General features: G+C 63.1%; 52 protein-coding genes and 2 pseudogenes. 35 read left to right on the top strand and 19 right to left on the bottom strand.

Annotated elements, in window-relative coordinates:
* Positions 1-98 precede the first annotated feature (98 nt).
* The 4 genes from ACIQLI_RS15795 to ACIQLI_RS15780 all read left to right on the top strand — a co-directional run bounded on the left by ACIQLI_RS15795 (position 99) and on the right by ACIQLI_RS15780 (position 4,537).
* Positions 99-644 carry a DUF1349 domain-containing protein gene (locus ACIQLI_RS15795; RefSeq protein WP_400390149.1) on the top strand — a complete coding sequence of 182 codons (546 nt, stop codon included), beginning with the start codon at positions 99-101 and terminating at the stop codon, positions 642-644.
* Positions 645-717: 73 nt separating this feature from the next.
* Complete coding sequence (locus ACIQLI_RS15790) at positions 718-2,952, top strand: McrB family protein (RefSeq protein WP_400390147.1); 2,235 nt, start codon at positions 718-720, stop codon at positions 2,950-2,952.
* A gap of 91 nt (positions 2,953-3,043) precedes the next feature.
* Complete coding sequence (locus ACIQLI_RS15785) at positions 3,044-4,252, top strand: restriction endonuclease (protein ID WP_400390349.1); 1,209 nt, start codon at positions 3,044-3,046, stop codon at positions 4,250-4,252.
* 45 nt (positions 4,253-4,297) lie between these two features.
* Positions 4,298-4,537, top strand: coding sequence for a PLDc N-terminal domain-containing protein (locus ACIQLI_RS15780; protein WP_354230884.1), 240 nt, complete (start codon positions 4,298-4,300; stop codon positions 4,535-4,537).
* A gap of 6 nt (positions 4,538-4,543) precedes the next feature.
* Here ACIQLI_RS15780 and ACIQLI_RS15775 read toward each other — a convergent pair whose 3' ends face one another.
* A complete protein-coding gene (locus tag ACIQLI_RS15775; RefSeq protein WP_400390145.1) occupies positions 4,544-6,214 on the bottom strand; it encodes a sensor histidine kinase in 1,671 nt (556 codons plus the stop codon).
* Positions 6,215-6,313: 99 nt separating this feature from the next.
* On the opposite strand from ACIQLI_RS15775, the gene ACIQLI_RS15770 reads away from it, so the two are divergent.
* On the top strand, positions 6,314-7,054 hold the full coding sequence (locus tag ACIQLI_RS15770) for a response regulator transcription factor (protein ID WP_354230880.1): 741 nt from the start codon (positions 6,314-6,316) through the stop codon (positions 7,052-7,054).
* Positions 7,055-7,133: 79 nt separating this feature from the next.
* Here the strand turns inward: ACIQLI_RS15770 and ACIQLI_RS15765 are convergent, their stop codons facing one another.
* Positions 7,134-7,514, bottom strand: coding sequence for an Hpt domain-containing protein (locus ACIQLI_RS15765; RefSeq protein ID WP_354230878.1), 381 nt, complete (start codon positions 7,512-7,514; stop codon positions 7,134-7,136).
* A gap of 203 nt (positions 7,515-7,717) precedes the next feature.
* Here ACIQLI_RS15765 and ACIQLI_RS15760 point away from each other — a divergent pair, with 203 nt between their 5' ends.
* Entirely contained in the window at positions 7,718-7,891 is a 174-nt protein-coding gene (locus tag ACIQLI_RS15760; RefSeq protein ID WP_400390142.1) for a hypothetical protein, read from the top strand.
* Here the strand turns inward: ACIQLI_RS15760 and ACIQLI_RS15755 are convergent.
* Positions 7,857-8,339: a very short patch repair endonuclease gene (locus tag ACIQLI_RS15755; protein ID WP_400390140.1), complete on the bottom strand. Its 483-nt coding sequence runs from the start codon at positions 8,337-8,339 to the stop codon at positions 7,857-7,859. The two genes, ACIQLI_RS15760 and ACIQLI_RS15755, sit on opposite strands and share 35 nt — an antisense overlap.
* A gap of 236 nt (positions 8,340-8,575) precedes the next feature.
* On the bottom strand, positions 8,576-9,610 hold the full coding sequence (bioB, locus tag ACIQLI_RS15750) for a biotin synthase BioB (protein ID WP_400390138.1): 1,035 nt from the start codon (positions 9,608-9,610) through the stop codon (positions 8,576-8,578).
* A 194-nt stretch (positions 9,611-9,804) separates the two neighbouring features.
* Here bioB and ACIQLI_RS15745 point away from each other — a divergent pair, with 194 nt between their 5' ends.
* On the top strand, positions 9,805-11,553 hold the full coding sequence (locus ACIQLI_RS15745) for a purine-cytosine permease family protein (protein ID WP_400390136.1): 1,749 nt from the start codon (positions 9,805-9,807) through the stop codon (positions 11,551-11,553).
* Between the two features lie 155 nt (positions 11,554-11,708).
* Here the strand turns inward: ACIQLI_RS15745 and ACIQLI_RS15740 are convergent, their stop codons facing one another.
* Complete coding sequence (locus ACIQLI_RS15740; protein WP_026005342.1) at positions 11,709-11,894, bottom strand: CsbD family protein; 186 nt, start codon at positions 11,892-11,894, stop codon at positions 11,709-11,711.
* A 107-nt stretch (positions 11,895-12,001) separates the two neighbouring features.
* On the opposite strand from ACIQLI_RS15740, the gene ACIQLI_RS15735 reads away from it, so the two are divergent.
* Positions 12,002-12,988, top strand: coding sequence for an SDR family oxidoreductase (locus ACIQLI_RS15735; RefSeq protein ID WP_400390134.1), 987 nt, complete (start codon positions 12,002-12,004; stop codon positions 12,986-12,988).
* 19 nt (positions 12,989-13,007) lie between these two features.
* Here ACIQLI_RS15735 and ACIQLI_RS15730 read toward each other — a convergent pair whose 3' ends face one another.
* The gene (locus ACIQLI_RS15730) at positions 13,008-14,183 is read right to left on the bottom strand and encodes a zinc-dependent alcohol dehydrogenase (protein WP_354230864.1); all 1,176 of its coding nucleotides are present in this window, start codon (positions 14,181-14,183) and stop codon (positions 13,008-13,010) included.
* A gap of 129 nt (positions 14,184-14,312) precedes the next feature.
* Here ACIQLI_RS15730 and ACIQLI_RS15725 point away from each other — a divergent pair, with 129 nt between their 5' ends.
* From ACIQLI_RS15725 to ACIQLI_RS15665, 13 genes are all read left to right on the top strand, one after another.
* Positions 14,313-14,516 carry a hypothetical protein gene (locus ACIQLI_RS15725; RefSeq protein WP_354230862.1) on the top strand — a complete coding sequence of 68 codons (204 nt, stop codon included), beginning with the start codon at positions 14,313-14,315 and terminating at the stop codon, positions 14,514-14,516.
* A 91-nt stretch (positions 14,517-14,607) separates the two neighbouring features.
* Positions 14,608-15,030, top strand: a complete 423-nt coding sequence (locus ACIQLI_RS15720; RefSeq protein WP_354231167.1) for a hypothetical protein — start codon at positions 14,608-14,610, stop codon at positions 15,028-15,030.
* A gap of 110 nt (positions 15,031-15,140) precedes the next feature.
* Positions 15,141-15,650 carry a hypothetical protein gene (locus ACIQLI_RS15715; protein ID WP_354230860.1) on the top strand — a complete coding sequence of 170 codons (510 nt, stop codon included), beginning with the start codon at positions 15,141-15,143 and terminating at the stop codon, positions 15,648-15,650.
* Positions 15,651-15,710: 60 nt separating this feature from the next.
* On the top strand, positions 15,711-16,301 hold the full coding sequence (locus tag ACIQLI_RS15710; RefSeq protein ID WP_400390131.1) for an SIS domain-containing protein: 591 nt from the start codon (positions 15,711-15,713) through the stop codon (positions 16,299-16,301).
* A gap of 101 nt (positions 16,302-16,402) precedes the next feature.
* Positions 16,403-17,473: an alkene reductase gene (locus tag ACIQLI_RS15705; RefSeq protein ID WP_400390130.1), complete on the top strand. Its 1,071-nt coding sequence runs from the start codon at positions 16,403-16,405 to the stop codon at positions 17,471-17,473.
* Positions 17,474-17,615: 142 nt separating this feature from the next.
* Positions 17,616-18,314, top strand: coding sequence for a GntR family transcriptional regulator (locus ACIQLI_RS15700; protein ID WP_400390129.1), 699 nt, complete (start codon positions 17,616-17,618; stop codon positions 18,312-18,314).
* Between the two features lie 497 nt (positions 18,315-18,811).
* Positions 18,812-19,813: a sugar phosphate isomerase/epimerase family protein gene (locus ACIQLI_RS15695; RefSeq protein WP_400390127.1), complete on the top strand. Its 1,002-nt coding sequence runs from the start codon at positions 18,812-18,814 to the stop codon at positions 19,811-19,813.
* Positions 19,814-19,817: 4 nt separating this feature from the next.
* On the top strand, positions 19,818-21,578 hold the full coding sequence (gene dhaL, locus ACIQLI_RS15690) for a dihydroxyacetone kinase subunit DhaL (protein ID WP_400390125.1): 1,761 nt from the start codon (positions 19,818-19,820) through the stop codon (positions 21,576-21,578).
* Entirely contained in the window at positions 21,575-22,057 is a 483-nt protein-coding gene (locus ACIQLI_RS15685; protein WP_354230848.1) for a ribose-5-phosphate isomerase, read from the top strand. The genes dhaL and ACIQLI_RS15685 overlap by 4 nt, the downstream gene beginning before the upstream one ends.
* A gap of 2 nt (positions 22,058-22,059) precedes the next feature.
* Complete coding sequence (locus ACIQLI_RS15680; RefSeq protein ID WP_400390123.1) at positions 22,060-23,049, top strand: 3-hydroxyacyl-CoA dehydrogenase family protein; 990 nt, start codon at positions 22,060-22,062, stop codon at positions 23,047-23,049.
* Positions 23,050-23,070: 21 nt separating this feature from the next.
* On the top strand, positions 23,071-23,835 hold the full coding sequence (locus ACIQLI_RS15675) for an SDR family NAD(P)-dependent oxidoreductase (RefSeq protein WP_400390121.1): 765 nt from the start codon (positions 23,071-23,073) through the stop codon (positions 23,833-23,835).
* 146 nt (positions 23,836-23,981) lie between these two features.
* Complete coding sequence (locus tag ACIQLI_RS15670; RefSeq protein WP_400390119.1) at positions 23,982-25,331, top strand: MFS transporter; 1,350 nt, start codon at positions 23,982-23,984, stop codon at positions 25,329-25,331.
* Between the two features lie 3 nt (positions 25,332-25,334).
* Positions 25,335-26,171, top strand: a complete 837-nt coding sequence (locus tag ACIQLI_RS15665) for a triose-phosphate isomerase family protein (protein WP_400390117.1) — start codon at positions 25,335-25,337, stop codon at positions 26,169-26,171.
* On the opposite strand, the gene ACIQLI_RS15660 is transcribed toward ACIQLI_RS15665, so the two are convergent.
* On the bottom strand, positions 26,158-29,733 hold the full coding sequence (locus ACIQLI_RS15660) for a TM0106 family RecB-like putative nuclease (protein WP_400390115.1): 3,576 nt from the start codon (positions 29,731-29,733) through the stop codon (positions 26,158-26,160). The two genes, ACIQLI_RS15665 and ACIQLI_RS15660, sit on opposite strands and share 14 nt — an antisense overlap.
* 110 nt (positions 29,734-29,843) lie before the next feature.
* Between ACIQLI_RS15660 and ACIQLI_RS15655 the strand changes: the two genes are divergently transcribed.
* Complete coding sequence (locus ACIQLI_RS15655; protein ID WP_354230838.1) at positions 29,844-30,296, top strand: nucleoside deaminase; 453 nt, start codon at positions 29,844-29,846, stop codon at positions 30,294-30,296.
* Between the two features lie 32 nt (positions 30,297-30,328).
* On the opposite strand, the gene ACIQLI_RS15650 is transcribed toward ACIQLI_RS15655, so the two are convergent.
* The gene (locus ACIQLI_RS15650) at positions 30,329-32,518 is read right to left on the bottom strand and encodes a hypothetical protein (RefSeq protein ID WP_400390113.1); all 2,190 of its coding nucleotides are present in this window, start codon (positions 32,516-32,518) and stop codon (positions 30,329-30,331) included.
* Positions 32,519-32,871: 353 nt separating this feature from the next.
* On the opposite strand from ACIQLI_RS15650, the gene ACIQLI_RS15645 reads away from it, so the two are divergent.
* Entirely contained in the window at positions 32,872-33,306 is a 435-nt protein-coding gene (locus tag ACIQLI_RS15645; RefSeq protein WP_400390111.1) for a CBS domain-containing protein, read from the top strand.
* A 67-nt stretch (positions 33,307-33,373) separates the two neighbouring features.
* On the opposite strand, the gene ACIQLI_RS15640 is transcribed toward ACIQLI_RS15645, so the two are convergent.
* On the bottom strand, positions 33,374-33,670 hold the full coding sequence (locus ACIQLI_RS15640) for a hypothetical protein (protein ID WP_089594002.1): 297 nt from the start codon (positions 33,668-33,670) through the stop codon (positions 33,374-33,376).
* Positions 33,671-33,758: 88 nt separating this feature from the next.
* Between ACIQLI_RS15640 and ACIQLI_RS15635 the strand changes: the two genes are divergently transcribed.
* Positions 33,759-36,206 (top strand): Tex family protein, encoded by a 2,448-nt coding sequence (locus ACIQLI_RS15635; protein WP_400390109.1) that lies wholly within the window; start codon positions 33,759-33,761, stop codon positions 36,204-36,206.
* 118 nt (positions 36,207-36,324) lie between these two features.
* Here ACIQLI_RS15635 and ACIQLI_RS15630 read toward each other — a convergent pair whose 3' ends face one another.
* The 3 genes from ACIQLI_RS15630 to ACIQLI_RS15620 form a co-directional block, all read right to left on the bottom strand.
* Positions 36,325-37,380, bottom strand: a complete 1,056-nt coding sequence (locus ACIQLI_RS15630; RefSeq protein ID WP_400390107.1) for an alpha/beta hydrolase — start codon at positions 37,378-37,380, stop codon at positions 36,325-36,327.
* A complete protein-coding gene (locus ACIQLI_RS15625) occupies positions 37,377-37,769 on the bottom strand; it encodes a DUF1622 domain-containing protein (RefSeq protein WP_354230828.1) in 393 nt (130 codons plus the stop codon). Before ACIQLI_RS15625 ends, ACIQLI_RS15630 begins: the two co-directional genes overlap by 4 nt.
* Before the next feature lie 118 nt (positions 37,770-37,887).
* The gene (locus ACIQLI_RS15620; protein WP_400390105.1) at positions 37,888-38,802 is read right to left on the bottom strand and encodes an MSMEG_6728 family protein; all 915 of its coding nucleotides are present in this window, start codon (positions 38,800-38,802) and stop codon (positions 37,888-37,890) included.
* 83 nt (positions 38,803-38,885) lie between these two features.
* Here ACIQLI_RS15620 and ACIQLI_RS15615 point away from each other — a divergent pair, with 83 nt between their 5' ends.
* From ACIQLI_RS15615 to ACIQLI_RS15605, 3 genes are all read left to right on the top strand, one after another.
* Entirely contained in the window at positions 38,886-39,917 is a 1,032-nt protein-coding gene (locus ACIQLI_RS15615; RefSeq protein WP_400390103.1) for an adenosine deaminase, read from the top strand.
* Between the two features lie 156 nt (positions 39,918-40,073).
* Positions 40,074-40,985, top strand: a complete 912-nt coding sequence (locus ACIQLI_RS15610) for a glycosidase (protein ID WP_354230822.1) — start codon at positions 40,074-40,076, stop codon at positions 40,983-40,985.
* Between the two features lie 95 nt (positions 40,986-41,080).
* Positions 41,081-41,365 (top strand): acylphosphatase, encoded by a 285-nt coding sequence (locus ACIQLI_RS15605; protein WP_400390101.1) that lies wholly within the window; start codon positions 41,081-41,083, stop codon positions 41,363-41,365.
* Between the two features lie 14 nt (positions 41,366-41,379).
* Here ACIQLI_RS15605 and ACIQLI_RS15600 read toward each other — a convergent pair whose 3' ends face one another.
* The 4 genes and pseudogenes from ACIQLI_RS15600 to ACIQLI_RS15585 all read right to left on the bottom strand — a co-directional run bounded on the left by ACIQLI_RS15600 (position 41,380) and on the right by ACIQLI_RS15585 (position 43,786).
* Complete coding sequence (locus ACIQLI_RS15600) at positions 41,380-41,772, bottom strand: type II toxin-antitoxin system VapC family toxin (protein ID WP_400390099.1); 393 nt, start codon at positions 41,770-41,772, stop codon at positions 41,380-41,382.
* On the bottom strand, positions 41,723-42,034 hold the full coding sequence (locus ACIQLI_RS15595) for a type II toxin-antitoxin system Phd/YefM family antitoxin (protein ID WP_400390097.1): 312 nt from the start codon (positions 42,032-42,034) through the stop codon (positions 41,723-41,725). Before ACIQLI_RS15595 ends, ACIQLI_RS15600 begins: the two co-directional genes overlap by 50 nt.
* 48 nt (positions 42,035-42,082) lie before the next feature.
* A pseudogene (locus tag ACIQLI_RS15590) lies at positions 42,083-42,966 on the bottom strand (ribokinase).
* Positions 42,967-43,012: 46 nt separating this feature from the next.
* A complete protein-coding gene (locus ACIQLI_RS15585) occupies positions 43,013-43,786 on the bottom strand; it encodes a GntR family transcriptional regulator (protein ID WP_354230814.1) in 774 nt (257 codons plus the stop codon).
* Between the two features lie 135 nt (positions 43,787-43,921).
* Between ACIQLI_RS15585 and ACIQLI_RS15580 the strand changes: the two genes are divergently transcribed.
* Positions 43,922-45,391: an MFS transporter gene (locus ACIQLI_RS15580; protein ID WP_400390095.1), complete on the top strand. Its 1,470-nt coding sequence runs from the start codon at positions 43,922-43,924 to the stop codon at positions 45,389-45,391.
* Between the two features lie 104 nt (positions 45,392-45,495).
* A complete protein-coding gene (locus ACIQLI_RS15575) occupies positions 45,496-46,488 on the top strand; it encodes a nucleoside hydrolase (protein ID WP_400390093.1) in 993 nt (330 codons plus the stop codon).
* A gap of 100 nt (positions 46,489-46,588) precedes the next feature.
* On the opposite strand, the gene ACIQLI_RS15570 is transcribed toward ACIQLI_RS15575, so the two are convergent.
* A complete protein-coding gene (locus tag ACIQLI_RS15570) occupies positions 46,589-47,341 on the bottom strand; it encodes a metalloregulator ArsR/SmtB family transcription factor (RefSeq protein WP_354230810.1) in 753 nt (250 codons plus the stop codon).
* A gap of 451 nt (positions 47,342-47,792) precedes the next feature.
* On the opposite strand from ACIQLI_RS15570, the gene ACIQLI_RS15565 reads away from it, so the two are divergent.
* The 5 genes from ACIQLI_RS15565 to ACIQLI_RS15545 are packed head-to-tail and all read left to right on the top strand — an operon-like array spanning position 47,793 to position 54,160.
* The gene (locus tag ACIQLI_RS15565) at positions 47,793-49,868 is read left to right on the top strand and encodes a beta-galactosidase (protein WP_400390091.1); all 2,076 of its coding nucleotides are present in this window, start codon (positions 47,793-47,795) and stop codon (positions 49,866-49,868) included.
* Positions 49,868-50,848, top strand: a complete 981-nt coding sequence (locus ACIQLI_RS15560) for an ABC transporter permease (protein ID WP_400390090.1) — start codon at positions 49,868-49,870, stop codon at positions 50,846-50,848. The genes ACIQLI_RS15565 and ACIQLI_RS15560 overlap by 1 nt, the downstream gene beginning before the upstream one ends.
* A 56-nt stretch (positions 50,849-50,904) precedes the next feature.
* Positions 50,905-51,774, top strand: a complete 870-nt coding sequence (locus ACIQLI_RS15555; protein ID WP_400390347.1) for a carbohydrate ABC transporter permease — start codon at positions 50,905-50,907, stop codon at positions 51,772-51,774.
* Between the two features lie 5 nt (positions 51,775-51,779).
* On the top strand, positions 51,780-53,429 hold the full coding sequence (locus ACIQLI_RS15550) for an extracellular solute-binding protein (protein WP_400390088.1): 1,650 nt from the start codon (positions 51,780-51,782) through the stop codon (positions 53,427-53,429).
* Positions 53,430-53,437: 8 nt separating this feature from the next.
* Complete coding sequence (locus ACIQLI_RS15545; protein WP_400390086.1) at positions 53,438-54,160, top strand: DUF624 domain-containing protein; 723 nt, start codon at positions 53,438-53,440, stop codon at positions 54,158-54,160.
* Here the strand turns inward: ACIQLI_RS15545 and ACIQLI_RS15540 are convergent.
* Positions 54,157-55,494: an amidohydrolase family protein gene (locus ACIQLI_RS15540; RefSeq protein ID WP_400390084.1), complete on the bottom strand. Its 1,338-nt coding sequence runs from the start codon at positions 55,492-55,494 to the stop codon at positions 54,157-54,159. The two genes, ACIQLI_RS15545 and ACIQLI_RS15540, sit on opposite strands and share 4 nt — an antisense overlap.
* A gap of 197 nt (positions 55,495-55,691) precedes the next feature.
* Here ACIQLI_RS15540 and ACIQLI_RS15535 point away from each other — a divergent pair, with 197 nt between their 5' ends.
* A complete protein-coding gene (locus ACIQLI_RS15535; RefSeq protein ID WP_354230799.1) occupies positions 55,692-55,841 on the top strand; it encodes a hypothetical protein in 150 nt (49 codons plus the stop codon).
* Between the two features lie 469 nt (positions 55,842-56,310).
* On the opposite strand, the pseudogene ACIQLI_RS15530 reads toward ACIQLI_RS15535, so the two are convergent.
* A pseudogene (locus ACIQLI_RS15530) lies at positions 56,311-56,548 on the bottom strand (HNH endonuclease); the annotation flags it as partial.

Genomic DNA, 56,548 nt, shown 5'->3' with positions numbered 1-56,548 from the left:
GCGTGTTCTGGACGAATCAGCGACGACGAACGGAGCACGGATTGATCCCCGAAATACCAGGACTGCCGCCGATGGAGTGGACCTCTTCACCTGGACACGTGAGCTACGACGAGGCAGAGGGGGCACTGTCGCTCACGGCAGCTCCCGGCGTCGATTGGACCAACGATTCCCTGGGCGGGGAGCCGCAGCACGGCTCCACAGCGCTGGGCTTCAGGGCGCCGGCGGCCTTCTCGCTCTCGGCCCGGGTTCTGGTGGCTTCGCCCAGGACAACGTTCGACGCCGGAGTGTTGACGTTGTGGGCGGACAGCGACCACTGGGCCAAGCTCTGCTTCGAGTACTCTCCGCAAGGGGAGGCCATGGTGGTCAGCGTGGTCACCAACGGGTATTCCGACGATTCGAACGGCCCCGTCGTCACGGCGCCATGGGTCTATTTGCGGGTCAGCAGGGTCGGTCCGGCGTGGGCGTTCCACTCATCAGCGGACGGCCGGGAGTGGTCCTTTGTCCGCCTGTTCAGGTTGGATTCGGAGAAACCCGTGCACGTCGGTTTCATGTCCCAGGCGCCCATGGGAGAGAGCTCCGAGGCGCGTTTTGACGCCATCGAATTGACGGAAGAACCTCCCGCAGACTTGCGCGACGGAAGTTAGCGCCGGTCAAACGGGTAAGGCGGCTGCCTGTGGATATCCAGATGCTTAGGTAAGCCAAACAAGGTAAGTTGGCATGGTGATTTCCTCCGTAAAACCTGCCATTGACCGCGCCCCCGGAGTCTCCAAGGAGATCGAGGACGCGGCCTGGTATGTGCTCGGTCCGGCGCTGCAAGGGAGACCTTCGGCGCTGGACGGACGGACACTGACATGGACCGCGGATGCCGCCGGTGAGCTGTTGGAACGGCTTGAACGCGGGGTGGAAGATTCCAAAGCTCCCATGATGACCAACCTTCGGCAGAACCTGGAAGGCGCGTCGCGTGAGGCCAAGTTGCTGGCCGTGGAGTTGCTGTTCCTGCAGTCGCTTCCGCTCGCGCACGAGGTCAAGTCCCTCAGGGTGAAGCGTGCCCGGGTTGCCGAGGCCGCGTCCTGGGTTGAGCCGCCCATCGAGCTGCCGGAAGAACTCTACGAGGGCATGACGGACCATGGAGTGATCCGTGACCGTACGGCCGAGTTCAACTGGACCATCTGGGACCACCTGAAGTGGTTGTGCCGTTTCGCAGCGCACGTGGACAGCCAAAGCACGGCCACCATCAAACAGGCCCTTGAGGACCCGCTGAAGTTCCACGAACTCGCGGTCGCTACCCCCGAGGACCAACCTGCCCTGCGCCGCAGCATCGAGTACCTGGTGTGGCCCAGCTATTTTGAGCCAGTGGTGGCGGATGTGGAGCGTCAGGAGATCCGGGACGCTTTTGCTTCGCTCGTGGGTGGCGCCAAGGGTGATTCGGACGAGGACATCACGGCAGACATCCACCGCATCCGCCTGCACCTGGACGAGCAAGCCGGGCAGCGCATCGACTGGTACGCCCGCCAACTGGTGAGCCAATGGCGCAAGGTGGGAGATCCAGGTCGTCGCTCCTGGCTTTTGCGCACCCATCACGACAATGCGGACCTCCTGGCTGCCTGGGTAGCCGAAGAGAAAGCTACCTTGGACGTGGAACATCTGCGTTCCCTGACCGCTGGTGTTACTGCGGGCGTGGTCCAGCATGCCGTGGACGAGGACTACAAACACCTTGGCTATGTGGAACGCGAGGATACCAAGACCGCCGTCTTCGCCTTCCTGACGGTGATGAAGCCGGGCGATCTCACGCTCTACCAGCACGCGGGCCGGGTCCGTGTTGGTGTTGTCCTGGGCGAGCCCGAACACCATGAGGACAACCGCCGCATCCGCCGCAAGGTCCGCTGGTTCGATGACAGTTATGCCATCCCCGAACTTCCCCGGCATGCCCAGCGCCAGTTGTCTACCCCTGGGATCCTGGTGGACGTCACCAGGGTCATTCAGGCACTGCAGGAACTGCTCCCGGTAGAAGCCGAAACCGACGGCGAGGACGAAGCCCCGCCCACCGCCGTCGTCGAGGTTGTCCAGCAAGGCTTCCGGCCCCTGACCGAAGAGTTCGCAGCGTCCCTGCATATGGACCTCGAACCTCTCGAAGAGATCGCGGAGCTGCTCGAAGAGAACCGGCAACTGGTTCTCTATGGTCCTCCGGGAACCGGGAAGACGTACCTCGCCAAACACCTCGCCGCCGAGCTCGCAGGCGATCACACCGATGAACGGGTGAAGCTGGTCCAGTTCCACCCGTCGTACGCCTACGAGGATTTCTTTGAGGGCTACCGCCCGGACAAGACCGACGACGGCCAGGTTTCGTTCAAGCTCGTAGCGGGACCCCTGCGCCGGCTCGCGGAGGAAGCCGCCAAGCCGGAAAATGCGCACAAACCGTACTTCCTCATCATCGATGAAATGAACCGTGCCAATCTGGCCAAGGTCTTCGGTGAGCTGTACTTCCTGCTGGAGTACCGGGACGACCGCATCTACCTGCAATACAGCCCCAACGAGCCGTTCAGCTTGCCTGACAACCTCTACATCATCGGCACCATGAACACGGCTGACCGTTCCATCGCCATGATGGACGCGGCCATTCGGCGCCGTTTTGCGTTCATCGAGCTCCACCCCAAGGAGGAACCGATCCGCGGCACGTTGCGCCGGTTCCTTGCAGCGCGGGGGCTGGACACGCTCAACGCGGACCTGCTGGATGCGCTCAACGACGCGATTGACGATTGGGACCGGGACCTGATGATCGGGCCGTCGTACTTCATGAAGAACGCTGCCCAGAATCCCACGGGCTTGCGCCGGATCTGGAAGTACGAGCTCATGCCCCTGTTGGAAGAGCACTACCACGGGCAACTGAACCGGGCACAGCTGGAGGAGCGCTTCGGCCTGGACCAGCTGCTGGGGCGTCTTGCAGCCCGCTAAGGCCATCCCGCCGCGGCCGGGCCGGGCACCTGCCAGTGCGGGCCGGGCACCTGCCAGCGCCAGCCGGGTCACGGGCCCCCGGCACATCGTCATGGACGAGCTCTCCGGCGGCGTGGTGGACAAGCTCGACCCCCAGTCCGCAGCGTTCATCAATACCAGCGGCCTGGCGAAGGCCTCGCCGATGGGCCTGGGCCTGTACCGGATTGAGCCGGTGGGCAAGGTGGGCTCGGTCCGCACTGCCGCGGTGCAGTTGGAAGTACGGCCCAAGGATCGCCTTGGCCTGAGCCGGTTGCTGTTCCTGCTCAGCTACGCCGGCGAACAGGGCTTCCGGGACCATTCAGTGGAGGCTGTGGAGCACCCGGATTTGTGGAGTGCCCTGGCGGAGTCCCTGGCGCAGTTGGCGGACAGGGCCCTCAGCCGCGGCGTCCTGCAGGGCTACCTGACAGTGGAGGAATCGCTGCGGACCGTGAAAGGCCGGATCCGGATCTCTGACCAGATCTCCCGCCGGCCCGGAATGATGGTGCCGCTGGAAGTCTCCTACGACGAATTTACCGAGGACATCGCTGAGAACCGCATCCTCAGGGCCGCTTTGGAACGGATGGGCAAGGTCCCCGGTGTCCGGCCTGACGTCCTGAGCCGCTTGCGGCAGCTCAAGGGAAAGCTCGACGCCGTGACGCGGCTTCAGTCCGGGGCGCCGCTGCCGCTGTGGCGGGCCAGCCGGATGAATCTCCGGTACCACCCGGTGCTCAGACTCTCGGAAGTGATCCTGCGCAATGCCTCCGCTGAAGCCGGCGAGGGCAAACAGCACACAGCGTCTTTCGTGGTGGACATGGCACAGGTGTTCGAGGAATTCGTGGGAACCGCCCTGCGTGGGGCCATGAGTGCCCATCCGGGGGAGATGCGTCTGCACTACGGAGCCCTCTTGAACGAGGCCGTATATGACTCGGACCGCCTCACCGTGCGCCCGGATGCTGTCCATTTCCTGGGCGGCCGCCCCGTGGTGGTCTATGACTCCAAGTACAAAGCAGCGTCCGACGCCGGGGCCTCGCTCAGTGCCGACCATTACCAGTTGCTGGCGTACTGCACGGCGCTCCGGGTTCCTACCGCGTGGTTGGTTTATGCCGGCCGCGGGGACGTGAAACTGCGGCGCATCCTGAACACCGACATCGACATAGTGGAGTATCCGCTGGACTTGTCGCTGCCGCCGTCCGAAATTCTGGCAGCGGTGGCCGACCTCGCTGAACAGTCCTGGGGCGAAGTAGTACGCCAGGCTGTGGCGGGCCGATCGGCGTCGGACTAGCCTGAGAGGTAACCCGTACGCAAAGAACGGCGATAAGGAGGCATCATGGCCGGCAAGAAATCCTGGCGTGACATGAGCAAGGGCCAACGCATCTCGGTTCTGGCAAGCGGAGCCCTGAATCTGGCTTTGCTGGTGGCCGCGCAGCGCAGCATCGCCAAGACCCCGGATTCGGATATCAGAGGCAAGAAGGGCGTCTGGCGCGCGGTGTCGTTCATCAACTTCTTCGGCCCGGTCAGCTACTTCCTGTTCGGCCGTCGCCGTGATGCAGCGGGGTTGAAGAAATAAAAAGGCTCAGGCGGGCACTTTCACCGTAAACGTGGTGCCGCGGCCTGGTTCGCTCTCCAGCGTGATGGTGCCCCCGTGGGCTTCGACGATTGCCTTGCTGATGGGCAGCCCCAGCCCGACACCCGGTATGGCGCTCTTGCGAACCCCTCCGGCCCGGAAGAACTTGGTGAAGGCTTCCGCCTGCTCCTCTTCGTTCATGCCCATGCCCGTGTCAGTGACGCGGCAGAACACAAAGTCATTGTCCTCCCACGCGGCCACTTCCACGTCGCCGCCGTCGGGTGAGTACTTGATCGCATTGGAAACAAGGTTGTCCAATACCTGCGCAATGCGTGAGGAATCGACGTGGGCTTCCAACGCCTCGGGAAGGTCCACCGAGAGGCGGATGCCTGCTTTGGCTGCCCGGGGCTCCGCGGAACTCACGCTGCCCCGGACCAGTTCCGCCACGTCAACGGCGTGTGGCTGGATGACGATCTGGCCTGAGCGTACGGCCAGGAGGTCGGAAACCAGGGTGAGGAGTCGCTCGGCGTTGCGCCTGACGATGTCGAGTTGTTTGCGGGACCGCGCGTCGAGGGCGTCAGGATCGTCCAGGATCAACTCAACGTAGCCCAGGATGGACGTCAACGGGGTCCTGAACTCGTGGGAGACGTTGGAAACAAAGTCGTCCTTGGCCGCCAAGGCGTTCACCAGGTCCGTGACGTCGCTGAAAACCACCACCGATCCCGTGAACTTACCAGCGTCGTCCACCATAGGCCGGGCACTGGCGGTGAAGGCACGTTGACCCTCTCCGGCGCCGAGCCACACCAACTGGTCGGTGAACCGTTCGCCCAGGACGGCGCGTCGCACGGGTCGGCGGTCCGCGTCCAGCGGCGTGGTCCTGTCGACGTCGAAGATCAGCAACTGGGACTCGTTGGGATCGTCGATATCGGGAGGAGTGGCCAGCACGTGGGTTTGGCGTTGGCGTCGGTTCATGAGGATGTCATGCCCCTCGCCGTCTACCGCTACTACCCCCAGCGGCAGTGCTTCCATCACGGTGTTCAGGAGCCGTTCCTGCTTGGTGCTGACCTCCAGGGCTTCTTTGAGGGCCTCGTCCTTTTCCTCCATGGCACGCTGCTGGCGCACCATGCTCAAGGTCAGGACGCTGACGGACACACCAATTCCAAGGATCAGGATGGGGAAGAGCAACGGCTTGGTGAGGGCCTGTTCAGTTAAGTCACCCCTGACGAACAAGGGAACCCACACGATGGCCAAGGGCCCGAGGAATGACAGGACTATGGCCAGTTTTGGGTAGAGGCCCGATGCGCAGAGCCAAATGACGGGCAGCACCACCAGAACGCTGAGGCCAGTGAGTGCTTCTTGTCCACCTTCCCGTCCGAAAGCGATGGAGACCATGTCCAGGACAGGGATGACAAGGAAGCTGGGGAAGGGCAACCGGTGCCACGGCACAATAACGCATACGGCAAGGAGGAATGCCTGGCTCAGCAGGAATATCAGGAAGTATGGATTTTCCAGCGTTGCCGGGAAAAACAGCCAGACCAGAATGGCCGAAAGACAAACACATACTGACAACGGCAGTTGGCTGAGGACAACCCGCATCCGCAGGGTATGTTCGTGGAACGAGCGCTGAAAAACCAAGAGTTTCTTCTTTTCACCGATATCCCACGTCGAAGGGTGGGTCATGGCACATCCACCACGGATGCAGAAGAAAGTCGGTTCATAAGATCAGCCTAACCATAATGGATATACTTCTGAGGTTATCGAAGGGGCTGAGGGGCAGCGATGAGTGAAGTACGTGTGGGGCTGGTCATTGAAGATGACCAGGATATTCGCGAGCTGGTAAGGGTAGTCCTATCCCAGGCGGGGTTCGATGTTCACACTGCATCCACCGGTTCCGCGGGTGTGACGTCGGCGCGTGAACTGAATCCGGACGTCATTACGTTGGATCTCGGCCTTCCGGATATCGACGGCTTTGAGGTTGCCCGCCAGATCCGCAAATCCTCCGATGCCTACATCATCATGCTGACCGCCCGCGCCGAGGAACTCGATACCCTCATGGGCCTGGAGGCCGGTGGCGACGATTACCTCACCAAGCCGTTCCGTCCCCGCGAACTGCGCGCCCGTGTTGAGGCCATGATGCGAAGGCCCCGCGCGTCGTCGGACTCCAAGAACGTTGCTGAAGAAGTGGACCCCGAGATGAGCCACAACGGACTGGCCGTCTCTGCAGGTTCCCGCACCGCCGTCCTGAACGGTACGGAGCTGAAGCTCACCCGCACCGAATTCGACCTCCTGCTCGCGCTGCTGGAGACCGGACGGATCGTCCGGACCAAGGCAGACCTGGCGCGTCGCCTCCGTAACGAACCCTACGACGTCGGAAGTTACGTCAGCGACGCCGACGAACGGGCCGTTGAGGTACATATGGGCAACCTGCGCAAGAAACTCGGCGACAGCATCCAGGCGCCCCGCTGGCTCGAAACGGTCCGCGGCGTCGGTTACCGCCTCGCGCCTGCGTCAAGCAACTAGGGTGACACTCACCAGCTGAACCACGAGCCGCGGCCCGGCCGCGATCACCGGGTGGTCGCGGGTGGGTCCTCGAACGTGGTCACAGGAGTGGTGTTTCCAGCTCGCTGATGGTCCCGCCCACAAAGCGGTCGATTTCGCTGACCTGCGCAGAAAGCTCGTCCAGATGGTCCGCATTGGGCAGCAGCCTGATGCTGATTTCCAGCTCGGTGGCCAAGCGGTTCATGCAGATGGCACCCACCATGTGGCTGGAAGTCTTCAGGCTGAGGACCGCATCCATGGCATCTTCCATGTCCAGGTGTTCCAACGCCCTATGGAGCCGCGAAACCCGCCAAGGGAGCAAGGCAACATAGTTGCGGACGAAGGCGCTGATGATGGCGTGGTCTCCGCCAAGTTCCGCCTGGAGCTCGGTGAGGACGGTCCGGTCCACCAGGGAGTCAGTGCACTCGTCGTACTCGGACACCAGACTCCTCCCGCCTCCAAACAATAGATTCACGATTCAACAGTAGGACCCGTGGAACGGTGGAAGCGCCGGAAAACGAAAGCTTGATCCAATCTTGAGCGGACTCAGAGGGAGTCTTGATAGCCGGCCCCCAGAGTAGGACAGCAGAGGCAAGATCGCGGATCTGGGGGATTCCAGGCTTGAATCAAAGAACGGGAAAAAGCATGAACAGCAGTGCTCGTCCATCACCTGGCTTGATGGTCATCATCGTCCTGTGCATGACCGTCCTTCTGGGCATCGGCGGGACCGCAGCCTACGCATTGTGGGAACAAGGCACCCGCACCACTGCCACCGACCAGACCGTCAGCTCTGCCCCGTCCGTCTCTTCCGCCCCGTAGCTGGAGGCGCGTACAGACCGCCCTCCAGAAACTGTGTGAGCCTGTCTTCGAGAACTGACTGGTCCTTTAGTTCGCACTCCCACACCGTCAACACGTCCCAGCCGCCGGCGGCCAGTTGCTCCCGTTGCCGGGCGTCGCGCTCGCGGGTCCGGGTCCGCTTGGTCTCCCAGAACTCCGCGTTGGCCGCAGGCGCATGCTGCCCCACTCGGCACGTATGGAAATGCCAGAAACAGCCGTTGACGAAGATGACTTTGCGCCGGCCCGCGAACACCAGGTCTGGTCGGCCAGGCAGCTTTGCCGTTCCGGCCTGTCCGTGCAGCCGGTACCGATAGCCTTTCGCATACAGCAATTTGCGGACCAGCAGCTCAGGCTTGGTGTTCTTGCCGCGGATTTTGGACATGTTGCGGCTGCGCTGCTCCGGCGTCAGAAGGTCCCGGCTCTCGCCCATGTCCCCAGCCTACCCAGGAACCCATGACGCCAGCCTTCCGTGCCTGGAACACTCTGCAGTCCACCCCAACGGGGTCACCTGGACCTTCATGCGTCGGCGGCATTGCGGACAAAAGCGCGGTGGCTCCATCACCAGGCGCTGTTGGCAGTCATGGTGGGCGGCCGACGTCGGGCTGTCACCGGTACCGTCGCCGGCACCGCCGCAGTGACCGCAGTACTGCTGGCTGAATGCGGCGGTCACAGCGACTTCTGGAATTCCTTGATGGGCATGTTGAGCTCTACCAACAGGTTCAGGTCGGCGTTGGCGGGGCGGCCCAGGGTGGTCAGGTAGTTGCCCACGATGACCGCGTTGATTCCGCCGAGCAGGCCTTCGCGGGTGCCGAGGTCGCCGAGGGTCAGTTCGCGGCCGCCTGCATAACGGAGCACGGTGCGGGGCATGGCCAGCCGGAACGCTGCGATGGCGCGGAGGGCGTCCTTGCCGTCCATGATGCATTGGTTTTCCAGGGGCGTTCCCGGGCGTGGGTTCAGGAAGTTGAGCGGGACCTCATGCGGTTCAAGAGCGGCGAGTTGGGCTGCGAGTTCAGCACGCTGTGCCACTGACTCGCCCATGCCGATCAACGCGCCGCAGCACAATTCCATGCCGGCTGCCTTAACCATGGCGCAGGTTTCCAGCCGTTCCTCGTAACTGTGGGTGGTGACGACCTCGGGGAAGTAGCTGCGCGCGGTTTCCAGGTTGTGGTTGTAGCGGTGGACTCCCCACTCGGCCAACTGGTCCACTTGGCGCTGCGTGAGCATGCCCAGGGAACAGGCGATGTTGATGTCCACGGCTTCATTGATGCGGTCGATCGCGAATTTGATCTGGTTCATGAGCTTGATGTCAGGCCCGCGGACGGCTGCGACGATGCAGAATTCCGTGGCCCCCGTGGCGGCGGTTTCCTTGGCGGCCTTGACCAGCTCCGGGATGTCCAGCCAGACTCCGCGGACGGGGGAGTCGAACAGGCCGGACTGGCTGCAGAAATGACAGTCCTCGGGGCAGCCGCCGGTCTTGATGGAGATGATGCCCTCCACTTCCACGTCCTCGCCGCAATGTTTGAGGCGGACCTCGTGGGCGAGTTGCAGGGCTGCGGGGATGGCGTCGTCCGGTAGCTCCAGGATCTCGATGAGCTGGGCCTCGCCCAGTCCCTCGCCACGTTCGAGAACCTGCTCGCGGGCAGCATCCAGGATGGTACGGGAGCGTATGTCAGGGGCTTCTTGAATTGCTTCGCTGGTCATGTCCTTGACGGTATCCGCGCTGGTGAAGGGCTATTTTGTGGGGTGCGCACAAACCGTGGTGCTGGTTTTTGGCGCTGACTGCGCGGGGCGGCTGATGCAGAAGTTACAGCTGTGAAACATGGACGTGACTGAATTGACGCGCTGCGTGACTAGCGTCGGGGACGAGGCAAAGTCCACGACGAAAGCGACCACGAATGAGCGACGATAAGACCAGTACCGCCACACTGGAGCCGACGACGGCGGCAGGTACCGCCGTCGGAATCGGCGTCACCGGTGCATCTGCGGCGGGCAACGGAACTGCGACGGCGGGCAACGCCGATGCCATGAGCGCGGCAAAGGAGAGCCTGGAGGATTACACGCTCCGGTTCGCCCCGCGTTCCTACCGGAAGTGGAGTGCGGGGGTGGTGGCCACCAGTGCGTTGGGCGGCATCGCGTACCTGGCCGACTTCTCCATTGGCGCGAACATCGGCATCGCCTACGGAACGGTGAATGCCATCTTCGGCATCATCGTGGCCGCCGTAATCATCTTCGCCACGGGGTTCCCGCTGGCCTACTACGCAGCCCGGTACAACATCGATTTGGACTTGATCACCCGAGGTTCGGGCTTTGGCTATTACGGCTCGGTGGTCACCAACATCATCTTCGCCACGTTCACGTTCATTTTCTTCGCCCTCGAGGGCTCCATCATGGCCCAAGGACTGCAGTTGGGTCTCGGCATCCCACAATGGATCGGCTACGCGGTGTCCACCATCATCATCATTCCGTTGGTGATCTATGGGATGAAGACCCTCGCCACGTTGCAGGTGTGGACCACTCCGCTGTGGCTGCTGCTCATGGTGGTTCCCGTGGGCTATCTGCTCCTGTCCCACCCCGAAAGCATCGACGCCTTTTTCGCTTTCACGGGCGCTTCCGGCGACGGCGGACCCAACCTGGCTTCTGTGATGCTGGCTGCCGGTGTCTGCCTGTCCCTGATGGCGCAGATCGCTGAGCAGATCGACTACCTTCGGTTCATGCCGCCTAAGACCGCCGAAAACAAGGGTGCCTGGTGGCGCGCAGTGATCCTCGCCGGACCGGGTTGGGTCATCTTCGGAGCCATCAAGCAGATCATCGGCCTGTTCATTGCCATCTACCTCATCGCCAAGCTCGACCCCGCAGCAGCATCTTCCGCGAATGAACCGGTCCACCAGTTCCTGGGCGTCTACGAAGAAATGATGCCGGCATGGCTCGCCATGACCCTGGCCGTGGTCCTGGTGGTTATTTCCCAGATCAAGATCAACGTCACCAACGCCTACTCCGGTTCGCTCGCCTGGACCAACTCCTTCACCCGCATCACCAAGACCTACCCGGGCCGCATGGTGTTCGTGGTGGTCAACCTGGTCATCGCGTTGATCCTGATGGAGTCGAACATGTTCGAGTTCCTCAACACCATCCTGGGCTTCTACGCCAACTGCGCCATGGCCTGGGTGGTCACGGTGGCCTCCGACATCGCCATCAACAAGTACCTGCTGAAGATCTCGCCCAAAGTTCCGGAGTTCCGCCGCGGGATGCTTTACGCCGTGAACCCGGTGGGCTTCGTGTCCATGCTGGTCTCCGCAGGGGTGTCCATCGCGGTGTTCTTTGGAGCCTTCGGCCCAGCCGTCCAGCCATTCTCGCCCATCTTCGCAGTGGGCCTGGCGTTGGTGCTGCCGCCGGTCTTGGCCCTGGCCACCAAGGGACGCTACTACCTTCGACGCACCGACGACGGCATTGACCTGCCCATGTCCGACGCCGATGGCAACCCCAGCGATGCCAAACTGCTTTGCCACGTCACCGGCCTGGAGTTTGAACGCCCGGACATGCTCCGGTCCGGTCAGGACGCGCCCGACGGCGAACCCCAGTACATCTCGTCCCTAGCCCTGTCCACGGATAAGTCGGGCGGGTTGGTGCTCCCGGCCCAAAAGTAGGTTCCTTACCCAACTGAGTCGCAGTTAAGCGCGTTTTGAGAGCTCATAACGCGCTTAACTGCGACTTACTTGGGTCATGCGAACGCCCCGGCTTTCCCTGAAGGGAGCCGGGGCGTTCTGCTGTGTGTTTTCGGTTTTGCGCGATGCCGCGCGGCTTACTTGTCGAAGGCGTCCTTCGCGGTGTCCTTGACGTTCTCGCCGGCCTGCTTGGTCTTGGCAGCCGCTTGGTCAGCGACACCCTCAGCCTGCAGTTTCTCGTTATTGGTGGCGTCGCCCAAGGCTTCCTTCGCCTTGCCGGTGACTTCCTGTGCCTTGTTGCTGATCTTGTCTCCGAGTCCCATAGGACCTCCTTCGATGTAATCCAACGCTGACAATCGCTAGGCTATCGAGCCTTTCTGAGTGCTTCCTGAACGGATTCCACGGTCATCAGGATGCTTACACTGAGGTCATGGCTGAGGAGATCCTGAACGAACAGACCGAGCAAACGGACCTGGACGAGGACATCGCCATGGCCCTGGTTAACAATGCTGTCTCCGAATCCTACGATCCGGAGGGCGAAGCATCGGATCCCCGCACCAAATACCCGTCGGAAGAGTTCGAGCCACAAACTCAGGATTATCCGGGCTGGACCGACGCCTTGAACCCGCGTCCCGATCACGGCGAGCAAAGCTACGTAGGGCACAGCCGGATGCTGGGCCGCCGGGCCCTGATTACGGGCGGCGACAGCGGGATCGGTAAAGCCGTGGCGATTGCTTTTGCCCGTGAAGGTGCGGACGTCGCTTTCACCTACCTGCCGGAAGAAGAGCAGGACGCGGAGCATACGGTGAAGCTGATCCAAGACGCCGGCAGCAAGGCGCTGGCGCTACCGGGTGACTTGCGGGACGAAGAGTTCTGCCTGGAAGTCATTGCCCAAACCGTCGCCGAATTCGGTGGGCTCAACGTGCTGGTGAACAACGCCGGGTTCCAGATGACCACGAGCCGGGGGATCGAAGACCTCAGCACCGAACAGTTCGATCAAACCTTCAGAACCAATGTCTACGCGCTGTTCTGGCTCACCAAAGCGGCCCTGCCGCATTTGAAGCCCGGCGCCGCAATCATCAACACCTCGTCCGTCCAGGGATACCATCCAAGCCCATCACTGATCGATTACGCAGCTACGAAAGCAGCCGTCAACAGCATGACTTTCTCCTTGGCGGAATCGCTGGGCCCCAAGGGTGTCAGGGTCAACGCCGTAGCCCCGGGTCCTGTATGGACCCCGCTGCAGCCGCCCACGCAGCCCGCGGAAAAGATCCAAGTGTTCGGCCAGGACACCCCGCTGGGCCGTGCGGGGCAGCCTGCCGAACTGGCCTCAACATATGTGTTGTTGGCCAGCGAGGACTCCAGCTATATCTCCGGATCGGTCATCGGCGTCACCGGCGGCAAGCACCTCGCCTAGTTGTGCTGCCTGAGCGTCATCATGGCTTGAGGACCACCTTGATGCACCCGTCCTGCTTCTTCTGGAACTTCTCGTAGAGGGCCGGTGCTTCATCGAGCGAGCCGGTGTGGGTGACCAGATGCATGACTCCCAGCGGATCGGCGTCGTCCTCCACCAAGGGGAGCAAGTCATCAGTCCAGCTGCGCACATTGCATTGGCCCATGCGGAGTTGGATCTGCTTGTCGAACATGGTCATCAGGGGCATGGGGTCGGCCTGCCCACCGTAGACCCCGCTGAGCGAGATCGTCCCGCCACGACGCACCAGATCCACGGCTGTGTGCAGTGCAGCGAGCCGATCGACGCTCATGGTCTCCATGGCAATCTGCGCCGGCTTGTCCGGCAACAGGGAAACGGCCTTGTGAAGGAAGGACGCCACAGGGGATCCATGGGCCTCCATGCCGACGGCATCCACCACGGAATCCGGGCCGCGACCCAGTGTTTGTTCGCGGATCCGGCCGGCCACGTCTGAACTGTAATCCATGGTTTCAATGCCGTGGGCCTCCGCCATCGCGCGGCGTTCAGGAACCGGGTCAACACCGATCACCCGGAAGCCCTTGTAGGCACCGATCCTCGCAGCAAACTGGCCCACGGGACCCAGTCCGAGCACCGCGAGGGTGCCACCTTCCGGAACGTTCGCGTAGTCCACTGCCTGCCAGGCCGTGGGAAGAATGTCCGAGAGGAAGAGGTAGCGCTCATCCGGGGCACCCGATTCCACTTTGATGGGGCCGTAGTCGGCAAAGGGAACGCGGAGGAACTGGGCCTGGCCACCGGGAACGGAACCGTAGAGCTCTGAGTAGCCGAAGAGGGCCGCCCCGGATCCTTTTTCCTTGACCTGGGTGGTCTCGCACTGCGACTGCAAGCCTTGGTTGCACATGTAACAGCGGCCGCAGGAGATGTTGAAGGGCACCACAACACGGTCGCCCTTTTTGAGCCGGTGAACACCCGGGCCCACTTCTTCCACGATGCCCATTGGCTCGTGGCCAATGACATCGCCCTTGTGCATGTAGGGTCCCAGGACTTCATACAGGTGAAGGTCCGAGCCGCAAATGGCTGTGGACGTGATGCGGACAATCGCATCTGTTGGTTCCTGGATGGTGGGATCGGGGACGTCTTCGACGCTGAGTGAGCGCCGGCCTTGCCATGTCACTGCTTTCACAATTGCTCTCCCTGCTTTCGGCTGGGTGGTCCCGCCCTGCTGGAGACCCTTCCAGCGAATCAGAGATGGAACCGGCGCACAAGACTTGGCAGCCTCGACACCGCTCTGGGGCAGGCTTAGATTGTGGCTATGAGCGAAGAACCGATCGAAGCTGAAGCGACGCCTTCGGATGCCTCGTCGCCTGAAGGACCAGCCGCCGTCGAGCACGCCAAAACCGGCGCCGGTACCGGCGACTTCACCACTGAGGTGGACCCCACGTTTGTTCCGGACGAAAGCGGCGAAACTCCGGAGGAAAAGCGGGCCAGGGAAGATCCCGAAGCGACAGGCAGCTAAAATTAGTAAGGAATCTGACCAGTGGTGTTAACATGGTGGGCAAGGGAGAGTTTCGGGCAGAGTTGACCGAGGAGTGTCTGCGTTGTCATCGATGAAAAACCCTCTGGTTCCAGGTGACGCGACCCGTCCCCATGCCGAACCCCTCCAGTGCCGTCAATGCCGGTCCGCCGATCATGTGGACCTGGAAACCATCGAATCCATTGAGCCGCATGCAGGCGACTTGATGGTCCGGGTCGCTTATAGATGCCGGGCCTGTGAAGTCTCGTACGCCCACTACGCTGCGTTCCATGACGTAGCCGCGGTCCTCAACCGCAATGGGCCGGCGTCAGGACTGCTGCAATTTGGCGGACAGTACTTCCACTGCGGTGTACCGATGCAGTTCATTAAATCCTCAGCCCGCAGCGTTTATGCCCCCATGTCCACGGAAGTCGTTGAGGACGGCCTCCTTGATGTGTACCTGAAAACGCGCGTGATCCAGTGCCGGTGCGGCTTCCGGATGGAGCTGCCGGGATGAGGGGCGGGCATAGTTTGGGGGTGCCGTGAACTGGGTACGTCCCAAGCAGCAACCATAGCGTGGGCCACGAGCGGCGCCCATAGAAGCCGCTCACCAGGGAGGTAATCCGCATGGATACAGGACAGCTGGTTCTCATCATCGTGTTGGCCGTAGTCGTCATCGCCGCTGTGATCGTCGCGGTCGTGATCGGGCGTAGGAAGAAGGCGGAGGTCAACCGCCACCGGGCAGCGGAACTGCGCGAGAAGGCCGCCGAAGAAGCCATCGGAGCCCACCAAGCCAAGGCCGAATCGGCCCAGGCGGAGGCCAATGCGCTGCAGGCCGAGGTCGAAGCCAACCGGCTCCGCCAGGAAGCGGAACGCCACGCGGAGAAGGCCAACGAGGCCCATGGGCGGGTAGAGGAACACCTGCGGCACGCAGACAAGCTGGACCCCAACGCCGGGCAGGATCGCTCGACTGACGCCGATCGCTCCAATGCTTCGGATCGCTCCAATGACTCGGATCGCCGGGCCGACGAAGGACGCCCGGCCGCAGGTGAAGGCGAACGCCTGACTCGGGACCGGAGTGGCCGCGACGGCTCCACGCGCGATGGCACTCCACGCGAAGGTGACAGGAACTTGTAGTTTCACGGGAGAAACGGGAGGCAGGAAGTGAGCATTGTGGTGAGGCGAACAGGCGAGACTGTGCGGTCGACTGAGTCGAAGGCGACGCGGCATGCGGTTGATGTGGTTCTGGGGCACTTGGGCGAGATCGGACCGGCCGTTGCTGCCCTACGCCGCGAATCGTCCAGACTGGCCGAATGGGGGGAACAACTGGCGCTTGTCAGGCTGCGCGGTGGAACGGTCTTCGCCGCAGGCAGCGACGGGTCCTCACACGAGGCCCAGAGGTTCACCTCGGAACTGGCGGCCCACGACCCCGGGGACGGCTCCGGTTTCAGGGCGATCTACGTCCCCAAGGGCGCCAGCGGCTCCAATGGGACTACCCCAAGCATCAGCGCCCAACTCTCGGAGCAAGTGCGGCGTGGAGACATCGTGGTGCTGCTCGCTGCCAAGGGAATCACCGACGAGCTCCGCGACGCTGCTGCCGCCGCGAAATCAGGTGGTGCGCTTGTGTGGGCCCTGACGGGCAAGGAGTCCAAGGAGCTCGCGCAGTCGGTCAATGAAGCAATATGCATCAATACAGATCCGCCACACGCCGAGGAAGCGCACCTGGTGGCGGTGTTGGCCCTCTGCGAATGCTTTGAGGACGCCCTGAAGCACGTCAAGCCGGAGTGACCCCTCACGGGGAGACCTGTGATCTGTGCCTCTTTCGGAATAGTTGCAGACGCCTTGCAGTTGCCCAGAATGAACCTGTTTCATTCTGAAAGGAACTGCGCATGCTGTTTTCCCCTCTGGCCCTCGGCGAGCTTGAACTTTCCAACCGACTGGTGATGGCGCCTCTGACGCGCCTTCGTGCGGGCCAGAACGGCGTGCCGGGTCCGTTGATCGCCGAGCACTACCGGCAGCGCGCTTCCCTGGGACTGATCGTCAGTGAGGGAACCTATCCGGTTCCGGCCGGCCAGTCCTACCCGGGACAGCCAGGGCTCGTCACTGAGGAGCAGATCGCCGGCTGGAAGACAGTCACCGACGCAGTTCATGCTGAGGGTGGCCGCATCTTCGCGCAGGTCATGCATGGAGGCCGCGTTTCCCACGCCGACATCACCGGTGGCCACGAGATCGTCGGCCCCAGCGCTGTTGCCATCGAGGGTGATGTCCGGACCCCCAACGGCAAGCAGCCGTACCCGGTACCGCGTGAACTCCGCACCGACGAGCTTCCGGGCGTCATTCAGGAGATCGTCACCGCCTCGAAGAACGCCATCGAGGCAGGGTTCGACGGCGTTGAGCTCCACTCCGCCAACGGTTACCTGCTGCACGAATTCCTGGCCCCCAACTCCAACGTCCGCACCGACAGCTACGGTGGCTCCCCGGAGAACCGGGCGCGTTTCGTGATCGAGACTGTCAACGCCGTGGTGGAGGCTCTCGGTGCCAATCGTGTGGGCATCCGCATTTCCCCCGAGCACAACGTGCAGGGCATCGCCGAGACCGATGCGGCCGACGTCCGGGCAACCTACGAGGTGCTGGTGGACACCATCGCCCCGCTCAACCTTGCTTACCTGAGCATCCTGCACCACGACCCCAAGAGCGCTTTGGTTCAGGACCTTCGCGAGCGCTTCAACGGAACGTTCCTGGTGAACACCGGCTTCAGCGAAATCACGACCCGCGACGAAGCTTTCGCGATCATCGAAGATGGCCTCGCGGACGCTGTGGTGGTGGGCCGTCCCGCCATTGCCAACCCGGACCTCGCCCGGCGCTGGCGCGAAAGCCTGCCTCTCAACGAGCCGGATGCTTCCACGTTCTACGCCGACGGCGCCGAGGGCTACACGGACTACCCCTTCTACGCCAACTAAGCAGCTCAGGCACTAACAGCGCAAGCACCCCAGCAAGACCACGACGTCGGCACTCACGTGAGTGCCGACGTCGTGGTTTTAACGGGCATGTGACAGGACCACGTGCCCGGTCCTGTGCGCGCCTTCCTATAGGATTTGTGGCATGTCTGATCCTTCCCCGGCCGGTGCCCGCGCCGGCTTTCCCGTCAGCCGCCAAGTGCTGGCCGACCACGTCTACGAAGCCCTCCTCGAGTGGCTCATGGACGGCCGTTTGGAACCCGGGGCGGCAGTGAGCATCGACGGAATGGCTCGTGAACTGGACGTCTCGCCGACTCCGGTGCGGGAAGCCCTTGCCCGGTTGGAGCACACTGGCATGGTCCGGCGGGTGGCGCTGAAAGGCTACAGGGTTGCCCCCGTATTTACCCGCGAAGACTTCGCGGAACTGATGGAAGCCAGGCTTTCCATTGAACCCGTCAATGCAAAACTTGCGTGTTCCCGCATGACGCCGGAGGGATTGGATGCCCTGAAGCAGGCCGTGGAGGATCTGAAGACGGCGCCCAGGGGCGGTACTTTCGCCGAGTACCGCAGCTACCTCGAGGCCGACGAACGTTTTCACCAGCTCATCGCGGCGCAGGCAAACAACCAGTTCCTGCTCGCGGCCTACAACACCCTGGGCGGCCAGATCCAGCGGTTCCGGCTATTCGGGGGAGTGGGCATCACCGACGCCGAGCAAGCCATCGCCGAACACCAGGCTGTACTCGACGCCATGACCAGCGGCGATCCGGACAAGGCCGCGGAAATGATGATCGACCACGTCGAAAAGGTTCGTGGCCGGGCCATGGCTGACGCGCCGGAGGAGTAGGCCCCCGCCTTCCCCCGTCCGGGCTGCGCACCCGTTTCCGCGTGCGCACCCGTTTGGCGTTGGTGGCGCACCCTTTTGCGCCGAATGCGCCAGAGGTTACGGGTGCATTCGGCGGGTATCGGTGCGTCGGCTGAGATGCGCTGGGAGCAGGCGTTGGTTCGTCGCCGGAGTGCTTGGAGCTAGGCGGGCTGCGCGCTCCTGTTTCCCGCGTGCGCACCCGTTTCCGCCGTGCGCACCCGTTTCCGCCGTGCGTACCCGTTTGGCGTTGGTGGCGCACCCTTTTGGCGTTGGTGGCGCACCCTTTTGCGCCGAATGCACCACTGGTTACGGGTGCGGTCGGCGGCAAGGTTAGCGGCGCCCCACAAAGAACCGGAGTGACCCCCTTCACAAGCTAAATGTATGACATATAGGATCTAGGAAGTTTCGCGAAAGGGTTGACAGCATTGCCTGAATCGTAAATCCTATAGGAAACAGGATTCCACGAAGGAGTGATCATCATGGCGTACACCGCCGAGAATTGGCCTATCACCGCGGCCCTCCTGCAGTTCCCCGGCACTGACGCCAAGGGGCAGCAGGTCAACGACGCCGACGCTTCCGTGTGGGCTTCGGTCCTCCAGGAAGTGAAGGACGCAGGTTTTGCGAACGCTGACCTCACCGACAGCTGGGTTCGCCCGGGCGACCTCAGCAAGGACCGCCTCGCCGAGTTCAAGCAGACCGCTGACGAGGTGGGCATCGGGGTCCCTGTCATCTCCGCTATCCGCCGCAGCGTCATCCACGCAACGGACTGGGCAGACAACCTCGCCTACAGCCACCGCACCATCGACGCCGCTGCCGAGCTTGGCTGTGAAGTGGTGTCCTTCGGGCTTCACCAGGCCATCACGCAGGAGCAGCATAAACAGCTCTGGTTCTGGACCGTGGAGGGTTACAAAGATCCCGTGGGTGACAAAGAAGTGTGGGGTAACGCCGTCTCCCGCCTTCGCGAGCTCGGCAAGCACGCAGCCGAGGCCGGGGTGCTGATCTCGCTGGAAATGTACGAGGACACCTACCTCGGAACTGCTGACTCCTCGGTTCAGCTGGTCCAGGACATCGGCTTGGACAACGTCGGCCTGAACCCGGACCTCGGCAACCTGATCCGCCTGCACCGGCCCATCGAGGACTGGCGCGAGATGGTGGCCAAGACCCTGCCGTACTCCAACTACTGGCACATGAAGAACTACCTCCGGGACGAAGATGTGGCGCGCGACAGCTACATCACCATGCCGGCTCCCATGGAGAGCGGCCTCATCAACTACCGCGAGGCCTTCAAGTTCGCGCTGTCGGTCGGATTCCAGGGCATTCTCTGCACTGAGCACTACGGCGGCGACGGTCTCAGCGTTACTGCCAGCAACCAGGAATACCTCCGCCGCCACGTCCTGCCGAAGACCGCGGGCTATGAACTCGGCAAGAGCCAGGTGGCCCAAGGACGCCAGGTACCGGCTACGCAGCTCGCAGGAGTCTAGGAAGATGACCCGGATTTTTGATAACCCGGCAGATTTTGCTGATGACGCGTTGGACGGTTTTGTAGCTGCCAACCGTGGGTACGTTGCCCGCGTTGACGGCGGCGTGGTCCGCTCCACCGAAGTCCCGGCCGGTCAGGTGGCACTGGTGGTTGGCGGCGGATCGGGACACTACCCGGCGTTCGCTGGACTCGTTGGGCCTGGACTTGCCACTGGTTCGGCGTGCGGCAACATGTTCGCATCCCCGGCGGCAGGCCAGGTGTACCGGGTGGCCAAGGCTGCCAACGCCGGCGGTGGAGTCCTGCTCAGCTACGGCAACTACGCAGGTGACGTCCTGCACTTCGGCCAGGCGCAGCTCCGCCTCAACGCAGAGGGCATCGAAACGCGGACGGTCACCGTCACTGACGACATCGCCAGTGCGCCGATCGAACAAATTGAGAAGCGCAGGGGCATTGCCGGCGACCTCACCGTCTTCAAGATTGCCGGCGCCGCCGCTGAAGCGGGACTGGACCTTGACGGCGTCGAGCGCTTGGCCATCAAGACCAACCACCGGACCCGTTCCCTGGGTGTGGCTTTTGACGGCTGCACGCTTCCCGGCGCCAAGGATCCGCTGTTCCACGTGCCTGCCGGGCAGATGTCGCTCGGCCTGGGTATCCATGGCGAGCCCGGCATCTCCGAGCACACCATGCCCACAGCATCCGAGCTGGCCGAACTTCTTGTTTCGAAGCTTCTCAACGACAAGCCCGAGGACGCCGGGGACCGTGTTGTGGCTATCGTCAACGGCCTGGGAACGGTGAAGTACGACGAACTCTTCCTGCTGTTCGGCAAGGTGGAAAAGCTGCTTACGGCCGCGGGACTCACTGTTGTTGAACCCGAATGCGGCGAGCTGGTGACCAGCCTGGACATGTCCGGACTGTCGCTGACGCTGCTGTGGCTGGACGAAGAACTTGAGCAGTTCTGGGCCGCCCCCGCGGACACTCCCGCGTTCCGCAAGGGCAGCATGGCGCCCCGTGCACCCCGCGCTGAAGCAGCAATCGACGACGCCGAAACCGCCGACGTCGAACAGCCCACCGCTGCTGCGGCTGACCTCGGGCAGTTGGCCGTCGCCGTGCTCGCCCAGGTGAGGGACGTCGTCGTCGAGCATGAAGAGGAACTCGGCAAGCTGGACGCGATTGCCGGCGACGGCGACCACGGCATCGGTATGCGGCGCGGCGTTGATGCCGCTGCGGCAGCAGGCGAGGCAGTCTCCGGTTCGTCCGCGGCGCGGGTCCTGACCGCAGCAGGCGAGGCCTGGAGCGAACGCGCCGGTGGAACCTCCGGAGCCCTGTGGGGATCAGCGGTCATTGCCGCCGGGTTGTCGCTCGGGAACCGCGAAACGTACACCTCGGAGGATGCGGCGGAGGCTGTGAAGGCGTTCGTCCGCGCCATCACCGAACTCGGCAAGGCCGAGCTTGGGGACAAGACCATGGTGGACGCGCTCCTGCCCTTCCGGGACGCCTTCCTGACAGAGCTCGACGGCGGGGCTCCCGCTGACCGGGCGCTGGCAGTTGCTGCGGCGGCTGCTGAGTCCGCTGCCGCCAAGACCGCGGATTTGCGCCCGCTCAAGGGCCGGGCACGCCCGCTCGCGGAAAAGAGCCTCGGCCATCCCGATCCAGGGGCGGTCTCCTTCGGACTGATTACCTCGAGAATCTCGCAATTCATCGATTCACAACTGGCCGCGGCTGCCCCCTCGGGACAGCGGTCGACCGGAAACGGAGCCCAAGCATGAGTAACACCGAAGGCTGGCGCATCGTCGTCGGCAACGACGAAGCCGGAGTCGAATACAAGCAGGCGCTCCTGGCCTTGCTGGAAGCGGATCCCCGCGTGGCATCAGTGACGGACGTCGGCGTCGGTTTCAACGACTCCACCGCGTACCCGCACGTCGCCGTTGATGCCGCCCGCAAAGTGGCCGACGGTGAAGCCGACCGCGCACTGTTGATCTGCGGTACTGGCCTCGGCGTGGCCATCGCGGCCAACAAGGTCCCCGGAATCCGCGCGGTGACCGCCCACGACAGTTACTCCGTGGAGCGGTCCGTCCTCAGTAACAATGCCCAGGTCCTCACGCTCGGCCAGCGGGTGATTGGCTTGGAACTGGCCAAAAAGCTCGTAGGGGAGTGGCTTGGCCACCGCTTCGACCACACTTCATCCTCCGCCGCCAAGGTGGACGCCATTTGCTCGTACGAGCCCGACTACACGAAGGCAGTTTGATCATGACCACTCCAGAAGCAACCGAAGCGACAGCCGGCAACGCAGCCCGGAAGATCGCCGTCGTCGGCTCCGGCTACATGGGTGGCGGCATCGCCCAGGTGCTGGCTCTTGGCGGGGCGCGTGTTGCGCTGGCCGATGTCTCTGCCGAGATCGCGCAGAAGAACTACGACCGCCTGCTGGTGGAGTCGGACCAGTTCATCGCCGACGGACTCTTTCCCGCAGGGTCCACGGAGATCCTCAAGCAGAACCTGTGGGCCGCCAAGGACATCGAAGAGGCCGTTGCGGACGCCGCTTTCATTGAGGAGTGTGTTCCCGAGGTACTGGAGATCAAGCATCAAACCCTCGCCCGCATCAGTGCCGCTGCCCGCCCGGATGCCCTGATCGGTTCCAACACCTCCACGATTTCCATCGCTTCGCTCGCTGAAGCTGTCACCCGTCCTGAACGCTTCCTGGGCGTGCACTTCTCCAACCCGTCACCGTTCATTCCCGGCGTCGAGATCATCCCTCACGCCGGTACGGATGCCGCAACGGTTGCCGCGTCCCGCGAGCTGGTCCACGCGGCCGGTAAGCAGACCGCCGTCGTCAAGGACGTCACCGGCTTCGTGCTGAACCGTCTGCAGTACGCGCTGTTCCACGAGGCCGCGCAGCTGGTGGAGCAGGGAATCGCAACAGCGGACGACGTCGACACGCTGGTGCGTACGACGTTCGGCTTCCGCTTGCCCTTCTTCGGTCCGTTCGCCATTGCGGATATGGCCGGTTTGGATGTCTACAACTTCTGCTACAAGTCGCTGCAGACCGGCTTCCCGGAGCGCTTCGCGACGCCGAAGATCCTCTCGGACCTGGTGGACGCAGGCAAGCTGGGCACCAAGACCGGTGCAGGCTTCCTCAACGTTCCCGCCGAGCGCACTCCGGAACTCATCGCCTACCGCAACAAGGCCTACGTGGCCATGCAGAAGCTCATTGAAGAGCTTGGCCCGGCCCCCATCAACTAAGAACTTTCAGGAGAAGACCACATGACTTTCCCCGCAGAACGCACAGCAATCGTCACCGGCGCCGTTTCGGAGCGCGGCATCGGCCGGGCTACCGTCAACTACCTTGCCGCGCAGGGCTGGAACATCGGCATCATCGACCTCGACGACGCCGCCTGCAAGATCGCAGCCAAAGAAATTACCTCAGAGTACGGCGTCCAGGCCCATGGTGTTGGCGCCAACGTCGCCAGCGAAGCCGAGGTCCGTGCCGCCATTGACGAGCTTGAAAAAGAACTGCCCCAGATCGTGGCGCTGGCAAACGTTGCCGGAGTCAGCTCGCCTGTTGGCTACCTGGAACTGGAACCCGCTGAGTGGGACCGGGTCCTGAACATCAACCTCAACGGCGTCCACTACGCCACCCGCCGAGTGGCCGAATCCATGGTCAAAAACCGCATAGGCCGGATCGTGAACATTTCCTCGGTCTCCGCCCAGCGCGGTGGCGGCACGTTCTCCAAGACGCCGTACTCGGTAGCCAAGGCCGGCGTCATTGGCTTGACCCGCGCTACCGCCCGTGAACTCGGAGGGTACGACATCACTGTCAACGCCATTTCTCCCGGCCCCATCGACACCGACATCATGGGCGGCACCCTCAGCCAGGAACGCAAGGACGAGCTCACCAAGGACCTGGTAGTGAACCGTGTGGGCTCCACCCGGGACATCGCCGCCGCCATCGCCTTCCTCATCAGCGAGGACTCCGGGTACATCTCCGGCCAGACGCTGAATGTGGATGGCGGACTGTACATGCACTAGGGGCCTCCATGAAGACCTGGACCCGAGAACGCAAGATCTACCTGGCCGTGGGCGTCCTCGCCTGCGCCGTGGGCATGGTGCTCATCTTCTTCCCGCGCTGATCGCGGCTGCATTAGTTGTTTCCTGTCACTCAAAGAGGAGTTTCAATGTCTGTTGCCACCAATTCCACGAAGGAGTTGCTGGATACGCCGGTCCTCAAATCGGCCATTTCCAAGGCGTCGCGGCGGCTCATGCCAATGCTGGTCATCCTGTACGTGGTGGCTTTCCTGGACCGTACCAACGTTGGCTTCGCCGAAGCTGCGCTGGAAGTAGACAAGGGCATCACCGCCGGTGCTTACGCGCTGGGTGCCGGTATCTTCTTCATCGGTTACGCGCTGTTTGAAATCCCCAGCAACCTCCTGCTCACCAAATTTGGCGCCAAGGTGTGGCTGGCCCGCATCGCCATCACCTGGGGCATCGTCTCGGCGTGCTTCGCCTTCGTCCAGGGTGAAACGTCCTTCATCATCCTCCGATTCCTGCTGGGTGTCACCGAAGCGGGTCTGTTCCCCGGCGTCATCATGTTCCTGGCGGCCTGGTTCCCCAACAAGGTTCGCGTGAAGATGTTCGCCATCTTCTACCTGGCCCAGCCGTTCTCCCAGATGATGGGCGCACCCCTGTCCGGCTGGCTCATCAACATCGGCGACCAGGTTCCGGGCGTTGCCGGCTGGCAAGTGATGTTCTTCGTTGAAGGCATGCTGGCGGTCCTGGCCGGTATTGCCGCCTACTTCTTCCTCATCAACAGTCCCCAGGACGCCAAGTTCCTGACTAAGGAAGAGAAACGGGCTCTGTCCGATGTCATGGCGCTTGAGGACACGGTGAAGGAAGAGTCCGGCCCTCGTGGCGTCCTTGCCTCCATGCGTAACGGCCGGGTCTGGTACTTCACGGTCATCTACTTCTGCCTGCAGGTGGCCGTCTATGGCGTGACGTTCTACCTGCCACAACAGGTGGCGCAGCTGACCGGGCAAAAGGTGGGAATCGCCGTCGGACTCCTCGCAGCCATCCCGTGGTTCTTCGGCATCTTCGCCTGCTACTTCATCGGCAAGGCAGCCAACACCGTGGCGCGGCGCCGTCGCTGGGGCACCGCATTGTTTATCTCCACGGGCCTGTGCATCTTTGGTTCCGCCTGGGCCGGTGCCAACCAAATGCCCGCCCTGGGCATCATCTTCATCACCCTGGCGGTGTGCAGCTTCCTGTCCACCGGCCCTATTTGCTGGTCGTATCCGACGGCGTTCCTCACCGGAACTGCCGCGGCCGCCGGTATCGGTCTGATCAACTCCCTCGGAAACCTGGGTGGGTTCGTGGCGCCGATCCTGCGCACCACGGTCAACCAGGTCACGGCCTCGGACACCGGAACCATGGGTGTCTACGCACTGGGTGTCCTGCCGTTTGTGGCTGCGCTGCTGATGTTCGGTACCAAGCGCTTCAGCAACAAGGCCGACGAGCTGCTGGGGAAATAGAGCATGAACCTTCCTGCTCTCCCTTCTGCTACGGACTCTGCCACGGACCCTGCGCTGGAGACTGTGTTCATTGGCGTCAGCACCAAGATGTACATGGGCTACGCGCAGAGCCTGGCATGGCTGGAGCAAGTGGTGGCAGAAGTGGACGCCCGTCCGGCCCTCGCGGCCGGGCGGGTGGTCCCGTTCGTGATCCCGTCCTTTCCGGTGTTGCCCGCGGCATCGCGTGTGCTCCGGGGCTCGCCACTGGTCTTAGGCGCTCAGAACTGCGGCTGGGCTGACGGGCCGTGGACGGGTGAGGTGTCACCGTCCATGCTCGTGGAGCTCGGAGTGGGCCTCGTGGAAATCGGTCACGCTGAGCGGCGACGCTACTTTGCCGAAGACGAGGCGATGATCGCGCTCAAGGTCGGTGCCGCCGTCGATGCCGGGCTGGCTCCGCTGCTGTGCGTGGGAGAGCCCGGGGTTCTGGAACCGGAGGCAGCGGCGGATACAGTGTTCGGGCAGATCAAGGCAGCAGTGTCCGGTGATTGGTCGCGTGCCTCGAAACTGGTGATCGCCTACGAGCCCGTCTGGGCTATCGGCGCTCCTGAACCTGCCTCAGCGGCCTATGTTTCGCGGGTGGTCGGTACCTTACGTTCGGCGCTTGCCCAGCACGGGTTGGCCGGGCTTCCCATCATTTATGGAGGGTCGGCGAAACCCGGCTTGTTGCCACAGCTGGAGGGGGTTTCCGGGCTTTTCCTTGGCCGCTTCGCGCACGACGCAGTCAACTTCGGCCGGGTCCTGGACGAAGCTCTGGGTTTTTGTACAGCAGATGCCCCTAAGACGCCCTCTAAAGGGCATTAGGTGTACGAAAACTCCGCTGGCAGAGGGCCACGAAACCGCCGAGGTTTTCCAGGCCTTCCGGATGCGTTGGCAAATAGTTGGTCAGTTCAGGCGAACGCACGACGACGGCCCGCCACTGACCGCGCGACACCGCCACATTGATCCGGTTGCGGGACAACAGGAACTCCATGCCGCGGGGAACTTCGCCTGCGGCCGATGCGGCCATGGAGACGATGACCACCGGGGCTTCCTGGCCTTGGAACTTGTCCACGGTGCCCACCCGTACTTTCCCGAGGCCGGCAGACCGGAGCTCATGCTTGATGAGCTGGACCTGGGCGTTGTAGGCCGCGACCACCAGGATGTCTGTTTCCTCGAGGGGGCGGCGTTCCGGAGAGTCCGAAGGGTCCAGCCATTTCAGGCCCAGATGAGCCTGGACTTGCCGGACGACCTCAACAGCTTCTTCTTGCGAAGCAGTGGAGTTGGCGGTGTGTGTGACATACACACAGGAAATCCCGGGGTTCGCCCCTTCCAGTTCACGCATGGTTGCGGCAGGAGCGGCCTCGAGCCGGTTGTCGTAGGACAGCTCTGACACTGCGCTGCACAGCTCCGGATGCATGCGCCATGACAACGCCAGGAAGTAGCCAAGGTGGGACGGCAAGGTGTTGTGGCCGTCCGACAGCCAACCCAGGGCTGATTCATCAACGGGTTCCGGATGCTTGCCCTGAGTGACCTGGGGAAGCTGCTGTGGGTCACCGAGGAGCAGGAGCCGCTTGGCTGCCCGGCTGACAGCCATGGTGTTGGCCAACGAGAACTGTCCCGCTTCGTCGATGACCAGGAGATCGAGCGATCCGGGGGGGACTTCCTTGCCCACCATGGTCCAGGCGGTGCCGCCGATCAGGGCGCCACCCGGCGTGGCCAAGAGTTCCTCCACGTCGCCTTTGGCACAGTTGGTCCACGGCACAGGATCGTTGTGCTTGACGTCCTTGGCCACCAGGCGGGGATCGATACCCGCTTTCTCCACGGCTGCGCACAGCATGTTTTCCACCACGGCGTGGGATTGCGCCACGACGCCGACTTTCCACCCGTCGGCCACCAGCCTGGCCAGCACGTGGGCGCCAACATAAGTCTTCCCGCTGCCGGGAGGACCCTGGACGGCCAAATAGGAATGGTCCAAGTCCTTGACGGCCGCTGTGATGGCATCGATATAGCCATTGGGGCCGGAGGGAACCGTTGGAAGGTTGGTGAGGGTGCCCACCCTGGGCGGCTGCCGGCGGACCAGGTCCAGTGCCGGATCCTTGGGCCAGGAAGGCAACGCCGCGCGGAGCTTGGTGGCCAACGCGGCCAATGCAGCCCTTTGCCCGGTCGTCTGAATCGGGCTGTCCGGGGTCAGCGCCATGGGGGTCTGGACGAACTCGGTGGAGTCTTTGCGAAGCTTCTCGACGATGGTGACCGACTCGAAGTCCCCCTCTTCACCGACCTCGATGACCTCTGTCCCGCCCCAGCCCGCACGGCCCAGCACCGAGGATTCCTTGGCAGCCAGGGCATCCGGCAACGGAGACCCGTACATTCTGAAGTACTTCCTGCCCGGATCCAATCCCGCGCCATCACCGGAGCGGCCCAGCAGTTTCACGATCCGCGCAGGGTTGCTGCGAGGCGTTGGTTTCGCCCAGTCCTGCAGCAACTCCGCGTGGTCCACGATGAATTGGTCGCGGGACTCGTCCCATTGTGAAGTTGGCTTTTCCAAGCGGTCGAAGTGCCCCCACCAGTGCTGTTTGTCCTCGCGGCGGTGATACCCGACTCCGGCAGCGACGATGCCAATGGCCCGGGCCTCCAGCGTTGCCTGTTCCTCCACGGGCAGGTCGGCCACATAGTCGAACAGGGCCTTCTCTTCGGGCGGTGCCTCGTACTTCTCCGGCTCGGTGTCTGACTGTGGTCCGTCCTCCACAGGGGTGCCGGGAACGATGGAGCGTTCCGCAGCCCGGGCAAGCAGCCAGTTGCGCAGCTCCAGTGTCGACAAGCAGTCGTACTCGTTGTAGTCCCTGATACCTTCGAGAATGGCCGCAGCCTGCACGGCCTGACCAGTATCGCGGGCCGTGCAGTAGTCCGCGTAGGCCACCACGGAAGCGCCGGCGTCGGTGACGTCTCCGGAGCGCAGATGCCGGCCCATGTACAGCGGCTCAAGTTTCTTGATGCTGTAGGAGTTCTCGGAGACCCGGATGCTGTGCCGGACGGTGTCAAAGAGGTCCACCAGGACACCTTGGCGCAGGAGGTCGTCGACGGCGGTTTCACCCACCACATGCGTCAAGGACAGGTTCCTCAGTGCCGTCTTTTCGTAGGAGGCGTAGTGATAAATGTGCATACCCGGGTACATGGCACGGCGCTGGGCTACGTAGTCCAGGAAGGACACAAACGCGTGGCCTTCCTCCGCGCGTGAATGAGCCCAGAAAGGGCGGAACACCGGCTCCGCCCCTGGTTCCACGGGGTTCTCGATGACCCCAAAGAGGTACTCCAGCCCCCACTTGCCTGTGGCGGGGTCCTGCCAGAGGGGATCGCCCTCGAAGTCGAAGAAGATATCGCCCGGGTCCGGTGCGGGCAGCCTGCCGAGGGTGTTGTCCGGGAGGACGTTGTAACTGATGGCCTTGGTTTCTCCGGACTTGTCCGTGTACCTGACGGTGCCGTCGGGATTGCCGGTACCCGTTTGCAGCTGGGCTTGTTCGCGGAGCCTGAGCAGCGTGGAGTCGCCGACCGCTGGGAGTGCGGCGAGTTGGTCGATAGTGGTGACCCCGGCCTCGATGAGTTTCTTCCGGCGGCTGATGCGCATGCCGGCCACCATGAGGAGATCACGGTGCAGCTGGACTTGCTCGGCGCAATAGTCGCAACGGCCGCAGGCGGAGTACCGGGAGTCGCCCCATTCCACCGGACCGGGCTCCGAGGCATGCGTGGATGTCATGCCAAGGAAGCGTTCACGCCGTTCCTTGAAGACAGGGAGGATCTGCGAAAGGGGGTGGTCGCTGTGGACCCGGTTGCCGAGAACCAGGGTGACGGTGGGATCCGGCGTGATTCCCGCTTTGAGCAGTTGGTCTCCATACGCCGCGAGCTGCAGGAGGGCTGTGACCTTGGCATGGCGTGCCAGCTTGGTATCGAACACCGCATAAAGCCCGCCGGGCTGCTTCACCAGGAAATCGGAACGCCCGTGGAACTCACCGTCGAAGAAAGCGGCTTGAAACACCACATCGGCTCCGGAGCGCAGGGCATCGATGGATTCCGCGTGCTTGGCCGAAAGTGTGGCGCGGTCCATCGCCGTGGCGGGGACGACGTCGTAGACGCCCTTTCCGGTAGCCGCATTCCACTGCCCGAACTTGGCGACGAACTCATCCAGCACCCGATGCTCATGAACATCGCCAAGGGCAGCGCTACGTTCCAGCATGGCGTCTGCCGCGAAGTCCGGCTTGGGGGAACGGCCAAGTTTTTCGTCCAGTTTGCGGAGCAGTTGGTACTCGCAGGTGGCTGCAATGACGAGGTCGCTGGCAGAGAAGACCAGGTCCTGAGGGGCGCCCGCCATCTCCGGATCGAGGTAGAACACAGCGACCCACCTTCCTTCCGTGCCGGTTGAACTCCTTGTAGCCAAGCTATCAGCGGGCACCGACAAAATAACTTCCGGCAAACAGCGGCCGGCCACTCTAGACTGCACCCATGACTGATACAGCCCCCACCGTAGACCCGGCCTTCGAAGCCGCCTACCAGGCTGCACAAAAGAGCCTCAGCGAGGGCGGCATTCCCATCGGGGCCGCTTTGGCCCGCAACGGCGTGGTGGTCGCAAGCGGCCACAACGAACGCGTCCAGCACGGCGACCCGATTGCACACGGCGAGATGTCCGCGCTCCGGGCGGCCGGACGCCAAAAGAGCTACCGCGACACCACGCTCTACACCACCCTGGCGCCCTGCGCGATGTGCACGGGCACCATCATCCAGTTCAAGATCCCGCGGGTGGTCGTGGGCGAAGCCGAGACTTTTCCCGGCGAATTCGACCTCCTGCGTTCACGTGGCGTCGAGGTGGTGGTCCTGGACGATCCCCGTTGCGTGGAGATGATGCGCACGTTCCAGGATGAGCACCCTGAACTGTGGGCAGAGGACATCGCAGAATAACCGTCGCCGGCTACGGAGGGTCCATTGACCTGCTAGCCATCCGACGACTTTTTGGCAGCCTTCCTCGGAGCCGCCCGGCGGGAACGGGCCGCCGGAGTTGAAGGGATCAGTTCCTTGACCTGGGCCAGCACGGTGGGGTTGGCGCCCCGGGTGCCCAGGTCCTTGGCGAGGGTTTCCACCTCGGATTTTGCGGCGGCGCTGTTGTCCGACTTCGCATGGAGTTCCGTGCGCAATTCCACCAGGCCGCGGTAGGCAAGGTTGCTCGCCGCACCGGCAGACTGTTGATAGCCGGCGAGGCCGGCATCGGTCAACGCCAGCGCCCGCTGGGGATCAGCGCTATGGTGCTTGACCATCTTTTCGTCCTTGCGGCGATAGAAGTCATCACCCACAGACTGCGCGACGGCGGTGGCCGCCTTGACGCCCAAAGGCTCACCGCCAAAGCGTTCGGCGGCCTCCGTCAAAGCGTTCAACCCTCGCTCCAAGTAGGGCGACATGGACCCTTCAAACGCCAAGGTCAAGCCCACTTCCCGGGTGAAGAACTCAGGAGCGAAGCGGTCCTCTTCCCTGGTGACAGGGAAACCTACGCGCAGCGGCAACGTGTTTGACGCCTGCACGATGCCGTCCGTGGAATAGACGGCGCGAACCAGATACTGTCCGGGCGCATCGAAAGCGAAGCCCTCCACCCCGTAGGCGAGCTGGACCAGTTGGCTGAAGCGATCGCTGCCGTCGTCGTCGCCCACTGGTGCCGGCGCCAGCGTGACCATTTCCGGGAGGCCATAGAAGCAGACCACCGACTCATGCAGCACCACCGTCCCATTGGGCTTCTGGATGTACACGGTGGTGTTGCCGTAGCGGGGATCGAGCCGGCCATCCACCATGACCGGCACGTCGGTGGTATTCCGTAACCGGAACTCGATGGACACAGGTTCCATGTAGTCGAAGTGGTCCTTTGCGGAGAGGGTCAGTTCCACGTCGCTGCCCGGACCGGAGACCGTCATGGCACCCGCGGGGGATTCCAGGTGCCCTCCGGAAGCCCATGGATCGCCGCCCATGATCACGGAGGCGCGGTCTCCGTGGCGCATGTGGAGGAGCTCGTCGTCGTCGAAGCGGAAGCGGAAGTTGCCCCAGAAGGAGTCAGTGCCGTTGCGCTGATCGTATTTCCAGTCGTAGTTCATCCAGGACAGCGAGTCCGGGCGGGCCTTGTCCCAGGCATGCAGGAAGTTGAACGCGTGTCCGGCCTCGTGGACCCAGGTGTAGAGGAAGTGCCGCATGGCCCAGGCCTGATCCTGGGTGACCGGATTGGAGACAAGGTTGGTGAACCAGGAGTGGTTCCGGAAGACCGCAAAACCCTGGCGGTCCGGTCCGCGACCCGCGCCGCCAAAGCCCGCAGCGGCGTCGAACATGATGCCACCCACGCCGGCGGTGTCGAAGATGCCGGCCTGGATTCCCCACATGTTCCACGCAGGCCATCCCGAGTTGTACTTGCCGAACGAGGTCTCCATGGCGTCATGGAGTTCCCCGACATTCCAGGAAGCGAAGCCTGCGGCGGTGTCGTCGATGACTGTGTGGACCGGGTCGATGGTGACCGCGATTCCGGCGTCCGTATAGGAGGACTCGATGGTGATGGTCCGGTTGGGCAGGTCAGCGGGACGGTTGGTGTGGGCATGGCTGTTGTAGACGGGGACCTTGGGCTCGATGTCCACGGACGTGCAGTAGTCCAACTCCAAGTTCATGTCCCTGAAGGCCTCCGAACGGTAGGAGCACGCATAGGGCCGGCCGAGGATCCCGCCGGAGGTGAACGTGGCAACAGCGCCGGTCACAGCACCGTGGGACCACGACACCACTATGTCCACGGTGGTGGCAGGGTGGGTTCCTTTCCAATAGCGGACGGTCCCGACGATATGCACGTCGGTGTCGGTGAACGTCACAAGAGGTGTGTCCACAATCCAGGACTCCACATAGGTCTTCACCAACTGGTTGACACCGGCGACCTTGACGAAGCGGGTGCTGTAGAAATCGCCGCTGACCTTGTTCATGACCGGCGACTCGACGTTGCCGCGGGCGTCGATATCCAAGCGCAGGTCCAGGGCGCTTCCGATGGGGCCGGGATTGCCTTGGAAGCCTTCATAGCGTCCGCTGACCGCGGTGGGTTGGCGGCAACTCCAAAGATCTGAAGCGGGGGCAGGGGTGTAGTAGGTGCTGGGGACGTTGGGGGTGTCCATGGGGAGATCTTTCTCGGGCTGAAGCAGTCAAATATGCGATCGCCCACGCGTTCTAGGCGCAGGGGCGGCATGACGGTCCAGGGCGGGGCGGGGTGCGCGTGATGAGGCTCAGATGAGTCGAAATGGCCGATGCCCAGAAGCCGTGTGTAACCCACACTGACGATACTCCAGCGAATGGACTATATCCAGAGAAGCGAGGCCATTTTTTGGTCGCCAGGAGGTCCCCATGATCTGGTCAGCGGGACCCGCCGAGCGTAGGCTGGCATCATCGGCGCCCGGAGCCGAAGGACTCGTGCCGAAGGACTCGTGCCGAAGGCCCCGCGTCGATCACCCCAATCGATGAAGGAGGACCCATGAGTGCCGTACGTGAATTCATGACCACGAATGCGCAGTGCATCGCCGAGGATAAAACACTCCAGGAAGCCGCCATGCTGATGAGGGATCTGGACTGCGGTTCACTTCCCATCTGCGGCAGCGACGGCAAGCTCACCGGCTTCATCACCGACCGCGACATTGTGGTCAAGTGTTTGGCCGAAGGCAAGGATGCCCGCGAAGTCCTTGCCCGCGAGCTCGCCACCGGCAAGCCGTACTGGGTGGACGCCGATGCCAACGTGGACGAAGCCGTCACCATGATGGAGGAACGCCAAGTCCGCCGCCTGCCCGTCATCAGCGACCACAAGCTGGTGGGCATCATCAGCCAGGGCGATATTGCCCGCAACCACTATGCCGAACAGCGCCTCGGCGAAATGGTGGAGCACATCTCCGCCAAGGAGCACATGGCCCACTGAGCCAGTCTCAGCGGTTCCGCAGTATCCACTCCAGCAGTATCCGCTCCAGCCGCCGCGAGGCCCTCCCTTAGAGGAAAGCCTCGCGGCCCGTTCCTTCACGCAACACCAGTTCGCCTTCTTCGATGGAGACGATCAGACTCTTGGGTTTTCCCACGAGCTTCTTCGTTGCGCTGAGTTGCCTGCTGCTGACTTCCACCCCCACCGTGGCACCCTTGGCGGGAAGTTCCACCGTGACTTCGTCGGCCATCCCCAACAGCATCTTGGTGGAGATGCCGTGCTCGGACACGGCCTCCTTGCCGTTGACGGTGACGGTCACGTCATCGGCATCAAACCCGTCCTGAAGGATGATGAGCAGTTCCTGCATGGTCCCACTACAGCACTAACGGCGCCCCCGGGATAGGCCTTCCCGCCAGCCGTCTTCGGAAACTGTCGGCCACGTGAGGCAAACTGTCATGGTGACTTCAAATCTCCAACACCAGTCAGCTGATACCGCCATCCACGCCCAGATCGCCGCTGAACTCGGCGTCAAGGCCTGGCAAGTCAAGGCCGCGGTGGAACTGCTCGACGCCGGATCCACCGTCCCCTTCATCGCCCGCTACCGCAAGGAAGTCACCGGGACGCTCGATGACACCCAACTCCGCGACCTCGAAGAACGGCTCCGATACCTGCGTGAGCTGGAAGAACGGCGAAAGTCCGTCCTTGAGGCGATTGCCGCCCAAGGCAAGCTGACCCCGGAACTCGAAGCCGCCGTCGTCGGCGCTGATACCAAGGCGCGCCTTGAGGACATCTACCTGCCGTTCAAATCCAAGCGCCGCACCAAAGCACAGATCGCCCGCGAAGCCGGGCTGGAGCCGCTGGCAGACGTCTTGCTGGCCAATCCCCAGCTGGATCCCACCACCGAGGCCGCCAAGTACCTGAACGCCGAGCACTCCATCGACGACGCCACCGCAGCGCTCGCAGGAGCCCGCGCCATCCTGGTGGAGCGTGTAGGGCAGGACGCCGACCTCGCCGAAGATCTGCGGGAACGCCTTTGGAAGCAGGGACGCATGGTGTCCCGCGTCAAGAAGGGCATGGAGGCCGAGGGCCAGAAGTTCAAGGACTACTTCGAGTTCACGCAGGTGCCCTCCGGCATGCCGTCGCACCGCGTGCTCGCGCTGTTGCGTGGTGAAAAGGATGGTGTCCTGGAGTTGGATCTCGCGGAGGCAGACCCAGCCGACGACGACGCCCTGGCCGCCGCCCGCGGTAAGTACGAGAACGCTGTGGCCAAGTGCCTCGGAGTCGCCAACCAGGGGCGGCCCGCCGATACCTGGCTGATGCAAACCGCCCAGCTCGCCTGGCGCGGACGCATCCTGGACCGGCTGACCACCGATCTTCGCGGACGTATGTTCGCAGATGCCGAAGATGAAGCCGTACGGGTCTTTGCCGCCAATCTTCGCGACGTCCTGCTGGCCGCTCCGGCGGGCAACCGCGCCACCCTTGGACTCGATCCTGGTCTCCGGACCGGCGTGAAGGTGGCTGTGGTGGACGGCACGGGCAAGGTGGTCACTACGGAAACAATCTACCCGCACGCACCGGTCAAGAAGTGGGACGAAGCCTTGGCCACCCTCGGCAGGCTCGCCAAGCAGTACAACGTGGAACTTGTCGCGATCGGCAACGGCACTGCCTCCCGCGAGACGGACAAGTTGGCCACCGAACTCATCAAGTCCCTCGAAGCCACAGGTTCCAAGGGAATTCAGAAGCTGGTGGTGTCCGAAGCCGGAGCCTCCGTGTACTCAGCGTCTGCCTTGGCCGCCTCCGAACTTCCGGGCATGGACGTATCGCTTCGCGGTGCCGTGTCCATTGCCCGCCGCCTTCAGGATCCCTTGGCGGAACTGGTCAAGATCGAGCCGAAGTCCATTGGCGTGGGGCAGTACCAGCACGATGTCACTGCCGCGAAGCTGGACCGTTCATTGGATGCCGTGGTGGAAGACTGCGTGAACGCCGTGGGTGTGGACGTGAACACCGCATCGCCGGCGCTGCTGAGCCGCGTGGCGGGCGTCGGTCCCTTGCTGAGCGAGAACATCGTGGCTTACCGGAACGAGAATGGCCCGTTCGCCAAGCGCAGCGACCTGAAGAAAGTGCCGCGGCTGGGAGCCAAGGCCTTCGAGCAGTGCGCAGGCTTCCTCCGGATCACCGGGGGAGCGGAGCCGCTGGATGCCTCCAGCGTCCACCCCGAGGCTTACTCCGTGGCCCGCAAGATCCTGATAGCGGCCGGTGGCGGACCCGCCACGGCACTGGATCCGCAGTCTTTCGTGGACGGTACCTTCGGTCTGCCCACGGTGAAGGACATCATGTCCGAGCTGGAGAAGCCGGGCCGCGATCCGCGTCCTGCGTTCAAGGCGGCGTCGTTCTCAGAGGGCATCGAGAAGATCTCCGACCTCAGGCCCGGCATGATCCTTGAAGGCACCGTGACCAACGTGGCCGCTTTCGGTGCGTTCGTGGACGTCGGAGTGCACCAGGACGGACTGGTCCACGTCTCGGCGCTGTCCAACAAGTTCGTCTCGGATCCCCGCGAAATAGTGAAGTCCGGCCAGGTGGTCCGGGTCAAGGTCCTTGAAGCCGACCCCGAGCGGAAGCGCATCTCCCTGACGTTGAGGCTCGACGACGAACCCGGCGCAGCGGGCGGCCGCACCTCTGATGGGCGTGCTTCGGGCGGCCGGGACTCGGGCGACCGGACAGGTGGTCAGCGCGGCGGCGGCCAGCCCGGTCAGCGTTCAGGCCAGCCCGGCCAGGGGGCACCGCGGCAGGGGCAAGGTGATCGTCGTCAGGGCGGCGCGCGGCCGGGCAAGCCCCAGCAGGCTCCGGAGCCCGCGAACACGGCCATGGCTGAGGCACTGCGACGGGCCGGACTCGGGAAGTAGCGCCGGACTCGGGAAATTACTGCGGCCGCGCAGGCCACGAATCCTCGCCTTGTTCGCCTGACGCGCCGCACAACGGTGAGTCGGGCGAACAAGGGCGGGTTCGTCCGGTGTACGTGGGCTACAAACCCGCGGTCCTGGCTTCCCACTCCGCTGCATCCGACGGCTGGAGTGCCGTGGGAACCCAGCGCCCGATGCGCGCGAACGCTTCCCGCCGGATGGGTTCGGGAGACAGGAAGATGTCGTGGAACGCGTTCGGCAGCCGGCTCACCGTGACGGTGTCCGCCAAGGACAGCGAGCGGTGGGCCACGGCGTCCACGTTGAGGGCGACGTCGGCGGTGAGTGCATCAGCGGACCACTTTGGCTGCAGATAGCTCTTGTCCGAGAGAAGCACGAGCACGGGAACGTCGATGCCCAGACCTGCTGCCACGGTGGCTTGGCCGCGGAAGACGGCGTCGAGGAAGGCCGGAGTAACCGGGAAACCCCGGTCTGGCCGCCACTCGAGGTTGTAGTCCCACTCGCCATCCAAAGTGGCTGACACGGTCCGGGTGTAGATCCCCGGATCCACTGGCGGCAGTGGCGCCAGGGGGTGGAGCCGGGCGTGGAGCCCCACCAAGGGAGCGATGGCCCGCCTGCCCAGCTCAGTCGCTTGGAATTCCAGCCACGGACTGTTGAGGATCAACGCCGACGCCATGCCGGGATGGCGGGCAGCCCACAGGCTGAGCGTGAGCCCGCCAGTGGAGTGGCCCAACAGAATGAGCGGTCGATCCTGGCCAGGGATGCCCTGCCCCGGAACACCGGATCGTCCCATTGCTGACAGGGCTGCTGCAATGTCGGCGTCGTAGTCGGCCAGGTTGGTGACGAAGCCCGGCACCATTCCCGGGCTTAGGCTGCGGCCGTAGTTGTGCAGGTCCAGGGCGAAGAAGCGTGCGCCGGCCCGGTGCCAGAACTCAGCGACGTGGCGTTGGAAGAAGTAGTCGGACCAGCCGTGGACGTAAAGGACATCGGCGTCGATGCCAGGGGCTTCAGCAGTGTCCAGCCACGGAGCGCCGGTGTCCGGGCCCTGCCCGTCGTCTCCGACGTACCGCACCACGGTGGCGACAGCGCCGCCGTCGAGGTTGAGTGTTTGCTGCTCAAAGCCTTCGCCAAGAATGTCCGGTTCCCACGGCTGCGTCATGACGTCGATGGTAGCGGCTCGCCGGTGTCGGGGCCCTTTTCCTTCTGCCACGGCCAGCGGCCGGTGATTTCCAGTTCCAGGGAGAAGCTCAGGAAGGTCCGGATCAGCACGATGATTGCGAGGACGCCCACGCTCTCAAAGGTGGGAGTAACCGCGACGGTTCGGATGATGTCTGCGGCCACCAGGAGTTCTAGCCCCAGCAGGATGGACCGTCCCAGAAGTTGCCGGTAGGAGCGGTACGGAGAGAAGGGGGCCAGGCCACGAGCCCGTTTGGGCTGATACCCGCGCAGTGCCAGGGGAACGGAAACCAAGGCTCCGATCACCATGACTGCCACTCCGGCGAAGTCCATGTACCGGCCGACTGCTTCGATGATGTGCTGGAAATCCATGGCTCTCCTGGCGTAGGTGCTTGCACCCACCGTCTCACAAGACTCACGACGAAAGCAGCAGCCGGGTTCCGTAGAAACAGAGCCCGGCTGCCGTCGTCGTGCGTTGGTGAAGGTGCCGCTACAGCGCGGGAGCCGGGACCGGGAAGAAGACCCGGGGATCCTGCAGGAGCGCGGGGTAGTCGAAGTCGGAGCGCTTGATCACGTTGGTGACCTCGAAGTTGCGGGCGAAGCGGCCGTCAACCGTGATGGGCCGGCCCTGGATCAAGCCAACAGCGAACGTCTGGCCGTCATCGAACGGAACGGCCAGCTCGGTCTTGCCGGGCAAGGTGTTAAAGGCCTGCTCCTGTGCCTGGCGCTTTCGCGTGGGCTTCTTCTCGCGCGGTGCCACCGGACGTTTCTTGGGGCCGCCAACCTGCCGGCGGGACTTCTCCTCCGCGTAGACGAACTGGTACTCATCGGGGTCAGCAGCAGGCGTGGACTTGGCCTTGCCGTGCGGCGGCATGCTGACGGTGGTGAGCTGCTCCGGGCGGAGGTCTTCCACGTTGGAGCGCAGGATCAGGAGGCGGTCCTCTTCCGGGTCCTCAGGGTGGAACTCGTGCTTGGGTTCCGGCCACACGTATTCCAGCTTTTCTTCGATGCCGGGGAAAATCTGCGCGTAGTGCTTGGGGTCTTTGCCCAGCAGCTTGGAGCGGTGGCTGAGGTGCAGGTCCTCGTGTCCGAGCCACGGCGGCATGACAATCCGGGAGGCGTAGTCCGAGTGGGCTGCCTGCGGGGCGAACTCAGCGATGTTCGCGCGCGTGTTGTCCGGATGCCCGCGTTCCATCCATTCATCGGCCATTGCCAGCCCGTACATGGTGAGGGCAGGGACGTGGCCCATCCACATGCGGACGGCCGGGTGTTGCTGCCAACCGTACTCCGGGATCACCAAAGCGCGGAGGACCTGGAGTGCTTCGACGCGCTGTTTGCCGAGCCTTGAAGTGTCGAGCGCCTTGGCACTCTCACGGAAATCGGCGAAAGGGAGGAAAGTCTGCATCCTTTCAGTTTGAGGGTGCCGGGCGTGAGAACCAAGTTGAGTGCTCCGGGACACGTGCCTTTGTTGGGGCCTAGAGTTGCAGGGTGGAAACTTTTGACGAGAAAACTGTCACCACGGCGCCCCCGGTTGCCGAACTGCACCTGCACATCGAAGGGACTCTCCAGCCAGAGTTGATCTTTGCCCTGGCCGAACGAAACGGCATCGAGTTGCCGTACCAAGACATTGAGGAACTGCGCGAAAAGTACGAGTTCACGGACCTGCAGTCCTTCCTGGACCTCTACTACGCCAACATGGCCGTCCTGCAGACCGAGCAGGACTTCACCGACATGACGCGTGCCTACCTGAAGCGGGCAGCCGCCGGGGGAGTGCGCCACGCGGAAATCATGATGGACCCCCAAGCCCACATCTCCCGGGGTGTGGCGCTGGAAACCTTAGTCAACGGCGTGGCCAATGCCTTGGCCACCTCCGAAGAGGACTTTGGCATCTCCACCCTCCTCATCGCAGCGTTCCTGCGGGACATGTCCGAGGACTCCGCCCTGGAAGTCCTGGAGCAGCTCCTGGCCATGCATGCACCGATTGTGGGCATCGGGCTGGACTCCGCAGAGGTGGGCAATCCGCCGTCGAAATTTGAACGCCTGTACCAGCGCGCCGGCGAGGCCGGGCTCCGCAGGATCGCCCACGCGGGCGAGGAAGGCCCTGCCGGCTACATCACCGAGGCGTTGGATGTGCTCCACGTGGAGCGGATTGATCATGGCATCCGCTGCATGGAAGACACTGACGTGGTTCAGCGCCTGGTGGCCGAGCAGGTGCCGCTGACTGTGTGCCCGCTCTCCAACGTGAGGCTGCGCGCGGTGGACAAGCTGGCTGACCACCCCTTGCCCGAAATGCTCGCCATCGGCCTGAACGTTTGCGTGAACTCCGATGACCCCGCCTATTTCGGTGGCTATGTGGACGACAACTTTGAGCAACTGGCCAAGGTCCTGAAGTTCTCCGTGCCGGAACAGGCCACGTTGGCGGCCAATTCCATCCGTTCCTCGTTCGCCAGTGACTCCCGGAAATCGGTGCTGCTGGACGAGGTCACTGAGTGGGTCAAGGCTTCAATTCCGCCAGCTTAAACGACCCGGGACCCCGTCAGCCGAGACCCGTAGATCACTTACGGCGTCGGGGATGTCACACTCGGTCACGACACACGGTGTTTACCTTCTGCAGTCGCGGGAATTAACAATTCATTGGCAAACTGCAAGGGAGTATTCACCCGTTGAAGGAGAAGCATGGGCGCGAACACCGCCGAGAACACCAATCTTCGTCTGAAGGCCGTACTGGACATCCTCGCCGAAAGCGTGTGGTCCGAGACAACCCTCAACGCCGGCGAGGTCCTGGCCGAAGCGATCGTCCGCGTACCTTTCAATGATCACGAGGCTGAACTCCTCAGTGGCGGCATCCCCCGCGGCCACAAGACCCTCACCTCGGCATCGGCCAAGCTGGTGAAGGCCGGTTGGCTGGTCAAGGGCCGTTCCGGCTGGACCATTCCGGAGGACGGCTTGCGTGCCACCGTGGCTTTCCCGGACGCGGCCGCTTTCGGGGCAGCGCTCGACGCCGGAACCCCGGTTCCAGCCGATGTGGCCGTTCCGACGGCCCCGCCGGTGAAGCCTGCGGCGAAGAAAGCGGCAACCAAGCGGGCTGCAGCCAAAAAGGCAGCCGATCCCGCGGTTGCCGCAACGGACGTAGCGGAACCAAAGGTTGCAGCAGCCAAGGTGTCCGCGCCCAGGGCCAAGGCCGCCACAGCCAAGGCTGCACCCGCGGAGAAGAAGGCTGCGGCACCGAAGAAAACCACGCGCAAGGCGCCGGCCAAGGCAGCGGCGGGTCCCGCCGTCGAAACGGTGCCGCAGCCGGACGCCGTGGCAGTTGCAGGGGACTTCAACAAGATCCTGGGAGCTCCCGAGGACTGGGCGCCGCAGTACGACGAAGCCCAGATGGAGTTCAACCCGCTGGTCCAGGTGTGGACCATCACGGCTGAACTGCCCGCCGGTTTCTACACGTACAAGATCGCGCTCAACCGTTCGTGGGACGAGAACTACGGTGCGTTCGGTGCCCGCGATGGCGCCAACCACGAGTTGAACCACGACGGCGGCCCGGTCACCATCACGTACAGCCACGAGACGCGGGACATCGTGGTCGGCTAAACCTTTTTGCCGGTTCGAAACCTGCCCTTGTTCGCTCTCCTCCTCGTTCAACGATGGGCGGGACGGACAAGGGCAGGTCTCGTTAAAGTGGTTCCATGACTGACGAAGCACTGCACGTCACAGCCCGCATTACCGGCGTTGTCCAAGGGGTCGGTTTCCGCTACTGGACAGCCCGGAAAGCCGACGAACTCAGGCTGAAAGGAACGGTCCGCAACAACCGCGATGGCTCTGTGCAATTGGTCGCCGAGGGAACTGTCTCCGATGTTGAGCACCTCGTGTCCTGGCTCCACTCAACCCGCGCGCCCGGCCGTGTGGAGACTGTTGACTTTGAGCTCTCCGAAGCCACAGGGGAGTTCGACGACTTCCGGATTATCGACTAGCGAGTCAGCCGATGCTACGCCCCCGGCGACGCGGTGGTCAGGCCTGACTCTGTAGCGGCAAGAAGCAGTTCATGGTCATAAGCAACCAACTTGTCGCTCTGGAGCCGAATGGCCGTCGCCACATGAATGGCATTCGCGCTGCGAAGTTGTCCCGGACGGGCAGCTGCATACATGAGATCTGAGCGGGTTACGTCCACCAGATTGATGCCGGCCAAAACGGTGTTGACAACGTCGAACGGCATATTCCTGCGGCGCGCCGCGCAGTGAAGCTCAGTGTAGAGGAGCATGGAGGCCACCAGGTGGCCTCCGGAGGCTGCTGTCTCTACCAGGTAGGCGGCAGCGGCCGAGGATTCGCGTTCATTGACCACCAACTTCATGGCGGCGGACGTGTCGACGTAGGCGATCACCGATCGCCACGCAGACGGCCAAGATTTCGGCTGTGGTCATGTCGCTGCTGATGCGAGGCAGAAGAGTGAAGTCCACAGGCGACTCACTGGCGGGCCGGACGCTGCCTGCTTGGAGCAGCCGCTCAAAAGGCGAAGCTGATGGAGGAATAAGGGTGGCCGTCACCTCGCCATTGTTGGTGACATCAATGACTTCGCCATTCTTGACGCGTTCCAGAATCTTACTGCTCTGGTTGCGTAGTTCCCGATGCGGAATAGTTGTCATGGTTGGCCTCCGTAGCACGCAGGTTTTTTGGAGCCTCCCTGCGGGGTATCAGGCAGGCTGAACAGCAGACCGCGTCGTCTCGATGTAGTGCTCCAGCGGCTTCAATGCGGGCTGCGAGGAACTGTCCCTGACGGCGTCCGCGCCAACGGCATTGGCCGCTGCCAGGGCGTGCGAATACTCCAGCCCGGATGTCAGTGCCAGGACCAGTGCGGCGCAGAACGCATCCCCGGCACCGATGGTGTTGGCGATGTCAGTGACGCGCACGGCAGGGGCTTCGGCCACCCGTTCGCCGTCGACGAAGATGGCTGAGCCGTCGCCACCGTAGGTGACGGCAACCAAGGGAGCGTCGCGAAGGGCGGGAATCAGCTCATACTCCGTCTCGTTCACGATCACCAGGTTGCAGCGTTCCAGGAGTTCGGGAATGATCGGCGCGGCCGGGCGGCGTTGAGGACGAAGAAACCCCTTGCGCGCCGGGCAGCCTCCAACACCACGTCCTGGTCCACCTCGAGCTGGCAAAGAACGGCCTCGTCGGCACCGAAGGTTACCCCTTCCAAGGACACAGAACCGTTGGCGCCGGGGCACACCACAATCTGGTTCTCGCCCTCGCTGTCCACCAGTACCAGCGCGGTTCCCGTAGAGGCGTCCACACGGGCAATGTCCTGGACATCGACGCCGGCATCCGACATCGCGCTGATGAGGCCGAGGCCCGCATCATCCCGGCCTACTGCCCCCACCATGCGGGACGTGCCCGCGAGCCGGGCCGCCGCAACGGCTTGGTTGGCGCCCTTGCCGCCGGGCTGCTGGCGGAGGACGCCACCACCCACGGTTTCGCCCGGGGAGGGGAGCCGGCCGGCGGTGGCAGTGATGTCGAGGTTGATGCTGCCCACCACGGTCAGGGATGAGGGCGCAGCAAACTGAGGGGACGTGCTCATGGAAGGTCCTTTACGGGTGAGGTCGGTGCAGGAAATCAGGGGAAAGTCAGGAAGATTGGATGACGGAGAGGTGGCCGGCCTTGGCAGCCACCAGGCATTTGGCGAGGTAGAAGGCGTTGCCGTTCCGGCGCACGTATTGAGTGAGGACCAGGACGGGGTCGGACGGGCGCAGGCCCAGAAGCTTTGCGCGGCTGGGACCGGCGGTGCTGAGGCTGATTTCGCATTCGCCGGGTCCGAGGGACGCCCCGGGAAGACCGCCAAGGACCTCCAGGAGCGTTGATGCGGAAAGTGTGGGAGCCTCTGCTGCTTCGGCCAGGGCCTGGGCTTCGGGGATTCCCTGGGCCACGTTTTCCTGGAGGTGGGCAACAGGTTCGCCGTTCCGGATGAGCACGCTTTCCCAGAACCACACGTCTTCATCAGGCTGGACGCCGATGCCAGGGGCCACGAATTCCGACGCGGGCTGTTTGATGGCGGCAACCCGTTTGACCTGGATGTCCTGGTCCGGCCCGCCCAGGAGTTGGTCGAACGGGCGGATGTGTTCAATGCCGATGCGGGGGAGCGAGTCGGCTACGAAGCGGCCCACTCCGCGGCGTGCCCGGGTGAGACCGTCTTCTTCGAGCAACATCAGTGCTTCCCGGATGACGGTGCGGCTGACGTCCATCATGGTGCCCAGCTCGGTCTCCGTGGGGAGCAGCGAACCGGGCGGCAGGATCTTGGTGCGGATGGCCTCGGCGATGCGGGAGTAGGCCGCGACACGCAAAGGCTGACCTGGCTGGGTGGCGATGGGACGTGACAGGAACTGGACGGCGTTGTCGGTCAAGGGTGCCTCACTTGAGATGGGTTACCGACACTGTACCGGATGACTGTGACAGGTTGCACAAGCTCGTAATACATGCTTGTATAACAACTCACATCTCGTGGCGCCGCCCAGCGCCCTCGGACAAAGGAGTTTGATGTGAACATCCCCGCCGCCACAGGCCAGCAGACTGTAGACCCGCAGGCCGTCGACCCGCAGGCCCGAGCATCAACGCAGGCCCCAGCAGCAGCCAGTGACGAAGGCCGCTTCCACGGCAAAGCCGCCGCCCTCCTGATCACCACCCTGGTCCTGGCAGTGCTGGCCTTCCAGCTCAACGCCAGCATGATCACCCCGGCGCTCCCGCACATCGGCTCCTTCTTCGGCGAAACACCCGAAGCCGTGGCACAGGTCCAGTCGATGTTCTTCCTGACCGGCGCCATTGCAGGCCCGGTCATCGGGCGATGGAGCGACTTCATCGGCCGTCGCAATGCCCTCCTCCTGGTCCTGGCGATCATGGGCGCAGGAACGGTGCTGTGTATCTTCGCACCCACCCTGCCGCTGCTGGTCACGGGCCGCTTCATGCAGGGTGTTTCCAGCGCCATCTTTGCGCTGTCCTACATCGTCCTCAATGAGTACCTGCCGGCCCGGCTCTTCGGCACCTCCATCGGCATCATCGCGGCCATCAACGGCGGCGTCGGCGGCGTGGACGGCTACTTCGGCGGACTCATGGCCGAGACCCTGGGCTTCCAGTCGATCTTCGTCGCCGTCCTGGTACTGGCTGCGATCGCCGTCGTCTGCGTCATCAAAGTGGTCCCGGGCGGGAAGTCCGCGGTCGCTCCGGGGCGGATGGACTGGTGGGGCGCAAGTTCCCTGTCCGTGTTCCTGGTCTTCATCACCTACTTCGTCTCCACGGGTTCTTCGGCCGGCTGGACCTCCCCTGCTGCCCTCGGCCTGCTTGCCGGCAGCATCGCGTCCTTCGCGGCGTTCTGGCTCATCGAAAAGAAACGCGAAACTCCGCTGGTCGCCGTCCACCACCTCCGCTCACGGCAGGTCTGGCCCGTCATCGCCACCACCGTGCTGACCCTCGCCGGAATTTTCGCCATCATCAACTTCACCGTGGTGCTGTTGAGCCAGGACAAAGAAAACGGCTTCGGCCTGTCCGCGTCGGTTGCCGCCCTGCTGTTCCTCACACCCGCAGCGCTCATCGGTGTCTTCGCCGCACCGCTCGCCGGTTGGATCGCCGACCGCCGCGGCTGGATCAAGACGGTCCGCGTCGGCACGGCCACCAGCCTCGCCTGCGCAATCGTGGCTGCACTCTTCGCACACAACCAAGTGGCCGTCCTGATCGCCATCGCCGCCCTGGGCATCTTCTACAACGGCTTTTTCCTCACTGCCATCAACGGACTGTCCGTGCTGCTCTCGCCCAAGGAAGCACCGGCCGCTTTGCCGGGAATCAACGGTGCCTCCTTCGGGATCGGGGCGAGCCTCGGCGTCGTGATTGTTGCGCCGTTCGCAGGCCTTGGCACCGCGGCAGGATACTCTGCAGCCCTCTGGATTTCAGTGTCCATCACGGCACTTGCCTTCATTGTCAGCCTGTTCATTGCTGCTCCCAAGGGCGAAAAGATCTAACGCACGACGCCGGCACCCGGCTTTTCGCGTGCAGCTCACTTCTGCTTCAACCCGGCTCGCCCGCTCAACAAGCAGTCCGCTCCATCCTGAAACGAGAGACCATCATGACCCAGTCCGCACCCTTCTTCCTTGATTGCGATACCGGCATCGACGACGCCCTGGCACTCGCCTACCTCCTGGCCTCTCCGCGGGCGGAACTGGTAGGAATCGGCACGGTCAGTGGCAATGTCAGCGCGGCAGGCGGCGCCCGGAACACCCTGGACCTGCTGAATTTGGCCGGCCACCCGGACGTTCCGGTGGCTGTCGGTGCGCACGATCCACAGGTGGGTACGTTCCACGGCGGTGCCCCGCATGTGCACGGCGACAACGGCATCGGCGGAGTGGACCTGGTCCAGTCCGGTCGCGAACCCGTGAAAGCCACCGCCGCGGAACTGTTGGTCCAGCTGGCCCACCAGTACTCCGGGGAGTTGCGCTTGGTGGCCATCGGCCCGCTGACCAACATCGCGGAGGCGCTGCGTCTGGAACCCAAGCTGCCTGAACTGATTGCCGGGGTCACCATCATGGGTGGCGCAGCGCTGGCCCCGGGGAACATTACCCCTGTGGCCGAGGCCAACATCGCCAACGATCCCGAGGCCGCCGCCGAGGTGTTGGCCGCCGACTGGAACGTCACCCTGGTACCCCTGGATGTCACCATGACCAACGTCTTGGAGGAAAACCACCGCCAGGAATTGCTGGCCACCGAGCACCCGGTGTCGCAGGCGCTCGGCGAAATGCTGGGCTACTACTTCGGCTTCTACGTCGAGATCTTCGGCCGGGCATGCTCGGCGATGCACGATCCCCTCGCCGCGGCCATCGCCGTCAAGGGGGTGGAACTCACGCTCGCCCCGACCGTTCGCGTCCAGGTGGACACCACTGACGGACCCGGTCGCGGCCAGACGGTGTGCGATCTCCGCGGACAGTACGCCGGCTTCCCGGCGCAGCGCGGGGCCCGCTGCCGGGTAGTAATGGAAACTGGCGAGGACTTCGCACCGCACCTGCTGGGGACGTTGCAGGCGGCCTGGCTTTCTGAAGAACAGGAGACTGTGCCCGTCGCCTGACGGGCGGGAGACCGGGGTATCGACGACGACGGCGGCAGCGGCCCGCCGTCGTCGTCCGCGTTTAAGCCGCCCGTGTTTAAGTCGTACGCGGTTGAGACGGCTAGGTGTACATGAGCGAGCCGGGCGTGGTGAGCTTTTCGCCGGTTTCAAGCCACGTTTTGAGGCCGGACAGGATCATGGGCCAGCCGCCGTAGAGTTGGTCGTTGGCGCCTTCGCGGAGCTGATCGTGCGTGACGGTCAGATGGCAGGAATCGCCCACCGGTTCGATCTCCCACGTGATGCGCGACGTTCCTTCAGCCTTCACATCCTCGCCCCACAATGCCCGCATGGTCTGGACGAGCCGGCGCGGAGGATCGACTTCAATGTTCTCACCCTCGCCGAGCGGTGCGTCAGCGTTGACGTTGTGCATCTCGAAGCGGCTTCCGGGCGTCCAGTCCGAGGTGAACGTGTTGCCGAACTGGTACTTGCTGCGGATGTCGCTGTCGGTGATGGCTTCCCAGAGACGTTCCGGAGTGGTCTTGATGTAAATCTCGAAGATCTTTTCCATGGGACTTTCCAATCTGGATTTGAGGTCGCTGAGGGCAGCGGCCCATGGTTCTGCGTATTTACTCACCCAGCGATCGTGGATGAGGCGGATGGGTACCGGGTTCAGGAAGTGCAGCTTTTCGCGACCCCGACGGCGGGTGACCACCAATCCCGCATCTTCGAGCAGCTTGAGGTGCTTTGCGATGCCGAAACGGGTCATCTCGAACCGGGCTCCCAAAGCGGAGGCAGATTGTCCATCCTCGCGGAACAGTTCGTCCAGCAATTCCCTGCGGGTGGGGTCTGCCAGGGCCTTGAACACGGTGTCCATGGGTTCAGAATAGGTGACCATCTGGTCACGTGTCAACGGATTTGCGAACCTGATCCCCGGTGGCGTGCGGGGATCGCGGCGAGATCGTTGGAAGCGCGCGAGACCGCCGTTCCTGCCCCGGTGATCCCGCACGCTTCCCGCGACCTCGGCATCTGTCAGGGGTTCCGACTCGCCTCGCTGATGCGCGCCTGGAGTCAACGGAAGGCTCCGATAGTTTCCATGCTGAGTCGGAAACTTGCTCGATCCGGCGTGCGTTTATGCCCGCTATGACTGCGATCTGCCGCTCCGAAACACCCTCAAATCTGCGACATCGGCTGGATTTCCGGGTCCTCTGGTTACTCGCGGGTTTCCGATACCAACCTGTTGTTATTGCGTAAACTTTACGATAGTTTCTCTCTGTGATGTGCGTCGCACTGCGATGTGGGCGACGAAGGCCGAGTGAAGGACAACGATGACCATCCACCCTGAGGACTTGCGGACAGCCGAGGCGCGGCTGCAGCAACTGCACCAACGAATAGGCGGCATAGCCTACGGCGGGGATTACAACCCCGAACAATGGCCGCGCGACGTGTGGCTAGAGGACGCCAAACTCATGCAGGAGGCCGGCGTAAACCTGGTGACGCTGGCAGTTTTTTCCTGGAGCCGTCTGGAGACCAGCGATGGCGTCTTCGACTTTGAGTGGCTGGATGACGTCATGGACCTGATGCATTCGCACGGCATCGGGGTGGACCTGGCAACACCGGACGCTGTGCCGCCGGCCTGGTTGGTGGAGCAGTACCCGGACATCATGCCGGAGCGCCCCGACGGCAGCATTTTTGGCTTCGGGTCCAGGCAGCACTTCGATGTTTCCCACCCCGTGTACCGGGCCAAGTCACTGGCCTTGGCCGGGAAAATGGGGGAGCGCTACGCCAGCCACCCTGCGCTGCGGATGTGGCACGTTGGCAACGAGTACGGTCCGGTGTCCTACGGTCCGTGGGCTGAGAAGGCGTTCCGGGAATGGCTGCAGCGCAAATACCTGTCGCTGGATGAACTCAACCAGGCCTGGAGCACCACAGTGTGGGGACAGCTCTACTCCGACTGGAACCAGGTCCGCGTCCCCGCCCAACCCCGCACGTGGTCCAACCCGTCACGCCGCCTGGACTTTCACCGTTTCACCTCGGACAGCATGCTGGAACATTTCAAGGCCGAGCGGGATGTCCTTCGCCGCCACAGCCCGGACCTGCCGATCCTCACCAACTTCATGCGCTTCTACAAGACCAACGACTACTGGGCCTGGGCCGCCGAGGAAGACGCTGCGGCGCTGGATATTTACCCGGATCCTCGTGAAGAAGACGCTCACATTGCGGCAGCGCTGAACTTCGACCTCATGCGTTCACTCCGCCACGGCCAGCCATGGATGGTGATGGAGCAAGCCACCGGCGCGGTCAGCCAATGGTCCGTCAACGTCTCCAAGCTTCCGGGCAAGATGCGGCTCGGCTCCTACCAGGCAATAGCCCAGGGCGCAGATTCCATCCTGTTCTTCCAATGGCGGCAGGCCAAGGGCGGAACGGAGCGCTACCACTCGGCCATGGTGAACCATGCCGGTCCGAACACCCGGATTTTCCGGGAAGTCTGCGAGCTCGGCCGGGAACTGAAGTCCCTCGGTGACCTGACGGGCACACGCTCCACGGCCAAGGTGGCCATGGTGTTCGACTGGGACTGCTGGTGGGCGTTGGAGCTCGGCAACTCACCGAGGTCGGACCTGAACTATGCGCAGGAAGTCCTGCGTTTCTACCGCCCCCTGTTCGAGGCCAACATCACCGTGGATTTCGTCAACGCCAACAGTGACCTTTCCGGGTACAGCCTGGTGATCATGCCGGCGTCGTACCTGCTGACTGATGACGCCGCCGCCCGGTTCGAAAACTACCTGTCCGACGGCGGACGGCTGGTGGTCTCCTATCTCTCCGGCATCGTGGACCAGGACAACACCATCCGGCTGGGCGGCTACCCCGGCGCGTTGAGGAACGTCCTGGGGGCATGGAGCGAGGAAATGCACCCGCTCGCCGGAGCGGATGAGCAAGTAAAGCTCTCAACGCCCGACGGCGGCACCTCCTCCGCGAGCTACTGGACCGAGCATCTGCACGCCGAATCGGCCGAGGTCCTGGCCAGCTATTCCTCGGGCCGCCTTGCCGGCGCTCCGGCCGTCACCCGCAATTCCTTTGGTCTGGGCACTGCACTGTACGTGTCGGCACGCGTTGACGAGGACTTGCTGAACCAGCTCCTGGAGGACCAACTCCGGGCGGCTGGTGTGGAGCCGGAACTGAAGGCGCCTACGGGAGTCCAGGTCCGGCGTCGTACTGGCACCACAGCGGACGGCACCAACAAAAGTTTCCTCATCGTCCTCAACCACAACGATGCGCCGTCCAGCGCGGACGTGCTCGACGGCGGCACGGACCGCCTCAGCGGACGCGCGGTGACCGGGCTGGTTGAGCTCCCTGCCAACGGTGTCCTGATTCTCGACGAATCTGCAGGACGGGCGGCGGACTGATGGCACTACGACTGGACGTTCCGCCCAAGGCGATCGCGGGCCCCGAACCGGGCTCGGCGAAGAAACGGCGCAACAAGCCCGGAAGCTGGAAGCTGGCACTCAAACGCGACTGGCGCCTGTACACGCTGCTGGCACTGCCCCTGCTGTATCTGCTGATCTTCAGGTACCTGCCCATGGCCGGCAATGTGATCGCTTTCCGCCAGTTCCAGCCCGGCGGCAGCATCTTCGGCGAGAAGTGGGTGGGCTTCAAATACATCACCCTGTTCATCAACGATCCCAGCTTCTGGCAGGCCTTCCAAAACACCATCATCCTGGGTGTCCTGACCCTGGTGTTCTGCTTCCCAATGCCCATCATCTTTGCACTGATGCTCAACGAGCTGAGGTCGCAGAAGTTCAAGAAGTTCGTCCAGACCGTGGCCTACCTGCCGCACTTCATGTCCGTGGTGATCATCGCCGGCATGATCCTGCAGAACTTCTCCATGACCGGCACCGTGAACCAAATAGCGGAATCGTTGTTCGGAACCACCGTGAACTTCACCCAGGACCCGGGCTGGTTCCGGCCCATGTACATCAGCTCCGAGGTCTGGCAGACCATGGGCTGGGGCGCCATCCTTTACCTTGCCGCACTGACGCGCGTGGACGAATCCCTGTATGAGGCTGCCAGGATCGACGGCGCCAACCGCTGGCAACAGACCTGGCACGTGACGCTCCCCGCCATCAGGCCAACCATCATCACCCTGCTGATCCTGAACATCGGCACGTTCATGGCGGTGGGCTTCGAGAAGATCCTCCTCATCTACAACCCGCTCAACTACGCAACCTCAGACGTCATCTCCACCTACCTGTACCGGGTGGGCCTGGAATCCAGCAACTTCAGCTACGCGGCCGCCATCGGAATGTTCGAATCCGTCATCGGCCTCACGCTGATCCTCTCAGCGAACGCGATCTCAAAGCGCCTCGCAGGAACGAGCCTGTGGTGAACAAGACAGCTACTGCCATCAAGGGCGGCGCCGCCCAAGGCGGCCTGGTGAAGGACATGAAAGTCTCACGCGCCATGCGGATCTTCCGGGCCTTCAACCTGGTGTTCCTGCTGCTGGTGGTGTTCCTGACGGTGTACCCGTTCCTGAACATCATCGCCCAGTCGTTCTCCAGCGAAGGGTACATCAACGCGGGGCAAGTCAACCTGTTCCCGATGGGCTTCAACACCGAGACATACAAGCTGATCCTGGCCGACTCCACGTTCTGGAACAACTATGGCAACACCGTCCTGTACACCGTGGTGGCAACGGCCATCTCCATGGTCCTCACCACCTCCTTCGCCTACGCAATCGCCAAGAAGGACCTCAAGGGACGCAGCGTCTTCATTGGGTTGGCCGTGTTCACCATGTTCTTCAATGGCGGGCTGATACCCAACTACGTGCTCATCAGTTCCCTGGGCATGCGGGACTCCATCTGGGCCGTGGTGCTGCCGAATGCCATCAGCGTGTTCAACCTGCTCATCATGAAGTCCTTCTTCGAGAACATGCCCCGCGAACTGGAGGAAGCAGCATCGATTGACGGGCTCACCCAGTACGGGGTGCTGTTCCGGGTGGTGTTGCCGCTCAGCAAGGCAATCGTGGCCACCATGATCCTGTTCTACGCCGTAGCCAACTGGAACTCCTGGTTCCAGGCCTTCCTCTATCTCGACAACCCGGACCTCTTCCCGGTCACCATCTACCTGCGCAACATGATCGCCGGAGTCACCACAGCGGGCTCAGCCGGCGGAACAGCGGAGAACGTCGGCCAGATCGCCGCCAATATCCAGTCGGTCACCATCGTCCTGACCGTCATCCCCATCCTTTGCGTCTACCCCTTCGTGCAGAAGTACTTCTTCTCGGGCGTCATGCTCGGTTCCGTCAAGGAATAACCCTTATGAAAGGACATCCAATGATCCACAAACCTGAGCTCCGCAGACGAGATTTCCTTGGACTCGCCTCCGTTGTCACCATCGGACTCATGCTGACCAGTTGCGACGCCGAAACCACCGAAAAGGTGGACACGTCCAAGTCCCGCAACGGTGCGATGGACAGTTTCGGCGTTGGTGACACGTTCAAGGCGACGGTGCCGCTCACGTTCACGTTCCTGTTCTCGGACCAGCCGACCTACCCGTACAAGAAGGACTGGCTGCTGTTCACCAAAATGGCCAGCGACAACAACGTCACCTTGGAGCCCACCATCGTGCCCAACAGCGACTATGAGCAGAAGCGCAGCCTGCTCATCAGCTCCGGCAGTGCCCCGGAGATCATCGCCAAAACCTACCCGGGGCAGGAAGCCGCATTCGTGTCCGCAGGGGCCGTCCTGCCCGTCAGCGACTACGTGGACCTGATGCCGCACTTCCAGGAAAAGGTGAAGAAGTGGAAGCTCGAGCCTGAGATCGAAGGACTGACCCAGGAGGACGGCAAGTACTACGTGCTCCCCGGTCTCCACGAGGAACTCTGGCCCGACTACTCCCTGTGCTTCCGCAAGGATGTGCTGAAGAAGGAAGGCCTTTCCGAGCCCACCACCTGGGACGAATTCCGTGACGTGCTGCGTTCGCTGAAGAAGGCCTACCCGGACGTGGTGCCCTACTCCGACCGGTTCAAGGGCGACAGTGTCCTGAACATCGCCAGCGCGGCCTTCGGGACCGTGGCCGGATGGGGTCTGGTGGACGGCCTGCAGTTCGATGAAGACAAGAAGGAGTTCGGCTTCGCCGCCGGTTCAGATAAGTTCAAGGACCTGGTGACGTACTTCAACTCCCTGGTGTCCGAGGGCCTGATGGACCCTGAGAGCTTCACCCAGACCGACGACTCCGCCATCCAGAAATTCGTGTCCGGCAAGTCGTTCGTCATCAGCGCCAACTCGCAGAACGTCATCACCTACCGCACTTCCATGGAGCAGTCCTTGGGCAAGGGCAACTTTGAGATCGGCAAGATCACGGTTCCCGGTGGCCCGGCAGGAGACATCATCGGTGGAACCCGGTTGGAGAACGGCATCATGCTGAACTCGTCAGTGAAGGACAAAGACAGCTTCGTGGCACTCATCCAGTACATCGACTGGTTGTTCTACAGCGACGCCGGTCAGGAGTTCAGCAAGTGGGGCGTGGAAGGAACCACCTTTACCAAGTCCGGCGGCAAGCGCCAACTCGCCTCCGACATCAACTTCCAAGGCCTCAATCCCGCAGGCACCAAGGACCTCCGGGTGGAATACGGATTCTCCGGCGGCAACTTCGCCTACGGGGGCGCTACGGAACTGCTGCAGTCCACGTTCAACGACGAGGAATTGGCGTTCCAGAAAGCCATGAAGGCCAAGAAACCACGCCCTGTGCCTCCGCCCGTACCGTTCAACGACATTGACCGGGAGCAGGCGACCCTTGCACTCACGCCGCTTAAGGACCACGTGAAGCAGAACACCCTCAAGTTCATCACCGGGCAGCGCGCTCTGGGCGAGTTCGACGCCTACGTGAAGGAACTCGACAGCAAGGGCCAGACCAAGTACGTGGAGCTGGCGAATAAGGCGTACAAAGCGTACGCGGACAAGAAATAGCCCGTCTGATGGCGGCGAAGGAGGCACAGTACGGTTCCGGTCCCTTGTTCAGGGTGGCCGGGGTTGTGTACGGGGTCATGGTGGGCGGGGCATTGTTGGTGCTGGCCAACGTGCTGGTGGTGCTCATGCCCTTGCTGTCCGGGCTGGTGGGTCCTGCCGCCTTGTTGGGTTTCGTGCTGGTGGGCCCCTCCGTGGTGGCTTCCTGCTACGCCTTCAATCGGCTTCTCACCGGTGAGGATACGGGCGTTTTCCACGACTTCCTGAGATCTTACTGTCGCAACTTCAGCCAGGCTGCGGTGGTGTGGCTTCCCTACGCTGCCCTCCTTGCGGTCATCGTCGCGAACCTCTCCAGCCTGCCGGGCAGCAACCCTGAAACAGTTGCTGCCCGGATCGGGCTGGTGGGGCTTGGCCTCCTGGTGAGCACGGCAGCCCTGCACGCGATGCTGTTGCTTGCCCGCTTCAATTTCCGCACTGTGGACATCTACCGGCTGTCCATCTACAGCATTGGCGCCCGGAAAAGGGTAGCGCTCGGGAACGTGGGGATCCTCTTCATTGCGGGGTTCGTGCTGATCTCCACCAGCGTGTGGCTGATGTTGTTCGTCGGCGGCCTGATGGTGTACCTGTTGTGCCTGAACTCCCGGCCGCTGCTTGCGATGGTGGAGGAAAGGTTCACCGTGGCGGTGGCTGCCGGCGCAGACGTTTCCGCGGCCGGTTCTTCCCCGGTGGGCTAGAGGTTCGTCCGGACCACGGCTCCTTGGGCGATCACTGTGCTGATCTTTTCCAAAGCCGAGCCATCGGTGAGGGGATCCGCATCCACCACCACGACGTCGGCCATGGAACCGCGAACCAGGCGACCAAGATTGTCGCCGCGGCCCAGCAAACGAGCCGCATTGGTGGTGGCTGCCTGCAGAGCTTCCAAGGGGGTCAGCCCGGCTTCCGCGAGCAAGCGAGCCTCCGTGCCGATCGGCGTCACATCTGTTCCGAAGGAATCGGTGCCAGCCACAATCGTGACCCCAGCGTCCTTGGCTGCACGCACCGCGGCTTGGAGGATGGGTGTGTACTCCGTTCCGCGTGCAGCCAGAATGGGGTTGGAGGAGCGGGCCATGCTGGTGATGGCATCCATGGTGGGTGTGAAGAAGGTCCCGCGCCGGGCCATCTCCTGGATGGTCCTTTCCGTCATGAAGACGCCATGCTCGATGCTGCGAACCCCGGCCCGGACGGCGCCGTCGATTCCTTCTGCGCTGTAGGCGTGACAGAGGACGCCAGCTCCCTTGGCGGCTTTGACGATCGCTCCGAGTTGGTCCACGTTGTAGACCAACTCCCGGGGATCCTGCTCGGGAAGGCCGGCCCGCGGGTTTGCTCGGGTTTTGATGACCTCGGCGCCGCGCTTAAGGTTGATCCGGGTCAGGTACGCGAGGTCCTGCGGTTCCGTCACGCCACCGCTGAGCGTTGCCAAAGGTGCCAAATCCGGATCAGCCAGGAGGGAATCTCCCTGATCCGGTGAGATGAAGAGACCCGCCGGAGTCATCCTGGGGGAGAGTCCGGGAGCCCACGACGGCAGGGCGGCGAGGGCAATGTCCTGGTAGAAAGTGCTCGAACCGCTCCGTACGCTGGTGGCTCCGCCCTGCAGGAGGGCGCGGGCGTCGGCCAGTGCGTTGGCGTGGACGTGGGCATCGACGAGTCCTGGAAGGACCCATTTACCCGAGGCGTTGAGCCTGCGGGCACGGTTCGCGACGGCGGCAACAGCCTTGCGTGTTTCGTCCCGGGTGCCGACGGCGGCGACCTTGCCGCCGTCGAGCACCACCACACCATCTGCCACAGCATCGCCGGACTTTGGGTCCACCACTGTTCCGCCCTCGATAATGAGCGCCTGGGTGGACAACGGACGTCCGGGGTAGTTCGGGCCAGACTGCGCGTTGTCCGCGAGGGCGGCTGGCGCTGATGCCAGCTGCGCTGCGATGCCGGCCACGGAGATCCCGGCCAGTGCTGCAGCTCCGGCGAGGATGCCTCGGCGGGGCAACTCACCCTGGGGCTTGGGTGCTGAGGTGTGATCGTGAAGGCACATTGTTGGACTCCTGGGGAACGAGCTGCTGGGCCGCTACTTGGCTGCGGCAAAGCATTTGGTATTCCAGAATGCCTCAGTACTTCGGCGTGATGCAAGCAATAGCTGAAACTTGCCGAGGTGATCTGCCACTTGGTATGCCAAGGTAAGACGTCTCGGCGGAACTAACTGGTCGTATTGGTGGAAGCAATTGTCGGTACGTGGGGCTCCTCTTCGTTGCGGGTTACGAGCTGATCTCCACCAGAGAGTCGCTGATCTTGTTCGTCGGCGGCCAGCTTGTCTACCTGCTGTGCCTGAGTCCCAGGCCGCTACTGGCGTCGGTGGAGGTGGGTTTCATCGTGGCCGAGTAGACGGCTCGCGATGCACGCCGGAGGAGTTGGCACTGTGTACGCGTCGGTGTTTGAAAGTCACGGGTTGCAGGTTGCAGGTTGCAGGTTGCAGGCCAGCGCTGGCAACGCGCCGCTGTCTGCAAGTCACAGGTGGCGGGCACGTATTCGGCGCGGGGAACGCATCGGTGTTTGAAAGTCACGGGTTGCAGGTTGCAGGCCAGCGCTGGCAACGCGCCGCTGTCTGCAAGTCACAGGTGGCGGGCACGTATTCGGCGCCGGGAACGCGCCGGTGTTTGCAAATCGCAGGTCGCCGGCACCGGGAAGCGGCCCGAAAGCGAATAAAGTTTCGCCTGGCCCTCCAAAATTCCGACCCCGAAATTCACTCTCGCCCGAGCCCGCGGCGCATCCCGCGCACGCCGTTATACGGACAGCCCCGGGCAATCTTCGCCCGGCGCCCGTCTTGGGCGTGTTGATGTTCTGCCGACGCTTTCTATGTTCTATGGGGCGTGTTTCTGTGGGGTGTGTGGTGGTGGTTGCGTCGGGGTGTTTGGGTTGGGTCGATGTGGGGTGGGGGGATGAACCAGGGGACGCCGGTTTTCATGTCGATGCGCCATTGTTCTTTGTGGATGAGGTGGTGGTGGTGGTGGCTGCAGAGCAGGGTGCCGTTCTCTGTTGAGGTGGTGCCGCCGTGGGACCAGTAGGTGGTGTGGTGGGCTTCGCACCAGGGG

The organism is Paenarthrobacter sp. NPDC091669 (assembly GCF_044756725.1).
GTDB classification, from domain to species: Bacteria; Actinomycetota; Actinomycetes; order Actinomycetales; family Micrococcaceae; genus Arthrobacter; species Arthrobacter bambusae_C.
The sequence above is the reverse complement of the archived record's forward strand: the minus strand, read 5'-3'. Positions and strand labels throughout refer to the sequence as shown.

Excerpts from the sequence above, each read along its gene's own strand:
- ACIQLI_RS15790 (WP_400390147.1), top strand. The coding sequence starts at position 718 with ATGGTGATTTCCTCCGTAAAACCTGCCATTGACCGCGCCCCCGGAGTC.
- ACIQLI_RS15785 (WP_400390349.1), top strand. The coding sequence starts at position 3,044 with ATGGACGAGCTCTCCGGCGGCGTGGTGGACAAGCTCGACCCCCAGTCC.
- ACIQLI_RS15780 (WP_354230884.1), top strand. The coding sequence starts at position 4,298 with ATGGCCGGCAAGAAATCCTGGCGTGACATGAGCAAGGGCCAACGCATC.
- ACIQLI_RS15775 (WP_400390145.1), bottom strand. The coding sequence starts at position 6,214 with ATGACCCACCCTTCGACGTGGGATATCGGTGAAAAGAAGAAACTCTTG.
- ACIQLI_RS15770 (WP_354230880.1), top strand. The coding sequence starts at position 6,314 with ATGAGTGAAGTACGTGTGGGGCTGGTCATTGAAGATGACCAGGATATT.
- ACIQLI_RS15760 (WP_400390142.1), top strand. The coding sequence starts at position 7,718 with ATGAACAGCAGTGCTCGTCCATCACCTGGCTTGATGGTCATCATCGTC.
- ACIQLI_RS15755 (WP_400390140.1), bottom strand. The coding sequence starts at position 8,339 with ATGGGCGAGAGCCGGGACCTTCTGACGCCGGAGCAGCGCAGCCGCAAC.
- bioB (WP_400390138.1), bottom strand. The coding sequence starts at position 9,610 with ATGACCAGCGAAGCAATTCAAGAAGCCCCTGACATACGCTCCCGTACC.
- ACIQLI_RS15745 (WP_400390136.1), top strand. The coding sequence starts at position 9,805 with ATGAGCGACGATAAGACCAGTACCGCCACACTGGAGCCGACGACGGCG.
- ACIQLI_RS15740 (WP_026005342.1), bottom strand. The coding sequence starts at position 11,894 with ATGGGACTCGGAGACAAGATCAGCAACAAGGCACAGGAAGTCACCGGC.
- ACIQLI_RS15735 (WP_400390134.1), top strand. The coding sequence starts at position 12,002 with ATGGCTGAGGAGATCCTGAACGAACAGACCGAGCAAACGGACCTGGAC.
- ACIQLI_RS15725 (WP_354230862.1), top strand. The coding sequence starts at position 14,313 with ATGAGCGAAGAACCGATCGAAGCTGAAGCGACGCCTTCGGATGCCTCG.
- ACIQLI_RS15720 (WP_354231167.1), top strand. The coding sequence starts at position 14,608 with ATGAAAAACCCTCTGGTTCCAGGTGACGCGACCCGTCCCCATGCCGAA.
- ACIQLI_RS15715 (WP_354230860.1), top strand. The coding sequence starts at position 15,141 with ATGGATACAGGACAGCTGGTTCTCATCATCGTGTTGGCCGTAGTCGTC.
- ACIQLI_RS15705 (WP_400390130.1), top strand. The coding sequence starts at position 16,403 with ATGCTGTTTTCCCCTCTGGCCCTCGGCGAGCTTGAACTTTCCAACCGA.
- ACIQLI_RS15700 (WP_400390129.1), top strand. The coding sequence starts at position 17,616 with ATGTCTGATCCTTCCCCGGCCGGTGCCCGCGCCGGCTTTCCCGTCAGC.
- ACIQLI_RS15695 (WP_400390127.1), top strand. The coding sequence starts at position 18,812 with ATGGCGTACACCGCCGAGAATTGGCCTATCACCGCGGCCCTCCTGCAG.
- dhaL (WP_400390125.1), top strand. The coding sequence starts at position 19,818 with ATGACCCGGATTTTTGATAACCCGGCAGATTTTGCTGATGACGCGTTG.
- ACIQLI_RS15685 (WP_354230848.1), top strand. The coding sequence starts at position 21,575 with ATGAGTAACACCGAAGGCTGGCGCATCGTCGTCGGCAACGACGAAGCC.
- ACIQLI_RS15680 (WP_400390123.1), top strand. The coding sequence starts at position 22,060 with ATGACCACTCCAGAAGCAACCGAAGCGACAGCCGGCAACGCAGCCCGG.
- ACIQLI_RS15675 (WP_400390121.1), top strand. The coding sequence starts at position 23,071 with ATGACTTTCCCCGCAGAACGCACAGCAATCGTCACCGGCGCCGTTTCG.
- ACIQLI_RS15670 (WP_400390119.1), top strand. The coding sequence starts at position 23,982 with ATGTCTGTTGCCACCAATTCCACGAAGGAGTTGCTGGATACGCCGGTC.
- ACIQLI_RS15665 (WP_400390117.1), top strand. The coding sequence starts at position 25,335 with ATGAACCTTCCTGCTCTCCCTTCTGCTACGGACTCTGCCACGGACCCT.
- ACIQLI_RS15655 (WP_354230838.1), top strand. The coding sequence starts at position 29,844 with ATGACTGATACAGCCCCCACCGTAGACCCGGCCTTCGAAGCCGCCTAC.
- ACIQLI_RS15650 (WP_400390113.1), bottom strand. The coding sequence starts at position 32,518 with ATGGACACCCCCAACGTCCCCAGCACCTACTACACCCCTGCCCCCGCT.
- ACIQLI_RS15645 (WP_400390111.1), top strand. The coding sequence starts at position 32,872 with ATGAGTGCCGTACGTGAATTCATGACCACGAATGCGCAGTGCATCGCC.
- ACIQLI_RS15640 (WP_089594002.1), bottom strand. The coding sequence starts at position 33,670 with ATGCAGGAACTGCTCATCATCCTTCAGGACGGGTTTGATGCCGATGAC.
- ACIQLI_RS15635 (WP_400390109.1), top strand. The coding sequence starts at position 33,759 with ATGGTGACTTCAAATCTCCAACACCAGTCAGCTGATACCGCCATCCAC.
- ACIQLI_RS15630 (WP_400390107.1), bottom strand. The coding sequence starts at position 37,380 with ATGACGCAGCCGTGGGAACCGGACATTCTTGGCGAAGGCTTTGAGCAG.
- ACIQLI_RS15625 (WP_354230828.1), bottom strand. The coding sequence starts at position 37,769 with ATGGATTTCCAGCACATCATCGAAGCAGTCGGCCGGTACATGGACTTC.
- ACIQLI_RS15620 (WP_400390105.1), bottom strand. The coding sequence starts at position 38,802 with ATGCAGACTTTCCTCCCTTTCGCCGATTTCCGTGAGAGTGCCAAGGCG.
- ACIQLI_RS15610 (WP_354230822.1), top strand. The coding sequence starts at position 40,074 with ATGGGCGCGAACACCGCCGAGAACACCAATCTTCGTCTGAAGGCCGTA.
- ACIQLI_RS15605 (WP_400390101.1), top strand. The coding sequence starts at position 41,081 with ATGACTGACGAAGCACTGCACGTCACAGCCCGCATTACCGGCGTTGTC.
- ACIQLI_RS15595 (WP_400390097.1), bottom strand. The coding sequence starts at position 42,034 with ATGACAACTATTCCGCATCGGGAACTACGCAACCAGAGCAGTAAGATT.
- ACIQLI_RS15575 (WP_400390093.1), top strand. The coding sequence starts at position 45,496 with ATGACCCAGTCCGCACCCTTCTTCCTTGATTGCGATACCGGCATCGAC.
- ACIQLI_RS15570 (WP_354230810.1), bottom strand. The coding sequence starts at position 47,341 with ATGGACACCGTGTTCAAGGCCCTGGCAGACCCCACCCGCAGGGAATTG.
- ACIQLI_RS15565 (WP_400390091.1), top strand. The coding sequence starts at position 47,793 with ATGACCATCCACCCTGAGGACTTGCGGACAGCCGAGGCGCGGCTGCAG.
- ACIQLI_RS15560 (WP_400390090.1), top strand. The coding sequence starts at position 49,868 with ATGGCACTACGACTGGACGTTCCGCCCAAGGCGATCGCGGGCCCCGAA.
- ACIQLI_RS15555 (WP_400390347.1), top strand. The coding sequence starts at position 50,905 with ATGAAAGTCTCACGCGCCATGCGGATCTTCCGGGCCTTCAACCTGGTG.
- ACIQLI_RS15550 (WP_400390088.1), top strand. The coding sequence starts at position 51,780 with ATGAAAGGACATCCAATGATCCACAAACCTGAGCTCCGCAGACGAGAT.
- ACIQLI_RS15545 (WP_400390086.1), top strand. The coding sequence starts at position 53,438 with ATGGCGGCGAAGGAGGCACAGTACGGTTCCGGTCCCTTGTTCAGGGTG.
- ACIQLI_RS15540 (WP_400390084.1), bottom strand. The coding sequence starts at position 55,494 with ATGTGCCTTCACGATCACACCTCAGCACCCAAGCCCCAGGGTGAGTTG.